At 56.7% G+C, this 57671-nt stretch carries 47 protein-coding genes and 1 pseudogene (1 of these 48 running past the window's edge); 23 read left to right on the plus strand and 25 right to left on the minus strand.

The window, feature by feature from the left end:
- Positions 1–83 precede the first annotated feature (83 nt).
- From ACIQYF_RS04275 to ACIQYF_RS04285, 3 genes are all read right to left on the minus strand, one after another.
- Positions 84–1025 (minus strand): MFS transporter, encoded by a 942-nt coding sequence (locus ACIQYF_RS04275; protein ID WP_402857196.1) that lies wholly within the window; start codon positions 1023–1025, stop codon positions 84–86.
- 207 nt (positions 1026–1232) lie between these two features.
- Positions 1233–2234 (minus strand): fumarylacetoacetate hydrolase family protein, encoded by a 1002-nt coding sequence (locus tag ACIQYF_RS04280; RefSeq protein ID WP_402857198.1) that lies wholly within the window; start codon positions 2232–2234, stop codon positions 1233–1235.
- A gap of 46 nt (positions 2235–2280) precedes the next feature.
- Entirely contained in the window at positions 2281–3759 is a 1479-nt protein-coding gene (locus tag ACIQYF_RS04285; RefSeq protein ID WP_402857200.1) for a bifunctional 3-(3-hydroxy-phenyl)propionate/3-hydroxycinnamic acid hydroxylase, read from the minus strand.
- Positions 3760–3844: 85 nt separating this feature from the next.
- Here ACIQYF_RS04285 and ACIQYF_RS04290 point away from each other — a divergent pair, with 85 nt between their 5' ends.
- Entirely contained in the window at positions 3845–4399 is a 555-nt protein-coding gene (locus ACIQYF_RS04290; protein ID WP_402857202.1) for a VOC family protein, read from the plus strand.
- A gap of 137 nt (positions 4400–4536) precedes the next feature.
- Here ACIQYF_RS04290 and ACIQYF_RS04295 read toward each other — a convergent pair whose 3' ends face one another.
- Entirely contained in the window at positions 4537–4923 is a 387-nt protein-coding gene (locus tag ACIQYF_RS04295) for a nuclear transport factor 2 family protein (protein ID WP_402857204.1), read from the minus strand.
- Between the two features lie 167 nt (positions 4924–5090).
- Between ACIQYF_RS04295 and ACIQYF_RS04300 the strand changes: the two genes are divergently transcribed.
- Positions 5091–5861, plus strand: a complete 771-nt coding sequence (locus ACIQYF_RS04300) for an IclR family transcriptional regulator (protein WP_402857206.1) — start codon at positions 5091–5093, stop codon at positions 5859–5861.
- Positions 5862–6313: 452 nt separating this feature from the next.
- Here the strand turns inward: ACIQYF_RS04300 and ACIQYF_RS04305 are convergent, their stop codons facing one another.
- A complete protein-coding gene (locus ACIQYF_RS04305) occupies positions 6314–6556 on the minus strand; it encodes a transcriptional regulator (RefSeq protein ID WP_402857208.1) in 243 nt (80 codons plus the stop codon).
- Positions 6557–6576: 20 nt separating this feature from the next.
- Here ACIQYF_RS04305 and ACIQYF_RS04310 point away from each other — a divergent pair, with 20 nt between their 5' ends.
- A complete protein-coding gene (locus ACIQYF_RS04310; RefSeq protein ID WP_402857210.1) occupies positions 6577–6807 on the plus strand; it encodes a hypothetical protein in 231 nt (76 codons plus the stop codon).
- Positions 6804–7217, plus strand: coding sequence for an XRE family transcriptional regulator (locus ACIQYF_RS04315; protein WP_402857212.1), 414 nt, complete (start codon positions 6804–6806; stop codon positions 7215–7217). The genes ACIQYF_RS04310 and ACIQYF_RS04315 overlap by 4 nt, the downstream gene beginning before the upstream one ends.
- Before the next feature lie 228 nt (positions 7218–7445).
- Here the strand turns inward: ACIQYF_RS04315 and ACIQYF_RS04320 are convergent, their stop codons facing one another.
- Positions 7446–7652 (minus strand): aldehyde dehydrogenase family protein, encoded by a 207-nt coding sequence (locus ACIQYF_RS04320; protein WP_402858028.1) that lies wholly within the window; start codon positions 7650–7652, stop codon positions 7446–7448.
- Positions 7653–7910: 258 nt separating this feature from the next.
- On the opposite strand from ACIQYF_RS04320, the gene ACIQYF_RS04325 reads away from it, so the two are divergent.
- Positions 7911–10331 carry a glucose/quinate/shikimate family membrane-bound PQQ-dependent dehydrogenase gene (locus ACIQYF_RS04325; RefSeq protein WP_402857214.1) on the plus strand — a complete coding sequence of 807 codons (2421 nt, stop codon included), beginning with the start codon at positions 7911–7913 and terminating at the stop codon, positions 10329–10331.
- A 173-nt stretch (positions 10332–10504) separates the two neighbouring features.
- Here the strand turns inward: ACIQYF_RS04325 and ACIQYF_RS04330 are convergent, their stop codons facing one another.
- The 3 genes from ACIQYF_RS04330 to xerC form a co-directional block, all read right to left on the minus strand.
- Entirely contained in the window at positions 10505–12055 is a 1551-nt protein-coding gene (locus ACIQYF_RS04330) for a TerC family protein (protein WP_402857216.1), read from the minus strand.
- 566 nt (positions 12056–12621) lie between these two features.
- Positions 12622–12822, minus strand: coding sequence for a PLD nuclease N-terminal domain-containing protein (locus tag ACIQYF_RS04335; protein ID WP_402857218.1), 201 nt, complete (start codon positions 12820–12822; stop codon positions 12622–12624).
- An 88-nt stretch (positions 12823–12910) separates the two neighbouring features.
- Positions 12911–13858 carry a tyrosine recombinase XerC gene (gene xerC / locus ACIQYF_RS04340; protein ID WP_402858031.1) on the minus strand — a complete coding sequence of 316 codons (948 nt, stop codon included), beginning with the start codon at positions 13856–13858 and terminating at the stop codon, positions 12911–12913.
- Positions 13859–13955: 97 nt separating this feature from the next.
- On the opposite strand from xerC, the pseudogene ACIQYF_RS04345 reads away from it, so the two are divergent.
- A pseudogene (locus ACIQYF_RS04345) lies at positions 13956–14045 on the plus strand (hypothetical protein); the annotation flags it as partial.
- Between the two features lie 46 nt (positions 14046–14091).
- Here the strand turns inward: ACIQYF_RS04345 and ACIQYF_RS04350 are convergent.
- Entirely contained in the window at positions 14092–14727 is a 636-nt protein-coding gene (locus ACIQYF_RS04350; RefSeq protein ID WP_402857220.1) for a response regulator transcription factor, read from the minus strand.
- A gap of 3 nt (positions 14728–14730) precedes the next feature.
- Entirely contained in the window at positions 14731–16542 is a 1812-nt protein-coding gene (locus ACIQYF_RS04355) for a PAS domain S-box protein (RefSeq protein WP_402857222.1), read from the minus strand.
- Between the two features lie 177 nt (positions 16543–16719).
- On the opposite strand from ACIQYF_RS04355, the gene ACIQYF_RS04360 reads away from it, so the two are divergent.
- Positions 16720–18342, plus strand: coding sequence for an acyl-CoA synthetase (locus ACIQYF_RS04360; RefSeq protein WP_402857224.1), 1623 nt, complete (start codon positions 16720–16722; stop codon positions 18340–18342).
- Between the two features lie 97 nt (positions 18343–18439).
- Positions 18440–20212: an acyl-CoA dehydrogenase C-terminal domain-containing protein gene (locus tag ACIQYF_RS04365; RefSeq protein WP_402857226.1), complete on the plus strand. Its 1773-nt coding sequence runs from the start codon at positions 18440–18442 to the stop codon at positions 20210–20212.
- Between the two features lie 53 nt (positions 20213–20265).
- On the opposite strand, the gene ACIQYF_RS04370 is transcribed toward ACIQYF_RS04365, so the two are convergent.
- Together ACIQYF_RS04370 and ACIQYF_RS04375 are read right to left on the minus strand one after the other, a co-directional pair.
- Positions 20266–20559 (minus strand): putative quinol monooxygenase, encoded by a 294-nt coding sequence (locus ACIQYF_RS04370; RefSeq protein WP_402857228.1) that lies wholly within the window; start codon positions 20557–20559, stop codon positions 20266–20268.
- A gap of 244 nt (positions 20560–20803) precedes the next feature.
- Complete coding sequence (locus ACIQYF_RS04375) at positions 20804–21061, minus strand: YdcH family protein (protein WP_402857230.1); 258 nt, start codon at positions 21059–21061, stop codon at positions 20804–20806.
- Positions 21062–21624: 563 nt separating this feature from the next.
- Here ACIQYF_RS04375 and bcsE point away from each other — a divergent pair.
- From bcsE to ACIQYF_RS04430, 11 genes are all read left to right on the plus strand, one after another.
- Positions 21625–23169, plus strand: coding sequence for a cellulose biosynthesis protein BcsE (bcsE, locus tag ACIQYF_RS04380; RefSeq protein WP_402857232.1), 1545 nt, complete (start codon positions 21625–21627; stop codon positions 23167–23169).
- Positions 23166–23366: a cellulose biosynthesis protein BcsF gene (gene bcsF / locus ACIQYF_RS04385; RefSeq protein WP_402857234.1), complete on the plus strand. Its 201-nt coding sequence runs from the start codon at positions 23166–23168 to the stop codon at positions 23364–23366. The genes bcsE and bcsF overlap by 4 nt, the downstream gene beginning before the upstream one ends.
- Positions 23353–24999, plus strand: a complete 1647-nt coding sequence (gene bcsG / locus ACIQYF_RS04390; RefSeq protein WP_402857236.1) for a cellulose biosynthesis protein BcsG — start codon at positions 23353–23355, stop codon at positions 24997–24999. The genes bcsF and bcsG overlap by 14 nt, the downstream gene beginning before the upstream one ends.
- The gene (gene bcsR / locus ACIQYF_RS04395; protein ID WP_402857238.1) at positions 24969–25199 is read left to right on the plus strand and encodes a cellulose biosynthesis protein BcsR; all 231 of its coding nucleotides are present in this window, start codon (positions 24969–24971) and stop codon (positions 25197–25199) included. Before bcsG ends, bcsR begins: the two co-directional genes overlap by 31 nt.
- Positions 25196–25918 (plus strand): cellulose biosynthesis protein BcsQ, encoded by a 723-nt coding sequence (gene bcsQ, locus ACIQYF_RS04400; RefSeq protein ID WP_402857240.1) that lies wholly within the window; start codon positions 25196–25198, stop codon positions 25916–25918. Before bcsR ends, bcsQ begins: the two co-directional genes overlap by 4 nt.
- On the plus strand, positions 25915–28518 hold the full coding sequence (gene bcsA / locus ACIQYF_RS04405; RefSeq protein ID WP_402857242.1) for a UDP-forming cellulose synthase catalytic subunit: 2604 nt from the start codon (positions 25915–25917) through the stop codon (positions 28516–28518). Before bcsQ ends, bcsA begins: the two co-directional genes overlap by 4 nt.
- Positions 28515–30836 (plus strand): cellulose biosynthesis cyclic di-GMP-binding regulatory protein BcsB, encoded by a 2322-nt coding sequence (gene bcsB / locus ACIQYF_RS04410; RefSeq protein ID WP_402857244.1) that lies wholly within the window; start codon positions 28515–28517, stop codon positions 30834–30836. The genes bcsA and bcsB overlap by 4 nt, the downstream gene beginning before the upstream one ends.
- 3 nt (positions 30837–30839) lie before the next feature.
- Positions 30840–31025, plus strand: a complete 186-nt coding sequence (locus ACIQYF_RS04415) for a hypothetical protein (RefSeq protein WP_402857246.1) — start codon at positions 30840–30842, stop codon at positions 31023–31025.
- The gene (gene bcsC / locus ACIQYF_RS04420) at positions 31013–34552 is read left to right on the plus strand and encodes a cellulose synthase complex outer membrane protein BcsC (protein ID WP_402857248.1); all 3540 of its coding nucleotides are present in this window, start codon (positions 31013–31015) and stop codon (positions 34550–34552) included. Before ACIQYF_RS04415 ends, bcsC begins: the two co-directional genes overlap by 13 nt.
- 469 nt (positions 34553–35021) lie before the next feature.
- Positions 35022–36680, plus strand: a complete 1659-nt coding sequence (locus tag ACIQYF_RS04425) for a nitrite/sulfite reductase (protein WP_402857250.1) — start codon at positions 35022–35024, stop codon at positions 36678–36680.
- A complete protein-coding gene (locus ACIQYF_RS04430; RefSeq protein WP_402857252.1) occupies positions 36664–37158 on the plus strand; it encodes a DUF934 domain-containing protein in 495 nt (164 codons plus the stop codon). Before ACIQYF_RS04425 ends, ACIQYF_RS04430 begins: the two co-directional genes overlap by 17 nt.
- Positions 37159–37200: 42 nt before the next feature.
- Here ACIQYF_RS04430 and ACIQYF_RS04435 read toward each other — a convergent pair whose 3' ends face one another.
- Complete coding sequence (locus tag ACIQYF_RS04435; RefSeq protein WP_402857254.1) at positions 37201–42318, minus strand: NEL-type E3 ubiquitin ligase domain-containing protein; 5118 nt, start codon at positions 42316–42318, stop codon at positions 37201–37203.
- Positions 42319–42522: 204 nt separating this feature from the next.
- Positions 42523–43539 (minus strand): protease SohB, encoded by a 1017-nt coding sequence (gene sohB / locus ACIQYF_RS04440; RefSeq protein ID WP_402857256.1) that lies wholly within the window; start codon positions 43537–43539, stop codon positions 42523–42525.
- A gap of 203 nt (positions 43540–43742) precedes the next feature.
- Between sohB and ACIQYF_RS04445 the strand changes: the two genes are divergently transcribed.
- The 4 genes from ACIQYF_RS04445 to ACIQYF_RS04460 all read left to right on the plus strand — a co-directional run bounded on the left by ACIQYF_RS04445 (position 43743) and on the right by ACIQYF_RS04460 (position 46872).
- Entirely contained in the window at positions 43743–44453 is a 711-nt protein-coding gene (locus ACIQYF_RS04445) for a histidine phosphatase family protein (protein WP_402857258.1), read from the plus strand.
- A gap of 55 nt (positions 44454–44508) precedes the next feature.
- Positions 44509–44823, plus strand: coding sequence for an SCP2 sterol-binding domain-containing protein (locus ACIQYF_RS04450; RefSeq protein ID WP_019409572.1), 315 nt, complete (start codon positions 44509–44511; stop codon positions 44821–44823).
- A gap of 189 nt (positions 44824–45012) precedes the next feature.
- A complete protein-coding gene (locus ACIQYF_RS04455) occupies positions 45013–46080 on the plus strand; it encodes a phosphotransferase family protein (protein WP_402857261.1) in 1068 nt (355 codons plus the stop codon).
- Positions 46081–46104: 24 nt separating this feature from the next.
- On the plus strand, positions 46105–46872 hold the full coding sequence (locus tag ACIQYF_RS04460; RefSeq protein WP_402857263.1) for an SDR family oxidoreductase: 768 nt from the start codon (positions 46105–46107) through the stop codon (positions 46870–46872).
- A 141-nt stretch (positions 46873–47013) separates the two neighbouring features.
- On the opposite strand, the gene ACIQYF_RS04465 is transcribed toward ACIQYF_RS04460, so the two are convergent.
- The 10 genes from ACIQYF_RS04465 to ACIQYF_RS04510 form a co-directional block, all read right to left on the minus strand.
- Entirely contained in the window at positions 47014–48120 is a 1107-nt protein-coding gene (locus tag ACIQYF_RS04465; protein WP_402857265.1) for an NAD(P)H-dependent flavin oxidoreductase, read from the minus strand.
- Positions 48117–49022 (minus strand): enoyl-CoA hydratase, encoded by a 906-nt coding sequence (locus ACIQYF_RS04470; protein ID WP_402857267.1) that lies wholly within the window; start codon positions 49020–49022, stop codon positions 48117–48119. The genes ACIQYF_RS04465 and ACIQYF_RS04470 overlap by 4 nt, the downstream gene beginning before the upstream one ends.
- A 15-nt stretch (positions 49023–49037) precedes the next feature.
- Positions 49038–49835, minus strand: a complete 798-nt coding sequence (locus tag ACIQYF_RS04475; RefSeq protein ID WP_402857269.1) for a CoA-transferase subunit beta — start codon at positions 49833–49835, stop codon at positions 49038–49040.
- An 11-nt stretch (positions 49836–49846) separates the two neighbouring features.
- On the minus strand, positions 49847–50722 hold the full coding sequence (locus ACIQYF_RS04480) for a CoA transferase subunit A (RefSeq protein ID WP_402857271.1): 876 nt from the start codon (positions 50720–50722) through the stop codon (positions 49847–49849).
- 10 nt (positions 50723–50732) lie between these two features.
- A complete protein-coding gene (locus ACIQYF_RS04485; protein ID WP_402857273.1) occupies positions 50733–51623 on the minus strand; it encodes a VOC family protein in 891 nt (296 codons plus the stop codon).
- Positions 51624–51842: 219 nt separating this feature from the next.
- Complete coding sequence (locus ACIQYF_RS04490; RefSeq protein ID WP_402857275.1) at positions 51843–52778, minus strand: OB-fold domain-containing protein; 936 nt, start codon at positions 52776–52778, stop codon at positions 51843–51845.
- A gap of 5 nt (positions 52779–52783) precedes the next feature.
- Complete coding sequence (locus ACIQYF_RS04495; protein ID WP_402857277.1) at positions 52784–53995, minus strand: thiolase family protein; 1212 nt, start codon at positions 53993–53995, stop codon at positions 52784–52786.
- A gap of 127 nt (positions 53996–54122) precedes the next feature.
- Positions 54123–55784, minus strand: a complete 1662-nt coding sequence (locus ACIQYF_RS04500; RefSeq protein WP_402857279.1) for a DUF1302 domain-containing protein — start codon at positions 55782–55784, stop codon at positions 54123–54125.
- 81 nt (positions 55785–55865) lie between these two features.
- Positions 55866–56951 (minus strand): MBL fold metallo-hydrolase, encoded by a 1086-nt coding sequence (locus tag ACIQYF_RS04505; protein WP_402857281.1) that lies wholly within the window; start codon positions 56949–56951, stop codon positions 55866–55868.
- On the minus strand, positions 56944–57671 hold the final stretch of the coding sequence (locus ACIQYF_RS04510; protein WP_402857283.1) for a long-chain-acyl-CoA synthetase. Its footprint extends 1135 nt past the window's final position; 728 of the gene's 1863 nt are visible here — the last part of the coding sequence; its start codon lies off the right edge, out of view — the gene reads right to left on this strand; its stop codon occupies positions 56944–56946. The genes ACIQYF_RS04505 and ACIQYF_RS04510 overlap by 8 nt, the downstream gene beginning before the upstream one ends.

Here is a 57671-nt window from a genome sequence, read left to right on the forward strand (position 1 = left end):
CAATTGGACGAGGCATGCCTGGAACCATCTCGGGGCGAGGGGTGCACAGTATATCGTTGTACGTTAGAAAATAAACTAACCGCTCACGACACTAGCACTCCTCCTAGGTTATAGGCCGCGAGGGCCTGACTGGCCAACGCCATCGATAGGCCCGCGGCGGATAGTACGGCAGGTAGCCAGCTAAAAGCGCTATACAGTGATAGCACGACGCTGAAAAAAGCCAAACATATGGCAATAGTGTCCCGCGCGAAAGCCGCTTGAAATAATGCTTTAAAGCCTAACTTCTTGGGTGTTGCACGCTCTGTACTATCGGCGAACTCAGAACTCTGCGAAAGGGTGTGCCCCATGCGCTTTAAAATATGAATAAGTTCGGGCCAGCGTCGTTGGTGGCGTGCTAAATAGCGAGGGGATTCGGGCAGAAACACGAAGAGCATCAAACTTAACAGTACGGGCATTGAGCCGCCAAACCAGAACAACCATTGCCAACCATGGTGAGATAGAACCCAAGCGGCAAAGAGGCCGGCGATCATCCCGCCGAGGGGGAAGCAGACTATGGTCAGGGTTATAGCCATTGTGCGCTGACGAGCAGGGGTGTACTCAGCAGTGAGAGTGGCAGCGCAAGGCAACGCTGCGCCAATACCCAACCCTGCTATAAAACGCAAAATCGTGAGGCTCTCAAGGTTCAAAGCAAAACCGATTAGAATAGTAGCCGTGCCAAATAGTAAACAGCTGGTTGCCAGCACTCTACTTCGTCCAATGCGGTCTGCCAGATAACCACCGCAAGCCATGCCCATCGCCATGCCAATAAGGCCGGCCGCTAATACTGAACTAAACGCTGCGCGGGAGACGCCCCATTCGTCTATTAATTTGGGGATGGCGAACCCGATCAGCTGAGAGTCGAAACCATCAAGAATTATCGCCATTGCTGACATAAAAATAACAAGTTTCTGCATACCCAATAAGGGGCTGTTATCGAGAAATAAGCCAATATCAATTTTTTGAGTTGGGGCGCTTGTAGAGTTCATACTTTGCCCTCCACCGTTTTGAAAACGTTAGGGCGGCAAATAGTTAAGGGATCTAAGGATGTGACGTGAGAAATGCTAGATAGCACCATGTCTGCGACTCCTGAGTGATAATTGTTTTTATTAGGGGTGTATCTAAAACGTTAAAACGTTAAAAGCTGCTCTACAGGGCATGCCCAGCAGCGGCTGCTGTTGGGCATAGCAGGGGGGTTAAGCGTTCTTGACTGGACCTTGGTACTGAACCACGGTCTGCTCTATCGCACCAAACACGGACTGGCCGTCAGCATCCAGCATTTCCACTCGGACGCGGTCACCAAACTGGAGATGAGGGGTATGCATCTCACCGGTCGCGAGTTTCTCCAGCATCCTCTTTTCCTGGATACAGGCCGTACCCACCGAAGTGTCACGGTTCGATACTGTGCCGGAGCCGATAATGGTTCCTGCGCGCAGTTCGCGAGTTTGTGCGGCATGAGCAATCAGTCGAGGGAAGTCAAAGTAGCAGTCGACGCCTGCGTCTGGCTTGCCTAGGAGGCTGTCATTGACGTGGCAGATCAAAGGAAGAAGTACCTTCCCGCCATCCCAGGCAGAACCTAACTCTTCAGGGGTGATGGCAACTGGAGAAAATGCGGTAGAGGGTTTGGAGACCAAGAAGCCGAAGCCTTTTGCCAGCTCGGCTGGCATGATGTTGCGCAGGCTTACGTCATTCAGAATCATGACCAGCTTGATGTGCTTGCCTGCTTGCTCGACCGTAACGCCCATGGGTACGTCGTCGGTCACGATCGCAACTTCACCCTCCAAGTCGATTCCCCATTCAGATTTGGCTACCAGGATTGGGTCGCGAGGCCCGATAAAGGAGTCCGATGCGCCCTGATATAGCATGGGGTCGTGATAGAGCTGTTCTGGCATCTCCGCGTTGCGCGCTTTACGTACCAACTCTGCATGATTGAGATATGCAGAGCCGTCGCACCACTGGAAAGTACGCGGGAGAGGCGACTCCAGCTCGCATTGCTCAAAATCAAAAGCGCCGAGTGCCTGGCCGGCGTTTAGCTTATCGGAGAGTGCTTTCAGCTTTGGTTGTACTGTTGGCCACTCTTCAAGTGCTTCGAGCAGCGTCGCTGCAATTCCCTCTGTTGGAACGGCCTTTTTGAGATCACTCGAAACCAGGACAAGTGCCCCGTCGCGACGGCCATTTTTTAGTGATGCAAACTTCATATATTATTTTCCTTACTATAGTTGCGAGGGAGAGCTGCTTCGAGCCTCAGGGCTTAATCCAAGCGGCTAGATGCTCCAGCGTGAGGGGTAAATCGGAAAGGTTGGCTAGGCCGTCGAAGACATACCTGTCAGGGCGCAGCAGCACCGCTGCGAGATTATTGTCCTTTAACCATTGCTGAGATCTCAGACCTCCATCGCGAATAACCTTGACGCCGAGGACTTCCAGCAGTCCTGCAGTCTCCGCTGTCAGCTGATGGGCTTGAGTTGCTTCGATCACTAAGCAGAAGTGTGGACCGACCAGGTCATCCAGCCAGTGGCCGTCGGGCAGCACGGATTGGAAGCCGATCTTACCGACGGTTCCTTCTGTTCCCATATGCACGCCGGGGCCCAAAGTTGGGCGGGGGAAAGGAAAACAAAGGCCCTTACTTTTAAGCTCGGTATTGCGCACGGATGCCGCCTGGGGGCACGTCTCTTGGATAATCCCGCCTAGCTGTACTGCAAGGTCGACGAATTCACGGGCGTGTGGTTTACGTTCAGGCTCGTAAGTGTTCAGGATCCCAGCGCTATCAGGATGGGCTATGGCATGCGCAAGTTTCCATGACAGATTGGCTGCGTCACGCGCAGCGGCGCACAGACCTTGGCCGAGGAACGGCGGCGTCTGGTGGGCCGCGTCTCCGGCGATAAACAGGCGACCCTTTTGCCATTCCTGGCTGATCAAAGAGTGGAACATGTAGGTGGCTGCACGCTCTAGCTTGCCTTGGGAAGGTCTTACCCAAGGCGCCAATAGTTCCCAAACTTTTTTAGGCTGAGTGATTTCAGTATGGTCGTCGCTGTCCAGCAGCATGATTTCCCAGCGCCTGCGAAGAGGCGTTATGTAGTTCGAAGTGGCTGGGCGGGCCGGGTTGCAGTGCTGCACGGTGTGCTCAGGAAGGTCCAGTGGTCGATACAACTGCACATCGACGACTAACCACGCTTGGTGTAGGCCGAGATCCTCGTGGCTGTCGCCGATCCACTGGCGAGTGATCGAACGTGCTCCGTCACAACCCACTACATAGCGAGCTTGAATTTGCTCGCTCTGACCTGTTTGGCCATTTAGCACACTCAGAGTGACCCCTGCATCATCTTGACGAAAATCCGTCACCTGCATGCCTTCACGCAACTCTACATGGGGAAAACGGGCGAGGCCGGCACGAACTGCCTTCTCAAGATCGGGTTGATGGAAGTAGTAGTCGTTATGCCATCCCTGGTCACCCAAACCTTGTTGCCCTTCCCGCACCACGAGGGTTTCCCCCTCGGCATCCACCCAATGCATGCCATGCCCTGGGCGGCTTAATGCCAGCACTTCATTAGCCATACCCGCCGCTTGGATGATGCGCATGGTTTCACCGTCGATATGAACTGCACGGGGTATTTCCAGCACTCCCGCGGTTCGCTCAAGTACCAGCGTCCTCACGCCCAGTTCCCCTAGAAGATTGGCGAGGAGGGCACCGGTAGGCCCGCAGCCGATAATAACGACGTCTCTCATTTTTTATCCTTCTTGTTTGTCACAATGTGATAATAATTGTATTAATAGTCTTTTTTGTCAAAGAAAAAATGAAGAGGAAATCACAATGAGCAAAAATACCGGTCTAAAATTCAGCCATATGGGCATCTTCGCCCGGGATGTCGAGGCGCTAGGAGCCTTCTACTCTGAGGTTCTGGGTTTCACTATTACGGATAGGGGAAGCTTGGAGGGGCCGAATGGGCGCATCGACTTGGTATTCACCAGTCGCGACCCGGATGTGCACCATCAGATTGTTTTGGTCTCAGGACGCCCGGAGCAGCTCGACTTCAATGTCGTCAATCAAATCTCGATGACCGCAGATTCGATAGAAACACTTCAGGCGTTTCACCAGCGGCTCAAAGAGGCTCCGGTCACGGAGTTGGCGCCAGTGACTCACGGCAATGCACTTTCACTGTATTTCCGCGACCCAGAGGGTAACCGTATCGAAATCTATGTCGACACACCTTGGTACGTTAGCCAGCCGATGCGAGTGCCAATGCCGATTGAGTTGCCGCCAAAAGAGTTACTGGCTTGGGCTGAAGTCCACGCACGAAAGCTTCCAGGCTTCCGCCCCCGTAGTGAATGGCGGGCAGAAATGGCCAGGCTCATGGGGGTTGATTGATCACGCTACGGCATGAGGCGGCGGGGCGTAGCTATGCGCCCCGCACTCGTGGCGGAGTTAAGTTTCTGCCCGCAAAGAGATGACATTTAGGGAGCCTGGGGCAAGAAAGGTTATTGCGGACTACTTGTGGTTGGTTTTTAAACTTTGGGACAGCCTTGGTGGGCGAACAGCCTCCAGCGCCGTCCACCAGCCAGTTCTTCGTTAGCCCATACAGTCATAAACAGGCTACTAACCGCCTTCTCTTGACCTGCTTTGAGCACCTTGGCGGTCATCAGCCCTGTCACTATCAGACTGTCATCGAATGTTTGGGCACCGATCTGAGAAAATTCGAGAGACAGGTATTTCAGGCTTCCATCCGCTAGCTTGGTCAAAAAACTGTTCTTATTATCTCTGGCCCCGGTGGAGTGCATATAGATCAGCTTGGGTGATAGCAGCAAATCTAACTCGGCTTGATCTGACTTTAAAAGAGCTTCGCATCGGCGTCGCTCCAGACAGGAGGCTAGGTGTTCGTGTGCAGTCAACATGACAGGAATTCCACAGAGAGAGATCATATCGGACTCAAAAAATGTATAAATTATCACAATGCGATAATTTATTGGTATGAGCTTTGGGTGGTTAGAATGCGTTCTTTTTTATGCCTAGCCGCATATCATTATTTAGCTATAACTTTTTAGGACCCTGAACAAAACCCATGATAGAAAAATCCGATTCAAGCCTGTCCCGCATGCTTAGCGTACTGGATCTGTTCACTGATAATCAGCTGAGCTGGTCTGCTGACGCCATCTCTGAGGCATTACAGGTGTCATTACCAACTGGCTACCGCTACGTGAGAATGCTCACCGAAGCGGGCCTGCTGCAACGTTCTGCCGACTCGATGTACACCCTAGGGCCGAGAGTCATGGTCCTAGATCATTACATACGCAAGGCCGATCCTGTGTTGCAGCATGCCTTGCCGCTTATGCAGGAGTTGGTGGCGCAGACTGGCTTCAACTGTATCGTCTCGGGACTCTTTGGTAGCCAGATTCTTGACACACACCATGAACTGAGTTCCACGCCGACAAATCTTAGTTATGGCCGGGGACGTATCCGGCCTCTGTTTAAAGGCGCGGCGCCGAAAATCATTCTGGCAAGTTTCACCACATCTCAATTGCACAAAGTCTTTGATTCCAACCAGAAGGAGATATTAGAGGCTGATTTGCCGACGGAATGGTCGACTTTTAGAAAGTACTACAGCGATATCCGCAAAGCTGGCTTCTATTTCTCCGTCGGGGAAGTGGATGAAGATGCGGCAGCCGTATCGGTGGCGCTCCAGCCGCTTCAGGGGCCGGTTCAGGGAGCGCTAAGTTTAGTTAGTTCGGTGGATCGTATGAATCTGGTTAACCAGACGAAATTGATTCAGCTCTTGCAGCGGACTGCCCAGGAAATAATGACCCGAGTGTCACCTGCAAATATCGATGTCTGATGTCGTACTGAGGTGCGAAACGATATCTGAAACGAAAGTTGTGGCCGATGTCCACGTTTGGTTGTTGATTCCTCGCAGGCTGCCATCGTTTCTGAGGATTGCTGGAAATGTGCTCGGTGGGAGCTTTGCGGCGTCTGGGCAAGCTTGCCTTGAGCACATCTGCCCATAGCGTAGCCCAAAACCTCGGGAGGCCGAAATTATCGACCAGGAGCCATCCCTTAGTCGACGCGGGGATAGAGGTATCACGTAGTTTTATGCAGTCATGCCCAGATGCCAAAGACGAAAGCCGAGTGCTTGCAAGGGATATGAGTTCACTCGCAAGCATATGGCTTTTGGACGCTGCCACCAAAAATGCAACACTGTTGAAACGGTGTTGATTTAACATAATATACATTATGCGAACCTTCGTATTGGGGCGTCAAGGTCAGTGGAGGCTGCTTTTCTACAGGCGCTCAGTCGTCTAAGCCCAGATCCTTCCTGACGTCCGCCGCTGAATGCACGGCTTCTTGACCTTGGCGGACACGCTGCAAAATCGCCAGTGCTTCACTGCGCATTTTGGCGCGTGCAACAACGGCCATTGCTTCTGCAATACAAGCCGCGTCGCCAGTGTCGTTAGCATCAGCTAAAAAGATGTTTATGGTGTCAGTATCAACCAGCGAGTCTGCCGGATCGTAATCAAGAATTGGCTCTGTCATTTGAATGCCTGGGGAAACATATGAACCCAACACATGACCTTAAAAGTAATCGTTGGACAGTCACATACCAAGACGCTGCCGATGGCACTGGCACTGGCACTGGCACTGGCGACATGATCGTGCCGTTGCCCGATGATCTGCTCAGCAAAATGGGTCTTGTAACCTGTGACACATTGATCATTGAAAACCAGCCTGACGGCTCGTTAACGCTGACGAAAACCTCTCAGCCACTCAAGGTTAATCAGCCATGAAAACAGATATTGGTTCTAGCAATCTTGAAGATCTGGAAGACGTTCGTATTGCTGAACAACGACTGTTAGAGATCAATGCAAATCGCACCAAAACGATAAAATTAGAAGAAGTTAATAGCCTGATCCCAGTTGAAAAATCAGCCATTCCAGACAACGTTTACGCTGATATCTGGATGGCCAACCCAGAAGAAATGCTCAGAAAAGCCCGAATTGTTGCGCAAATCAGCCAAGTGATTAAACGCTCAGAAGGCCGAATTTCAAGGGCTGCGAGCATCATTGGGCTAAGCGAAATACAGCTAACAGCGCTTCTACTCGGACACTTTCAGGATTATAGAGAGGTCGATTTGATGGAATGCCTTGAGATACTCCACCAAAACAAGAGTTTCGCGGGCGCGAAACTGGGTGAATGAGAGGCCAATCCTGCTATTGCTGCTCTTTTTAAGACTATTAAGTTATAACTCTACTAAATAGTTCTTTAGTTGAGTTATAAGTCTGATCGAAATGCTCGACCGTGACCTATTTCACTTCGGTGAACGCTTCAATAACAGCGCTGCCGTCGAAGCGACCGTAGCCACTGTTCTTCATGCCCCTGTTAATTTGCACTCAACCAGCATCCGGGCGGCTAGCCAGATATAGGGTCAAGCTGACATTGCGACTGAAGATGGCTGACGACAGGCCGAACGCCGTATCGTAGCGACTGCCAATGCCTGCTCCGCGCCTTTGACCCGAACCTCGTTGGTGACGGGCCGAAAGGTTTCTTCATCGTAAATATCCATTTTCGATGACACTCTATCCACCAGCGTCGGAGCCATCTGCGCCTCCTCTGCTAGTTCTCCCACCACCATCGTGGCCCCCTTTCCTTCGCGATTATTACGTTCCTCACAACACTGTTTCTTGCTCACTGAGACTGACAATTTGTCGCAGGGACGTTTTTTTTGATATTGTGTCGAGAATTAACTATTTGGTTCAAAAGGTGCTTGCGGCTGCCCTTCACCGACAGCTTGTTTCACTTTGGGCCCCGTTTGCGGGAATCAGCGCTAATGTTAAGGCTGGTCACCCTAAGATCTCCCCACCACTGTCATGCATCAATAGGGTCATGCGCCATGAATAAGTCTCAACCTTCGGTCTCTGTGAGCCGTTGGCCCATTTGGGTTGCCGCCTTGGGCGTGCTGGTCTTCGCTTTACTCTTCATCGCCGGTGGCGGTTACCTCGCCACACTCGGTGGAAGCCTGTACTTCCTGCTTGCCGGGATTGGCATGCTCATCGCCTCTGTGCTGTTGTTCAAGCAACGAGTACTGGGTGCCTGGGTGTTTGCTGGCGTTATGATTGCGTCCATTGTCTGGTCGCTGGTTGATGCCGGGCTGGTGTTCTGGCCGCTGGTGTCCCGCCTTTTTGCCCTGGCCGTATTGAGCCTGGTGGTCGCGCTGGTGTACCCGACGCTGCGCAAGGCCAATGGCTTGAATGGCAACGGCGGCTATGCATTAAGTGCCGTGTTGGCTCTGGCTATCGTTGCCGGTTTCTGGGGCATGTTTGAGCCTCACGCGTCGGTTTCTCCAACGGGTGACGGCCCAGGCCTGACCAAGGTTGATCCGGCCAAGGCGCAGAAAAACTGGGAACACTATGGCAATGACGAAGGTGGCAGCCGCTTCGCCGCGCTGGACCAGATTAACCGCAGCAACGTTTCCAGGCTGGTACCGGCCTGGACTTACCACACCGGTGACGTCGCGATCAGCGATGGTAATGGCGCGGAAGACCAGATGACCCCGCTGCAAGTGGGTGACAAGGTGTTTATCTGCACACCGCATAACAACCTCATTGCACTGGACGCCGATACCGGCAAAGAGCTTTGGAAGAACGAAATCAACGCTAAGTCGGCGGTCTGGCAGCGTTGCCGTGGCCTGGCTTACTTTGACGCAACAGCCCCTATCGTGGCCCCAACCGATGGCAGTGCACCAGCTGCTGCGGTCAGTGTTGCTCCGGGTGCCGCTTGCCAGCGTCGTCTGTTAACCAACACCATCGACGCCCGCCTGATTGCGGTCGACGCCGATACCGGCAAGTTCTGCGAAGACTTCGGCACCCATGGCCAGGTTGATCTAAAAGCTGGATTGGGCGATGTGCCTGATTCCTACTACCAACTGTCGTCCGCGCCGTTGATGGCCGGAACCACGGTGGTGGTGGGCGGTCGTGTTGCAGACAACGTTCAGACCGACATGCCTGGCGGCGTAATTCGTGGTTTCGACGTGGTAACAGGCGCCATGCGCTGGGCTTTCGACCCCGGCAATCCGCAAGACAAGCAAGCCCCGGCTGACGGCAAAACCTATGTTCGCAGCACGCCTAACAGTTGGGCGCCGATGTCTTATGACCCGCTGATGAACACCGTGTTCTTGCCGATGGGCAGTTCGTCCACCGACATTTATGGCGTTGAACGTACGGCACTGGACCACACCTACGGCGCCTCGATACTGGCGCTGAACGCAACGACCGGTGATGAAAAATGGGTGTATCAAACCGTCCACAATGACTTGTGGGACTTTGACCTGCCGATGCAGCCTAGCCTGATCGACTTCACCAAAGCCGACGGTTCTAAGGTGCCTGCCGTCGTCATCGGTACCAAGGCTGGCCAGATCTTTGTGCTGGATCGCCACACCGGTCAGCCGCTGACTGACGTGAAGGAGGTGCCAGTCAAGGCTTCCAACATCCCTAACGAACCGTACTCGCCAACTCAGCCCAAATCGGTGGGCATGCCGCAGATCGGCGCACAAACGCTGACTGAGTCGGACATGTGGGGCGCAACGCCGTTTGACCAAATGCTGTGCCGTATTGCCTTCAAGAAAATGCGCTACGACGGCCTGTACACGGCGCCGGGAACTGACGTTTCGCTGAGCTTTCCGGGATCGTTGGGTGGCATGAACTGGGGCAGTCTGTCGACTGACCCGGTACACGGTTTCATCTTCGTCAACGATATGCGTCTGGGCCTGTGGAGCCAGATGGTGCCACAGCAAAAAGACGCCAAGGCATCCTCGGGTGGCGAAGCACTGAACACTGGCATGGGCGCTGTACCGCTCAAAGGGACGCCGTATGCCGTGAACAAAAACCGCTTCCTGTCCGTGGCTGGCATTCCCTGCCAGGCGCCGCCTTTCGGCACCCTGACGGCTATCGACATGAAGACCCAGAAAATTGCCTGGCAAGTGCCCGTTGGCACCGTTGAAGACACGGGCCCGCTGGGCATCAAAATGAAGCTGCCATTGCCTATCGGCATGCCAACCCTGGGCGGTACCCTCTCCACCCAAGGCGGCTTGGTATTTATTGCCGGCACTCAGGATTACTACCTGCGTGCGTTCAACTCGGCCAACGGTGAAGAGGCCTGGAAGGCTCGTCTGCCGGTTGGAAGCCAAGGTGGCCCGATGACATTCGTTTCGCCAAAAACCGGCAAGCAATACGTGGTAATCACCGCAGGTGGTGCGCGTCAGTCGCCAGATCGTGGTGACTACGTGATTGCTTACGCGTTGCCCGACAGCCAGTAAGCAAACGCTAAATAAAAAACCCGCCTGGTTAGGCGGGTTTTTTTGTGCTCAATGTCCTGGCTTGTAGCCCTGCCGCAGGCTGCCATGGGCAGCGCAGCGGCCTTGTTGTGAACATACACGCAAAGGTCCTTCGACCTTTATCGCAGCCTACAACAGCGGTTATCGTGTGGGGCTTAGCCCTGCTTCACCAATAAAACTCGCGTCACGCGGCGTTCTTCGACCTCAACCACGGTCATGCTCCAGCCTTCCCACGACAGTGTGTCGCCAATCATTGGCAACCGGTCCAGCAAACTCATGACCATCCCGGCCAGTGTTTGATAGTCATCCGTAGCGCTGCCCGGAAAACCGGTGTGCTGGCGAATCTGGCTCAGGTTCAAGGCGCCACTGACCAGATAACCGTTGTCTTGCGCGATGATATTCGGGCCTTCAATTTCACTCGCATCCGGCAGTTCACCGGCAATCGACTCCAGGATGTCAGTCATGGTCAGGAGGCCGATGAAATCGCCAAATTCGTTGATCACAAACGCAATGTGGGTCGACTCTTTGCGCATCTGCTCCAGGGCATTAAGAATGGTGAAGCTGTCGAGCAAGTTGATAGCTTTGCGAGCCATTGCCTCCAGGTCAGGTTGATGGCCCGCCAGCAGTTCTTTCAGCAGCTCCTTCTTGTGCACAAAGCCTAACGGTTCATCAATGCGCCCTGCTCTGATCAACGGCAATCGCGAGTACGAAGAGTGCATCAACGTGGTTCGGATACATTCCTCCGAGTCTGTCAGATCAATATGGTCGATCTCGGCACGTGGAGTCATTACCGTACGGATCGGCCGTTCTGCCAATTGCAGCACCCCCCGGATCATGATTCGTTCACGTCGATGGAAGACTTCTTCGGCTTCACCGCCTTCAAGCATGTCAGCGATTTCTTCGCCTACTTCATCCTCGCTCAGTTTGCGACCGCCCAACAGGCGCATCACCGCATGGGCCGTGCGTTCACGCATCGGACGCACGCCTTGCAGGCTGCGTTTACGCCGTGAGCGGGCAATCTGGTTAAACAGCTCGATCAGAATCGAGAAGCCAATCGCCGCATACAAGTAGCCTTTCGGGATATGGAAGCCCAAACCTTCAGCCGTCAGGCTAAAGCCGATCATCATCAAAAAGCCCAGGCAGAGCATGATCACGGTCGGATGGCTGTTGACGAACTTGGTCAGCGGCTTGCTGGCAATAATCATCAGGCCGATGGAGATCACGACCGCGATCATCATCACCGAGAGGTGTTCAACCATGCCGACTGCGGTAATCACCGCATCCAGCGAGAACACCGCATCGAGCACCACGATTTGCGCGACGATGGGCCAGAACAGGGCATACACCGCATTCGAGGCACGTTCAGCGACATGCCCTTCAAGCCGTTCATGCAACTCCATGGTCGCCTTGAACAACAGAAACAGACCACCAAACAGCATGATCAAGTCGCGGCCGGAGAATGATTTCTCAAACACTTCAAACAACGGCTCAGTCAGCGTGACCATCCACGAGATGCTCGCCAGTAAGCCCAGGCGCATGAGCAATGCCAGCGACAGGCCAATAATTCGCGCACGGTCGCGCTGCTCGGGCGGCAACTTGTCCGCGAGAATGGCAATAAACACCAGGTTGTCGATGCCGAGAACTAACTCCAGCACGATCAAAGTCAACAGGCCAAGCCAGGCCGTGGGATCTGCAATCCATTCCATAAGGGTTACTCAGTCTCTCGAAAAATCGGGGTCAGCGAATGACACGCACGGACATGCAAAGCAACCGACGTAATGCCGGACTTCGATAAATGTGGGGAATGCGAGACAGATTCAAGAGTGGCGGCTAAGCGCAAGACTGATGCGGGGTGTAACGAGGGACTGGGAGGCTCCAGGCGGGTGTTCATATAAACCTTGGTTAAATTCGGGAGGCAATCCTACAGCGACTCCCGATCTGCGCGCTGCAGATAGTTATTACAAAATCTTACCTGCCGCCCTGCCCGGCTTGATCCTCGAACCCCTGCAAGAGGATAGGCCGTGGCCGATGGCTGAAGACACAGCGAGTAATTGCCGCCGGCCTTCAGACCTCACCATCAGGAGTCATGCCCAACAGCGCGCTCCACGAAAACCCAAATCTGGCCGTGAATGCTTACCGGGCGCCTGGGTAAAGCAGGACTCTGCGGTTGATCCGCCTAAAGAGGTTGTGAAAAAACTCTTTACGAGCAAGATCGGCCTGCGTCAATCGCACGCCTGACCACGCGACTGCGGACCCAGCTCAAAACCAACACTTAGGTTTTAGGGTGAGCGTGCTGCTTGGCGCCGACGAGCAGCCACGCCAGCATGCCGAACAGCGGTACAAAAATCACCACTGCCACCCACATGCACCGGCTATTGACCGGGGCGTTGCTTTTCAGCACGCCGCGGATGGTCCAGAGCTCCAACAACAAAAGAATGACGGCCAGGACAGCCCAAAACGTAGGAATTTGCATACATCACCTCACAAGTTGTAAAACTTTAGGTCGGCTGATGACGCGAGGGTTCATTAATTTTTCAAAATGAGTCTGAGATTGTCCCCCATCACAGTATGAAACGGTCTGTGGCATTGCGCCGCTCGTTGTCATTGCGCATGTCATAACTGACCGTGGTCGCGATGTTGGCGTGGTGGGCCAGTTTTTGCGCAATCGACACGTCGTACTCCTCGATCACACGGGTGATAAATGAACGCCGGAAGTCATGCGGCATGATGTCCACGCCCACCTGTTTACCGCGCTGCTTGGCGATGTAGTAAATCGCATGCTTGGTAATGCGCTCACGGGTGATGTGGTGGCCACGGCGAATGCGGTTGAATAGAAAGTCATCATCGCTTACACCTTCCGGCAAGTTTTTGCGCCGCAATGCCAGCCATGCTTCAAGCTTTTCAAAGGCCCAGGCCGGGGCGAACTTGATCAGTTCCTTGTTGCCCTTGCCCATCACTTGCAAGCTGCGCTCTGCCACATTGACCTGACGCAGGTCCATATTTACCGATTCGGATTTGCGCATGCCCGAACCATACAGAATCGCAATGATCGCGGCATCCCTCAGGCCCTGCGGGCGCGGGTCTGCTTCACACACATCCATCAACTCGCGAATCAATGTGCGGCGCAGGTTACGGCCCTTGCTCAGGCGCGAACCGCCGCCCGCCTTCACCGCACGAATCTTCAGCAACTGATCCTGAGTGATCAGGCTCTGTTGCCAGGCCTGGTTCATCACCCCGCGGATGGCGTTCACGTAGAGCGATGAGGTGTTTGGTGCATAACCATCTGCTCGCAGCGCTGCAACCAGGGCCGTGATATGGCCTGGCTGCAACTGGTGCCAGGGGAATTCATCAATCGCGACGTCATCGACGCCCAAACGATCTGCTGCGTCCTGCAACACATAACGCATGGTCTGCCGGCTGGACGGCGCCAAACGTTGCAGGTAAAGCGTAACGGGCGCTTGAACCTGATTTAACTGAATCGCGTGAAGCTGAACTGCTGCGGGGTCAATTATCGACACAACCACTCTCAATACGGTTGAAACACGCCGTAATATAACCCAGGCACATAGATTTCATGCGCACTTATAGCCTTTCCATTCACACTGGATTTCGTTTCTCTTGCTCAACCTCGCCGGTGCCATTGCACTGTTGTTGTGGGGCACGCATATGATTTCAGCCGTGCTGCTGCGCGGCTTCGCTTACTCGAGGTCTTTTGATCGGTGAACGATCCCTTCAGATCGGCCTAACGCAACTTGAGCGGATCAACCAGCCCGGCAGCAATCGCCATGCCCACTAGTTCCGGCAAATGTTCAGCCTGCATGCGCTTCATGACTCGTGCTCGGTACAGGTCGATGGTTTTTGGGCTCACCGCCAATTGCTCGGCAATCTCGCGGGTGGTGTAGCCCTTGACCAGCGGCAAGAACACATCGCGCTCACGAGGTGTGAGGCTTTGCAGGCGCGCCTCAAGTTCGGTTTGTTCCTGGCTGGCGGTTTGTCGGGCATTACCGCCGCTCAAGGCTTGTTGCACGCTGTCCAGCAGCAACTGCTGGTTGTAGGGCTTTTCGATAAAGTCATGGGCGCCCGCTTTGAAAGCACGCACCACAATCGGTACATCGGCATGTCCACTGACAAAAATCACCGGCATTTTGATTCCGCGTTCCTGCAGCGCTTGCTGCACATTCAGGCCGCCCATGGCGGGCATGCGCACATCGAGCAGCACACAGGCGCTGCGCATCGGGTCACAGGCCTCTAAAAAAGCCTGGCCACTGGTGAATGGCTGCGCATTCAGGCCCACCGATTCCAATAACCATACCGTCGAATCGAGCATGCCCTGATCGTCATCGACTACGTACACCACATGTTGCTCGGGGGTTGTCATGGGTTAAATGCCCTCTTCTTGTTGTTTGATAGCGGCCATCAACGGCAGGCGGCAACACATGCGCAGCCCAACGGGTTGTGGCTCGGCGTTCAGTTCTCCGCCAAAGCCTTCGATGATACTGCGACTCATCGACAAACCCAGCCCTAGCCCCTCGGCTTTACTGGTGTAAAACGGGGTGAACAGTTGCTCGAACTGCTCGCCCGTCACCCCAGGCCCCTGATCCTGCACATTGATGTGTAACCAACTGTTGGCCACGACCTGCGCCCGCAAGGTAATGCGTGAAGGCTGCCGCGGTTGTTGCTCGCTGTTGGCATCAATGGCATTGCGCAGCAGGTTGATCAATACCTGCTCCAGCAACACCCTATCGGCGTACACCAACGGCAGTATTTCCGGTAATTGCTGCTCAATGCTCACCTGCCGCTCGCGGGCTTCCCAGGCGCACAGACTCACGGCCTGACGCACCACATCGCTCACATCCAGCGCCTGCAAGGTGCGGCGGCCCTTGCGTAGAAACCCTCGAAGACGCTGGATCACCTGGGAGGCATGGTTGGCGTGCAGGGTGATGCGTTCCAGCCCTTGCTTCACGCGGGAAACCGCATCGGGGTTGTGCTCAAGGTTTTGCAGGTAACGCTGGCTGGCATTCGCATAATTGACCACGGCGGCCAGCGGTTGATTGATCTCGTGGGCAATCCCGGACGCCAGTTCTCCCAAGGTTATCAGCCGCGCGGTGTGGGCCATTTCGTCTTGATGATGGCGCTGCTGGGCTTCACGCAATTCACGCTCACGCATGTCACGGGCTACCAGCGAGAAAAACCGCTCACCGGCAGTCGAGCGATGGGCCAGCAACAGCAGTGACACCGGCACAGAAGCCTCACCATTCAAGGGCTGCAAGCGGGTTTCGCTGCTCCACAAGCCGTGTTGTTCCGCATTGCGCCAACCCACCGATTGCAGTTGCGTCAAGTCTTGCGGGCTTAAAAAGTCCGCAAGCGAAAGAAGACTGTCCCCACATGCCACGCCGAGAATGCGCCGTGCTGCCGGATTGAGGTAAGACACGCTGCCCACCGGATCAATAAACAGCACCGGGTCCGGATTGGCTTCGACCACATCGGCCAGACGCCGCTTGTTTTCCTCGGCCTGAATCCGCGCGGTGATGTCGCGCGACACGCTGACCACCTCAACCACCGCGCCGGTATAAGTTTCACGGATTGCCCGACTGGCCGTTTCAAACCACAGGTAATGCCCGGCCTGATGCCGAATGCGATAGGTCATGGTGTGGTAGCCATCGAGTTCCAGCGCATCGCGCGCCTGACGCAGCACTTGTGCCAGGTGATGGGGATGAAACAGTCGCTGGGCCAGAGTCCCTCGCAAACGTTCGGGCCAATAGCCGAGCAAGGTCCATGACGCCGGGGAAGCATCCAGAAAGCGCCCGTCGGGGCTGTGACGCGAGATCAAGTCGGTGGTGTTTTCAGTAATCAGTCGATACAGACGCCGGGCCTTGGCGGCTTCACGTTCGGCCAGCAGTTCGCTGCTCGCTTCACGTCCACGGGCCACCACGCACCGGTTTTGCGGGTCCGGAATCAGGGTCCAGAGCCAGATCTGTTCATGGCTGTGCGCTTCGACCTGCTCAATGGCCCGGGCCTGTTGCAGGCACGCGTTGATCAATTCATTCAGATTACCCGGCAACCATGTGCGCACATGGCTCAGCGACTTGCCTGCCAACAGCCGCGCCAATGCCGGGTTAGCCGCCAGCGGCACGCCTTGGGCGTCAAGCACCACCGAGGGTTGCGGGTCATAGGTGAGCAGCGAAACAGACATTGGGCATCCATGTATGGGGTACAGGCTTAATATAGAACAATTACTATATTGCTTAGGTATTACTTCCATATCAAATACAAACTGAGCTATAAGTCAGTTCGGACATAAAACTGACCCTTTCGCCACCGGCAGAGCGGGCAGCCACAGAGCTAACAATCAGCCACCGGAATGACCATCATGTCGATTTTTGAGCAAGGCCTCGAGCCCACTGCTGTCAACCATATTGCCCTCTCGCCTCTGAGCTTTATCGAGCGCACCGCCAGCGTCTACCCCGACTACCCTGCCGTGATCCACGGTTCCATTCGCCGCACCTGGGCACAGACCTACAGCCGTTGCCGGCGCTTGGCGTGTGCACTGGCTGGCCGCGGGATAGGCAAGAACGACACCGTGGCGGTGATGTTGCCCAACATCCCGGCGATGCTGGAAGTGCACTTTGCTGTCCCGATGATTGGCGCTGTTCTCAATGCCCTCAACGTGCGCCTTGATGCCGAAGCCATTGCCTTCATGCTTGCTCACGGCGAAGCCAAGGTACTGATTGCCGACCGTGAATTCCATGACGTGGTTCACGCTGCCGTGGCCATGCTCGACCATCCGCCGCTGATCATCGACGTCGATGACCCGGAGTACGGCGAAGGCCGACCGGTCAGTGCGCTGGATTATGAAGCGTTTCTGGCCGAAGGTGACCCCGAGTACGAGTGGCCATGGCCTACGGATGAGTGGCAAGCCATCGCGCTGAACTACACCTCGGGCACCACCGGCAATCCCAAAGGCGTGGTTTACCACCACCGCGGGGCGTATCTCAACTCGCTGGGCAATCAAATGGTCTGGGCCATCGGCAACCACCCGGTGTATCTGTGGACCCTGCCGATGTTTCACTGCAACGGCTGGTGCTACCCGTGGATCATCACCGCGCTGGCCGGCGTGCATGTATTTCTGCGTCGGGTCGACCCGCAAAAAATCCTCAACCTGATCCGTGAGCATCAGGTGACTCACTTGTGTGGCGCGCCGATTGTGCTTAATGCGCTGGTCAACATGCCCGACTCGGCCAAGGCGGCCATCGACCACCCGGTCAATGCCATGGTCGCAGGCGCCGCCCCGCCCGCCAAAGTGATTGGTGCGGTCGAAGAAATGGGCATCAAAGTCACCCACGTCTATGGCCTGACCGAAGTCTACGGCCCGGTGACTATCTGCGCCTGGCATGACAAATGGGACGAACACACCCTCGCTGAGCGCGCCCAGATCAAATCCCGTCAAGGTGTGCGCTACCCCACGCTGGAAGGCGTCATGGTGGCCGATCCGAAAACCCTGGAGCCGACGCCCCGTGACGGTGAAACCATGGGGGAGATCTTCATGCGCGGCAACACGGTGATGAAAGGCTACCTGAAAAACCCCAGCGCCACGGCTGAAGCGTTTGAAGGCGGCTGGTTCCATACCGGCGACCTGGCTGTGTGTCACCCGGACGGTTATGTAGAAATCCGCGACCGCCTCAAAGACATCATCATTTCGGGTGGCGAGAACATCTCGACCATTGAGGTCGAAGGCGTGCTGTATCGCCATCCCGGGGTGATGGAAGCGGCCGTGGTGGCGCGCCCGGATGAAAAATGGGGTGAAACCCCGTGCGCCTTTATCACCCTCAAAGCCGATCACCAGCACGTGCGCGAGATCGAAATCATCGCCTTTTGCCGCGAGCATCTGGCCGGGTTCAAAGTGCCACGCACTGTGGTGTTCACCTTATTGCCCAAGACCTCCACGGGTAAAGTCCAGAAATACGTGCTGCGCGACATCGCCAAAGCCCTGTAACCCATCCTGGCCCTTGTAGGCGCGAAGCAACTCGCGATCTGTAAAAGATCGCGAGACGAGCTCACGCCTTCGCTTAAAAAATTCACGAGGTTTTGTGATGCCTGAATTCAATGCCCCGCTGCGTGACATGCGCTTTGTGTTGCACGAAGTATTTGAAGCGCCCGCACTCTGGGCGCGTATGCCGGCCTTGGCCGAGCACGTTGATGCCGACACCGCTGACGCGATTCTTGAAGAAGCCGCCAAGGTTACCCGCCAACTGATTGCGCCCCTCAACCGCAGCGGCGATGAAGAAGGCGCGACGTGGCAGGACGGTAAGGTCAGCACGCCAAGCGGTTTCAAGGCGGCCTATGACACTTACATCGAAGGTGGCTGGGTCGGCCTGTCGGGCAACCCGGCGTTTGGCGGGCTGGGAATGCCGAAAATGCTCGCGGTGCAGTTTGAAGAAATGCTCTACGCCGCCAATTCAAGCTTTGCCCTGTACTCGGCGCTGACCTCGGGCGCCTGCCTGGCGATTGATGCACACGCCAGCCAGGCACTCAAAACCACGTATTTGCCGCCGATGTATGAAGGTCGCTGGGCTGGTTCCATGTGCCTGACTGAAGCCCATTGCGGCACCGATCTGGGCATTATTCGCACCCGAGCCGAACCCCGTGCCGATGGCAGTTTCAACATCAGCGGCAGCAAGATTTTCATTACCGGCGGCGATCAGGACCTGACTGAGAATATCGTCCATCTGGTACTCGCCAAATTACCGGACGCGCCTGCCGGGCCACGGGGCATCTCCCTGTTTCTGGTGCCAAAGGTGCTGGTTAATGTCGACGGCACATTGGGTGCAACCAATGCAGTGACCTGCGGTTCTATCGAACACAAAATGGGCATCAAGGCATCCGCCACCTGTGTGATCAACTTCGACGGCGCCCAAGGCTGGCTGATCGGTGAAGCCAATAAGGGCCTGGCGGCGATGTTCACCATGATGAACTACGAACGTCTGTCGATCGGCATTCAGGGCATCGGTTGCGCCGAAGCCTCTTATCAGAATGCTCGCGCCTACGCCCAGGAACGCCTGCAAAGCCGGGCTCCGACCGGCGCGGTTGCACCCGGCAAAATAGCCGACCCGATCATCGTTCACCCCGATGTACGGCGCATGCTGCTGAGCATGAAAGCCATGACCGAGGGTGGCCGCGCGTTTGCCAGTTACGTAGGCCAGCAACTGGACCTGAGTAAGTTCTCGACCGACCCGCAAGAACAGCAGGACGCCAGTACGCTGGTGGCTTTGCTCACGCCGGTGGCCAAAGCATTTTTTACCGATACCGGGCTCGACAGTTGCGTCTTGGGCCAGCAAGTGTTCGGGGGGCATGGATACATCCGCGAATGGGGGCAAGAGCAACTGGTGCGCGATGTGCGCATTGCGCAAATTTACGAGGGCACTAATGGCATCCAGGCCCTGGATTTGCTGGGGCGTAAAGTCATCGCCAACGGCGGCGTGGCCCTGCGCCTGTTCACCGCCCATATCCGCGACTTTGCAACCCAGCCCGCAAAACCTTATGCCCGCGAACTGGTGCAGGCCGTACAGAGGCTTGAGGACTTGAGTCTCTGGTTGCAGGCCAGAGCCAGAATCAACCCCAACGAAATCGGGGCCGCGTCGGTTGAGTACTTACAGGTATTTGGCTACGTGGCGTATGCCTGGCTCTGGGCAAGAATGGCTGATGTGGCGCAGCGGTCATTGCAGGCTGACCCCGACTTTTATGGCGCTAAACTGGCCACGGCCAAGTTCTACTTCAGTCGCGTGCTGCCCCGCACATTGAGTCTGGAACAGTCGATCCGGGCTGGCAGTGAATCGCTGTTTGAGCTGGACGCAGCAAGTTTTTAACCCCCGCCCTAAAATGGCGGCTTGTAAAAAGCCGCCATTGGCCCAGCAAAGGCTCACTTCAACTCGTCAAGCACCAGCACTTCACGGTGCTCCAGCAGATCCGCAACGGCCTTGCCCATGGTCAGGTAGTGCGGCGTGGTTTTGTGGTGCTCAATGGCCGCCCTGTCTTTCCAGCCCTCGATAAACACAAAACGCTGCGGATCGGCCTGATCAAGGTGCAGATCGTAGAACGCGCAGCCCGCTTCAGCGCGTGAGCCTGTGACGCACGCCAGCAGCGCCTCTTTGACGGTTTGTTCGTGACCGGCTTTGGCACGCAGGATGGCAACAATCTTGATGGTATTAGGCATATCGGCTTCCAGAAAAAGGGTTTGGCGTTCTCAATACACTCACTCACAAGCAGAGCGATACTACCTGACATTCAGCGGGGTGCAGCACTCGCTCGCCCACCCGTCGACATTGCCGGCGGGATCAGGTGTTTATGTGGTGGGGAGTGGCTTGCGGCGCGCTCGTGACAGCATCCAACCAGGCAGTGAAGTGAGTGACCCGGACATCGTGCTCCGAACGCTTGCACTTGGATCACTCACGCGTGGGTCAGACGCTAGGGTCTTTTTCGGCCTTATGCACGTAGTCAGCGATTTGATCTTTGATTTTCAGCCGTTTGGCCTTGAGGTCGAGCAATGTATCGTCTGATACGCCAATCGCATTCTGCGCTTCAGCCTCCAAGACGGCATCATCGGCAGCTTTGTATTTAGTGACGAGCCCCAAAAAGTGGCCGTTTTGACCTTCAAGCTTTGCGGCTGCATCCCTCGAGATATTCAAGTCCTGATACAAATCATGTTTAACGGGCATATCTGCACCTCATGGATTTTTAGGTGACGAGTGCAGACTCTGAGGATGAGTCTGCAAAAAAAGGTTCCATCCTTGCTGAACCGCCTTAAGCAATAGCATGCAACCGGCCACTGAGAAAGTCAGCGGCCTGCTTTCCTTGTAAAACCCCTCACCTGTTTCAGCGCGTTAACGCTTCAAAGCCCTTCAATATCGACGTGGGAGCGTGTTTTAGCCGCGGCCATTTAACGGTCAACGTCATGACTGAAAATCACAAAATGATGTTTTTTTGACATGTCGCGGTTTGAATCATGGACTATCCTCACATTTGCGTAGAAACATGTCCGCTTGAAACACACCTGTCACTCAAAAGTAACGTTGGATACGCTGGAATTTTAAGGCTCGCGCCACTGTCATACCTTTAAGCGACAAAGATCACATCGGCGTAAAACCATTCGCCATTTTATTGACGACAATAAAAAACACAGGCTTCAAGGCGACAGGTGTTCGCCCTGCCAGCAACGAACAAATGGCTTACACGCTTACAGCCGTTCGCTGTTGAACCTCTATGAAGGGGGACATAGCCTTTGCTTTACATCAGCCTGGGTATCCACGGATTACTCGATCAACACATCGCTTTGCGTACGGGTGGCTTGTACTGGGTCACGGTCGATCAGGCGACGGATGCAAAACGGCTGGTTCGCCAGTTTCTGGAGTGCATCCCGCCTGCGGTGCCCGCCTCGCTCATTGTGTGCGCCGATTCCGTGCAAAACGTTATCAGTGACCTGGCCCCGGACCGCGGCCCGGATAAACTCAAACTGTTTGAAATAGCTCCTGGGCTGGTTGAGCGTGGGCTGAAGGCGTTGCCCCAAGATCTGATCCGCTCAGGGATCGCGCCTAACAGTCAGATTTTGCTGGTTACCCCTGCCATCAGTTGGGCCGACACCATCACAGCAAAACGCTTGCAGCGCTGGTGTGAACATCTGCGCGCCTGGCTGCGCGACCGCCAAGTCACCTTGCTGGTGATCACCCATGGTGAGGCCACGCTGCGGCATGTCCAGTTATTGCAGCTTAATGAACACTTGTCCGGCCTGAGCCAGTTGTACCGACACAACGGTGAAATTCGTTACCACGTGCACTTTTGGTACAACGACATGGGCGTCAGCGCCGGTCAGGAGTTCAAGCTCCAGATAGTTGGCAACGCCCTGGCCCTGATCCCCGAACCCGTTGCCACGAAAGCACCTCGCGTCGCCGATGATCAGCACGTCTACCTCGCCGAACGCAATGTGCTCGAAGGCACCCCGCCGCTGTCCAAACACTGGTACTTGTTCAATGACCGTCAGGCGTTACTCGAACAGGCAGCCAGCGCCAGCGCCGCGACGGTCATCGTGGGCATCGACAGCAGCCATCAGTTACTGGATCTGGCGCAGCAACTGCACGACCTGCGCGAACAATGCGGCCCCGCACTGAAGATAGTGGTTCGCGAACTTGAGCCCGCCGTGCGTTATCGCGACGAGCGCCTGCTGCTGGCGTGCGGGGTCAACCTGATCGTGCCGGACGGCACCTTGCTCTCGCGGTTTTTGAGCATGATCGAAAGCGTTCAGGGTCAGCAATGGCAGTATGCCCAAGGCACTGACTTCGCCACCTTGCTGGAGCGCCAGCGCCCACCCGCTATCCGTGGCCTGGTGAGCCCGAATGAGTTTTTCACCGAGATAAAGCGCATTTATGAGGACAGCTCGGGAGAAGTGACCCATCAACTGGTCAAGTTCCAGCTGGTGCCCGGACTCAAGCACGCGCTGTTCTTGAATCAAATGTGCCTGCGTCGATACGGCGACTTCGCCTGTTTGCTCAACAATGAGCTGTACCTGTTTCTGTTTGCCTGCCGCGCCGATGGCCTTGACCCAGCGCTGAGCAATATCTGTCGTTTGCCCTGGCGCGATCTCTTTTTACAACGCCAGGTGTTGAGCAGATCGACTGACCTGGATGAAGTGGCCTTTATGGAGCAAGTGTCAGTGCCTGAGCACTTGAGTATTCCCGTCGAAACCCTGGTCATGGCGCAACCGACTACCGGCAGTCGCGCCCCGTTAAAACCGCAACGCATCACGTTGTCTGTCAGCGAGCCACAGCCATGACCTTTATGGAGCTTGTTCAACTCATCGGTTTGACGAGCGCGGTGAGCGTGCTGCTGACCCTGTTCTCGCAGCGTATTCGCCTCTACTTCAAAGCGCATTTTGAGCAGTACCTGGCGCCCCGCTACCTGAAATCACGGGGTGTCAGGCGTCGTGCCCCCGCCAGCTCATCGATGAGGGCGCCTGATGAATCCGTCTAAACCTGCCATACCCGCCCAGAGAATCGAGGGTCTCTGGCGCGGTCTTGGTGCCTGGAACCTGTATTTTCTGGGCAAGTTTTTATTGACCTGGACCGGGCACCTGAATTTTCAGGTACTGCCCAACCTGATATTTGCACTGGTGCTACTCATCCCCATCGCTCACCCGATGCTGCGCCGCGCCCGTACCTTGATTGCCGTCCCGGTGGCTGTCGCACTGCTGTATCAGGACACCTGGTTCCCGCCCTTCAGCCGTTTGCTGGCGCAGCCCGGCGTGCTGAATTTCTCTTTTGATTACATCGTCGAACTGCTGGGCCGTTTCATCGACTGGCAAGTGGCGGCCATGTTGTTGCTGTCAGCGGTGGGGTATGTGTTACTCAGCCCTTGGCTGCGCCTGACCACCCTGACCCTGTTGGGCTTTGCCTGGTTGAGCTTGGGCAGCTTGCAATGGCTGCTTCCTCCAGCAACCGTACAGCCTATGGCCAGCACTCAACCCGGCACCCCTTCACCGGCCAACAGCGTGGGTGAACCGGACGATGCAACGCTCAATACCTACCTCGACACGTTCTACCAGACTGAATCGCAGCGTAAGGTCGAGTTCAAGGCGCCTGCCGTTAAACCCCCACCGTTTGACTTGCTGGTGATCAACATTTGTTCTTTAGCCTGGGATGACCTCGACACAGTGGGTTTGCGCAACAACTCACTGTTCAGCCAGATGGACGTGATTTTTGACCATTTCAACTCAGCCACCGCCTATAGCGGCCCGGCTGCCATACGGCTGTTGCGTGCCAGTTGCGGGCAAACCTCACATGCCCAGTTGTACAAGCCACCGGCTGATCAGTGCCTATTGTTTGATGACTTGCGCAAGCTCGGTTTCTCGGATGAGTTAATGCTCAACCACACCGGCGAATTCGATGGTTTTCTGCAAGAGGTGCGTGACCAGGGGCAATTGCCACCCCCTGCGCTGGGCGTGATCCCGGACGGGTTGCCACGCGCCTACGTCGGCTTCGATGGCTCACCGATCTGGCGTGACCGCGACGTGCTGAGCAAATGGTGGCAACACCGCCTGGCCGAAGACCAGCCCAACATGGCGCTGTTTTACAACACCATCAGCCTGCATGACGGTAATCGTCAGGTGACAGCCGATGGCGGCACTCAACCGGCGGACTACAGCAGCCGGGCTCAGGTGTTGCTTGACGATCTGAACGGGTTCCTCAAGGAACTGCAAAAAAGCGGACGCCGGGTGGTGGTCGCCATCGTCCCTGAACATGGCGCCGCGCTCCATGGCGACCGGATGCAGATTTCCGGCATGCGCGAAATCCCCAGTGACGCCATCACCCATGTTCCCGTGGGCCTGAAGCTGATCAACATGGGCGACAACGGCCAGACCGTTCCGGTGCATGTCACCCAGCCGAGCAGCTACCTGGCCATCGCAGAAATCATTGCGCGCCTGTATGCCGACCCGGCGCTGAGCAATGGTCAGGCCGTGGACTGGTCGGCGCTGCTGACTGATTTGCCGCAAACCGCAAAAGTATCGGAGAACTCAGGCACCGTCGTGCTCGACTACAACGGCAAGCCCTACGTGCGAATCAAGGAGAACGGCGGATGGCTACCCTACCCACAGCAACTCAAATAAGCGCCGATATCCTGTCGCGCAATGACCGCGCCGATGACATTCAACGTCTTAAGTCAAGGGCGGATTTACCGACACTGCCCTACGTCGACATCTCGGCGCAGATGGAGATGTTGCAGGCGCTTGAACGCTGGCCATTACTGGCGCACCTCGAAGCGCCTCAGCCTGCAGAACTGCCAAAGCCCCGGGACGACACGCCATGATTGCCATGAGCCTTAAAGGCATTCGCGGCGGCGTGGGCAACAGCACCACACTGGCGGCCCTGAGCTTTGCGCTGAGCGCGCTGGGGCAAAAAGTGCTGGTGGTCGACATGTGCCCGGAAAACGCCCTTGGCCTGCATTTCAACCTTGATTACGCACCCGCCGAAGGCTGGGCCCGCGCGACGTTGGATCAAACACCGTGGTATGAGCATGCCTGGAACATCGAACCCGGTCTGGACATACTGCCCTACGGTACGCTGACAGGTCTCGAGCCGTTGCAACTCGATACCTTGCTGCGTGAGTCCCCGCAATTGTGGTCCAGGCGTCAGGCCAGCCTGGCCCACAGTGTTGACTGGGTACTCTTTGACTTGCCGCAACGCTTGCCGGGCCATTCAGGCAACCCGTGCTGTGAGATTGCGCTCAACGTGCTGAACCCGGACGCGGCAAGTCATGTGCTGTTACAGACTCAACGCAACAGCAGGCAGCGTTTGCTGGTCAATCGCTATGATCCTGCGAGCCAGTTACAACGCGATTTGTTGCTGCTCTGGCAGCATCACTATGCGCAGTCCCTGGTGCCGATCAGTTTGCATACTGACGAAGCCATGGCCGAAGCGTTGGCCAGGCGCGAGCCCGCCGGTCGCTCTGCGCCGGGTAGCCTGATCGCGCAGGACATCATTAGCCTGGCCAGTTGGTGCCTGCTGCGTGGCGGGAGGCTGGAATGATCGCCCGTTATTTTCCCTATACGCGCTTGCGCCGTGATCAAAACTGCACCCGTTTCACCGCCTTCATCCTGGCGCTGATTCAAGCCTGCGGCTGGATTTTTCTGCGCCTTGAATTGCCCGCCTGGCAGGCGTTGCGTCAGCAACATCGACAACTGTACCCGCACCTGGCAGACAAACGCCCCACCCTAGGTGATCCGTTGCGTTACGTGATCCAGACCGGGTGGCTGTTGTTGGTGCGTCCGGCTGCGCAGACCTTGCCTCAGCGTCAACGCACGCGGCGGCGTTTCATGGGCTTGCTGAAGGCCATGATCGGTATTGTTCAGCGGCCCTGGAACCTGCTGTCCGATGCCTTTGAACAATTGCCGACGGCTATCAGCCCGCAAGTGCGCAAAGGTTCGCGTTGGTGGGGCGCGATGCACTGGCCACTGCGTAAACTGCTGTACATCGTCATGGGTGCGCTGGTTCTGGTGCTGATTTTTATCTGCGTGACCGAACCCTTCGGTTACCTGGCCCAACTGGTGTTTGTGGTCCTGTTGTGGGCCATTGCGATGCTGGCTCGACGGATGCCGGGACGTTTTCCGACGCTGCTGCTGATCGCGCTGTCGGTGATCATCTCGTGCCGCTATTTATGGTGGCGCTACACCTCGACCCTTAACTGGAGCGATAACCTGGATCTGGCCTGTGGCTTGATCTTGCTGCTCGCTGAAACCTATTCCTGGATGGTCCTGATCCTGGGGTATGTCCAGTCCTCGTGGCCGCTAAACCGTAAACCAGCGCAACTGCCACCTGACCTGAGCCAGTGGCCGACGGTCGATCTGTTGATCCCCACTTATAACGAAGAGCTGTCTGTGACCCGTGGCACGGTGTATGCAGCACTGGGCATTGACTGGCCAAAAGACAAGCTGCGCATCCATCTGCTGGATGACGGCAATCGCGCCAGTTTCAAGAGCTTTGCCGAGGAAGTGGGCATCAACTACATCGCCCGCTCCGATAACCGCCACGCCAAGGCTGGCAACCTCAACCACGCGCTGACCCAGATCGACGGTGAGTTGGTGGCCATTTTTGACTGTGACCACATGCCCGCCCGCTCCTTTTTGCAATTGACCGTGGGGTGGTTTTTACGCGACCCCAAACTGGCGCTGGTGCAAACCCCGCACCACTTCCTGTCGCCGGATCCGTTTGAGCGCAACCTCGGCACCTTCCGCAATCGCCCCAATGAAGGCGAGCTGTTTTATGGGCTGGTGCAAGACGGCAACGACATGTGGAACGCAGCGTTTTTCTGCGGTTCGTGCGCCATCGTGCGGCGTACGGCGATTGACTCGATTGGTGGCTTCGCCGTCGAAACCGTCACTGAAGACGCCCACACGGCCTTGCGTTTGCACCGCAACGGTTGGAACTCTGCCTATCTGCGCATTCCGCAGGCAGCCGGTCTGGCCACCGAAAGCCTCTCGGCGCATGTCGGCCAGCGGATTCGCTGGGCGCGGGGCATGGTGCAGATCTTTCGCACCGACAACCCGTTGCTGGGCAAAGGCCTGACAGTGTTTCAGCGGGTGTGTTACGCCAACGCCATGGTGCACTTTCTGGTGGGCCTGCCGCGCCTGGTGTTCCTCACTGCACCCTTAGCCTTTCTGTTTCTGCACGCCTACATCATTTACGCACCGGCCCTGATGATTCTGCTCTACGTGTTGCCGCACATGATTCATGCCAGCCTGACCAACTCGAGGATGCAAGGCGCTTATCGCCAGACATTCTGGGGTGAGGTCTACGAAACAGTCCTGGCCTGGTACATCGCCCGCCCTACCACCGTGGCCCTGTTCAGCCCCTCGCGCGGCAAGTTCAACGTGACCGCCAAAGGCGGGATGATGGAAGAAAACCAGTTCGACTGGCAGACCGCCAAGCCGTACCTGGTGTTGTCTGTACTCAATGTGCTCGGTCTCGGGTTTGCCATATGGCGTCTGTTTACCGGGCCGGCAGATGAAATCATCACCATCATCGTCTGTGTGTTGTGGGTCACTTATAACCTGCTGATCATTGGCGCTGCGGTGGCGGTGGCGGCCGAAGTGCGCCAGGTACGGCATACCCACCGCGTACAAACCCGCTTGCCGGGTGCGATCAAAGTGGCCGACGGCCACCGCTATCCCTGTGAACTGGTGGACTACTCCGATGGCGGGGTTGGCCTGATGCTCAACCAACCCATTGCGTTGCCCATCGGTTCGCTGGTTTCGCTGATTCTTCAGCGCGGCACCCGCGAGTTTGTGTTTACCGGCAGCCTGACGCGCTCCAGTGGCCTGTTTATGGGGCTGAACTTCGCCCAGTTGCCGGCCGAAAAAAAGATCGAATTCGTACAGTGCACGTTTGGCCGGGCCGATGCCTGGCTCGATCACAACAGCGAATTTGAAGCGGACAAGCCGATTCAGAGTCTCAGGGAAATCCTCGCCCTGGGTGCCAAAGGCTATTACCGCCTTTACGAATACCTGCCTGCGTGGCTGCGCCATCTGGCGCGGCCCTTTGTGCGAGTGCTGCAGTGGCTGGGCAGCTTCTTTCCGCGCATGCCAACAGCATCCAGCCCTCTTGTTTCCCGGCCAGTGAGCAGATCATGAGTCGATTCTCCAAAAAGACATTCTTCTTAAGTCTCGCGCTAATGAGCAATGTCTCAGCGCTTATGGCTGCCCCTTTGCCGTTACCGATTGTCGGGCCTGCGCCACTGCCTAAACCCCCAGTGCTGGAAAGCACTGTGCCACTGCCCAGCTGGACGGTGACCCGCACCTTTGAACAGTTGGGGCGTGCGGCCGACACGCTGCTGCTGGGCATCAACAGTGCCGAACAAGTGGAGTTCACCCTGCGCCGCGACCGGATCGCCAGCGATGCCAGCCTGCAGTTGGACTACACGCCATCGCCTTCACTGATCCCGACGCTGTCGCATATCCGGGTCTACTTGAATGACGTCCTGATGGGCGTGCTGCCTATCGAAAAAGATCAGTTGGGGCGTCAGACCCGCCAGAAATTAGCCCTCGACCCGCGCTTGATCTCGGACTTCAACCGCGTTCGCCTGGAGTTCATCGGGCATTACACCGACATCTGTGAAGACCCGGCCAACAATACCCTGTGGGTCAACATCAGCCGGGGCAGCAGCATCACCCTGCAAGAGCAGGCGTTGAACCTGGCCAATGACCTGGCGTATTTCCCGCTGCCGTTTTTCGACCCGCGCAACAGCGGCAAACTGGAGTTGCCGTTCGTGTTTGCCGCCAATCCGACCTTGGGCGAACAGCGCGCCGCCGCCATTTTGGCCTCCTACTTCGGCAGCCAGGCTAACTGGCGCGGCTCGAAGTTCCCGGTGTCGTTTGACGCGCTGCCCAGCCTGCAAAACAAAGAGGCCATCCAGCCTTCGGTGGTGTTTGCCACCAACGATCACCGCCCGGCGTTTATGAGTGATCTGCAGAAGTTCCCGGCCGTTGATGCACCGGTGGTTGAGTTAATTGACCATCCTGACGCGCCCTACAGCAAAGTACTGCTGGTGATGGGGCGTAACGAAGAAGATCTGGCCACCGCTGCAAAGGCCCTCGCCTTGGGCGGCAACTTATTGCGCGGCTCACGCGTCACCATCGACAAAGTCCAGGCGCTGCAACCACGCAAGCCTTACGATGCTCCGGCCTGGATGCGCACCGATCGCCCCGTGCGTTTTGCCGAGCTGATGACCTATCCCCAACAACTGCAGGTCAGCGGGCTACAGCCACGCCCCATTACGCTGGACGTGAACCTGCCGCCTGACCTGTTTGTGTGGCGCAACCAGGGTATTCCGATGCGTACCCAATACCGGTACACCGCGCCGTCGGCCAATGATGACTCGCGCTTGAACATCAGCCTCAATGATCAGTTCATTACCAGCCTGGCGTTGTTGCGCAAAGACACCAGCAGCTTTGAAGAGCTGCGCTTGTCGGTGTTGTCCAATGATTCGGCCAACGTCAACGACAAACTGATCGTGCCATCGCTGAAAATTGGCGACCGCAACCGCTTGCGCTTTGACTTCAACTTCGCCAGTACCGTGGGCAGCGCCCAGCGCGATCGTTGCCAGACTATTCTGCCGGCCAACACCCAGGCGATCATCGACGAAGACTCCACCATCGACCTGTCCGGGTATCACCACTACATCAGCATGCCGGACCTCAAGGCGTTTGCTCGCAGCGGTTTCCCGTTCAGCCGTATGGCCGATATGTCGGAATCGATCGTGGTGGTGCCGAGCAAAGGCAGCGCCACGCAAATCAGTACCCTGCTGGAAGCTATCGCCAGTATTTCTGCCCGCTCTGGCTATCCGGCCTTTGGCGTGCGCTTGAGTGATGATTGGCAATCGGCCTCCAAGGAAGATGTCGACCTGCTGCTGCTGGGAGAAATGGCCCCCGAGATGCGGGATAACCCGGACCTGACCCTGTTATTGCAACGTCAACACGACATGCTGGTGCAGCCTTATGGCAACAGCACCATTGATGCTACCAACCGCCGAGGCCCTTCAATCGATGAGCGCAACCAACCGGCCAACCGTGTTGAAGTCAAAGCCCATGCCCCTATCGCGGCCATGGTCGGCATGCAGTCGCCGACCCATAACCAGCGCAGCATTGTGGCTTTGCTGGGCAATGACGACGCCGATTACAGCCTGTTGCGCGACACGCTCAGCGACAGCGGCAAAATGGACGCTGTAGCAGGCTCGGTGGCGTTGATCCGCAGCAGCGGCATTTACAGTCAACTGGTCGGTGACCAGTACTACGTGGGCAATCTGCCGTGGTACCTGTTGCTGTGGTATCAGCTGTCCGAACACCCGGTCTTGCTGGCTGTTCTGGCGGTTATCACCGTGTTGCTCAGTGCCTTTCTGCTGTGGCGTGCCCTGAGCTGGGCTGCGGACCGCCGCCTGCACAGGGATGACTGACCGATGCCACGGATTGCAGCGCTCGCCTGTGTCGTGCAGCAGATCCGTGTGCAACAGGATCCCCCGGCGGCGGAAGCTTATTACAACCAGTCACTGCTGCTATTTGGCCAAGGCTGGAATGAACAACGCTATCGCTTTGGCAAGGATGGTCAGCTTTTACCGGCGTGGGTTAACACATGCAAAAACTAATGAAATGGGCATTTTTGCTGGGTGGTCTGTCCACTGTAGCCATGGCGCAACCGGTCAACGTGCAAGACCAGCAACAGTGGTTGCTGGAGCAGGTACGCATTGGCGAGGCCTTGTATCAGGAAGACCTGGTGCGTGACTCGCTGGCGCGACTCTGGCTGATTGCCCCCAACAACCCGCAAGCGCTGGCAGCATCCGTGCGCCAGGCCTTGCTCGACAAGAACCCGCAGTTGGCCAAACAACGCCTTGACCTGTTGCAACAATTGGCTCCTGACTCGGCGGCGCTGCGTCAGGCCCAAAACTTGATGAAGCTGCAAGATCCACAAAGCCAGAAACAATTGCAGCAGGCGCGCCTGTTTGCCGCCGCTGGCCGGCCCGAAGAAGCCGCTGCGATCTTTGAGCAACTGTTCGGCAATGCCCCGCCGGACTTCGCCACCACCTTGGAATACCTACGTATTCGCAGCAACATTGCCGGGCAACGCCCACGGGTGATTGACCAACTCAAAGCCCTGGACATGCAGTACCCCGGCAATATCGGACTGCGCCAAACCCTGGCGGATTTACTGTTTCGCGAAAAACGCGAAAAACGCGAAGCCGAAGCGCTGGTGGTCTTGCATCAACTGTCCGCCAACCCCATTGCCAGCAGCGCCGCCGCGCAACGTGAGTATGAGTACCTGAGCACCCTGCCCGTCGACCGCTCCACCACACTGGCCTGGCAAGCGTATCTGCAGCGCTATCCGCGCTCCCCGGTACTGACCGACGCCACTCGAAAACTCCAGGATCAACAGCGTTTGCTCAATGACCCTGCGTGGGTTGCCGGGGCTCAAGGCAAGCAGATGATTGACCAGTCGCGCAATCCGGCCGCCGCCGAAGGCCTGTTGCGTCGTGCGCTCAAGCAGTACCCCGATGACCCGACCCTGTATGGCGCGCTGGGCATGGCCTTGTTTCGGCAAAGCCGGTATGACGCCGCCAACACCGCGTTCACCACGGCGCGAAGCAAAGAACAAGACACCTCCAACATCAGCAAATGGCAAGACCTGATGGTTGCCAGTCGTTATCGTGGGCTGCTGACTCAAGGTGATAAAGCCTTGCAGCGAAACGACTTCAACGCGGCGCGCAACGCCTACCAACAGGCACGCCGAGCCAAACCCCGGGACGCAGACCCGTTGATCGGCTTGGCCGACGTAGCCTTGGCCCAGCACGACACCGCGCAAGCCGAAACCTTATTGCTCCAGGCCCGGCGCCTGGAACCGGGCAATGGCAGTGCCGTGCGCGCACTGGTGCGCATGTACGCGGCGCAGTCACCGGATAAGGCCAAGCAGTTTCTGGATAACTTGCCACCCGCCCGGCAGAAAGAATTTGCCGCCACCCGCCAAAGCCTGGAACTGGACGAACTGAACCGACAGGCCGATGCGGCCAGCCAGCGTCATGACTGGCCACAAGTGGTCGCGCTGCTCAGTAAAATCCGCAGCCTCACACCTGATGAGCCCTGGCTGACCTATCGACTGGCCAATGCGCAGCGTTCGATCAATCAGCCTGGTGCGGCCGACGACAGCTTCAAACAACTGATGCAACGTCAGGGCAACAATCCTGAAGCGCTGTACGCCTACGCACTGTACTTATCCAACTCCGACCGCGATGCCAGCGCCCTGAGCGTGCTGGAGCAACTGCCTAAAGCGCAATGGAGCGATTCGATGCGCGAACTGGATGCACGCTTGCAACGCAACGTACTGCTGGCCCGTGCCGACAGCCTGCGCAAAGCCGGCCAGGAGCCGCAAGCGATTGCCTTGCTGATGCAAAAGCCTGACAACAACGACCTGCTCACGCTGGCTGGCTGGGCGCAAGAGCGCAAGGACTATCCCCAAGCGCAAACACTCTATGCTCAGGTGCTGCGCCAGGACCCAGGCAACACCGACGCACGCCTGGGGCACATCGAAACCCTGGTGGACAGTCAGCAACTGGATGCTGCCCGACGCCAGCTTGAACAGCTCCAACCCTTACCCGGTAAGCCATTGACGCCTGCGCAACAACGACAAATGGCCAATGCCTGGGCTGCTGTTGGCGAGCCGGACACCGCGCAGGCCCTGTATGCCAAGCTGCTGAAAAGCCTACAAGCTGACCCGCTGATGTACCGCGATGCGGCACGTCTGATGTCTGCCAAACAACCACAACAAGCGTTGGACAACTACGCCAAAGCTATGGCCAGCGCCGGACTGCTGACCCCGGCACAGGCCAATCCGCGTGATAACCGCGCCATGACCCTGGCCAGCCGTGAAAAAGATGATGACCAGTGGTTGGCGCGCAGCCTGCGCAGCGACGTGGATGAACTGTATCAACGGCAAAACCCGACCCTGCACCTGTACACAGACTACGGCTGGCGGGCGGACAATGCTTCGCCAGGCACCTCAGATACCGATACTCAGACCGCTATCGTGCAATTGGACTTGCCGATTGCCGATGGCAGCGGTTTTGTACGGGCCGAGCAAATCGACATGGATGCAGGCACATTCAACGCTGACGAAGACGGCTATGTGCGTGAGAACTACGGCACCTGCGCCGTGGCAATCAACCGTAAAGGCACCGATGGGCCGAATTATTCAGGCTGTGAAGATCGTTCACAGTCCGCCCGGGGCACCACCATGGCGGTGGGTTGGAAAAACCAAACCTGGAATGTCGACATTGGCCGTACCCCGGACACCTTCAAAGTGCCCAATTGGCTCGGGGGGGTGGCGTACAGCAGCAAAATTGGATCGCTGGGCTGGACCTTGACCGCTTCGCGCCGCCCGATGAGCAACTCGATACTGTCCTATGCCGGGGCCACAGACCCCAATACCGGGGTGACGTGGGGCGGTGTCACCTCGAACGGCCTGACCTTGAGCCTGAGCCATGATGAAGGCGGCGTTGACGGTGTATGGGCGAGTTTGGGTCAACACTGGCTGCGCGGTAAAAACGTCGAAGACAACCACAAAAACACCGCGATGGCCGGTTACTACTACCGGTTGGTCGAACGTGCCGATGAGCGCATGCGCACCGGTTTGACGGTGATGTACTGGAGTTATGACAAAGACCTGAGTGAGTACACCCTGGGTCAGGGTGGGTATTACAGCCCGCAGCAATACTTCTCGGTCGGTGTGCCGCTCAACTACGCGTGGCGCACCTCTAACTGGTCGGTGTCACTGGAAAGCTCGGTGGGTTGGTCGTTTGCAAAGACCCAATCCAACGATCTTTACCCGTTGAGCGGGCTCAACGACAAAATTCTCAACGTGGTGGATCAGGAAGGTTTCAAACTGGCCGATCCGCTAGGGACAACCTCGGGTGGGAGCAGTAACGGGATTGGCGTACGCCTGCAAGGGCTGGTTGAGCGCAGGCTGTCGGATAACCTGGTATTGGGTGGCGGTTTGCTTTATCAGCACAGCGAAAGCTATGCCCCGAGCCGGGCCATGCTTTACCTGCGTTATACCTTCGATACCTGGCAAGGCAATCTGCCTTTGCCGGTGCAACCGTTGATTCCTTATGCGGATTTTAGATAGCGGTTCGGTCAACGCAGCCCCTGTGGGAGCGGGCTAGCCAAGCGCCCACAGATTTCTGTGATCGCGGTGAACGCGGGCTCTGTAGCCGCGCTTGCGCGGCTACCCCACACACTTACGAATGGCTGCTCCAAAACACGGCGGCAGCCGCAACCAGAATGATTAGAAAGAGGATGGCCCATGCATCGACCTTGCTTGCGGTTTTACGCACTTTGACTGGAGTACTCATCGCATCGCCTTTTTTCGGTTTTATGGGTGAATGCTTAGATGGTTACCTTTGAGTTAAGCCCAGTAATGTCCTTTCAACAAGTAAGTGATTGAGAATCAACCTCTTATAGTCGTTTTGGTTCTTTGCATATGCTTAAACATCACTTTTGCGCATAACTACAAACTGGTATCGTGCCACCGCTCCGTGGGGAGTGCGCGGCCGTGCGCGCAGATAAGCTGTTAGCAGCCTGAGAACAGGACCTATATGTACGTATATGACGAGTACGATCAGCGGATCATCGAGGACCGCGTAAAGCAGTTCCGAGATCAGACCCGACGCTATCTGGCAGGGGAGTTGAGCGAAGAAGAGTTCCGCCCCCTGCGCCTGCAAAATGGCCTTTATGTTCAACGTTTTGCCCCAATGCTGCGGGTTGCTGTGCCCTATGGCCAGTTGACTTCGCGTCAAGCGCGAATGATGGCAAAGATTGCCCGCGACTATGACAAGGGTTATGCCCATATCAGTACTCGCCAGAACGTGCAGTTCAACTGGCCGGCACTGGAAGATGTTCCGGACATCCTGGAAGAGTTGGCCACCGTGCAAATGCACGCCATCCAGACCAGCGGTAACTGTCTGCGCAACGTCACGACTGACCAGTTCGCCGGTGTCGCGGCTGACGAGTTGATTGACACGCGTCCATGGTGCGAGATCGTTCGCCAATGGACGACTTTCCACCCGGAATTCGCCTACCTGCCGCGCAAGTTCAAGATTGCGATCAATGGTTCGGCGTCTGACCGTGCAGCCATCGAAGTACACGACATCGGCCTGGAGCCTGTGTTCAACGAAGCCGGTGAACTGGGCTTCCGCGTTTTGGTCGGTGGCGGTTTGGGCCGTACTCCGGTGGTTGGTGCATTCATTAATGAGTTCCTGCCGTGGCAGGACTTGTTGAGCTATCTCGAAGCCATCCTGCGGGTTTATAACCGCTATGGCCGTCGTGACAACAAGTACAAGGCCCGGATCAAGATCCTGGTTAAAGCCCTGACCCCTGAAGTGTTCGCTGAGCGTGTCGAATCGGAAATGGTTCACCTGCGTGGCGGCTCCAATACCCTGACCGAAGCTGAAGTGCAGCGTATTGCCAAGCATTTCGTTGATCCGGACTACAAAGTCCTGCCTGACTTCAGCGCTGAACTGGCTGAGCTCGACAAGCAGCACCCAGGCTTCGCTCGCTGGCGTAGCCGCAACACCCTGGCGCATAAAAAGCCGGGCTATGTGGCCGTTACCCTGTCGCTTAAACCGACCGGCGTAGCGCCGGGCGACGTGACCGACAAGCAGTGGGACGGCATCGCCGATATGGCAGACCGTTACAGCTTCGGCCAGTTGCGCACCTCCCACGAGCAAAACATCATCCTGGCCGATGTTGAACAGAACCAACTGTTCGCCATGTGGGGCGAGTTGCGCGAGCAAGGGTTCGCCACGCCGAACATTGGCTTGCTGACCGACATGATCTGCTGCCCTGGTGGCGATTTCTGTTCGCTGGCCAACGCCAAGTCGATCCCGATTGCCGAGTCGATCCAGCGTCGCTTCGAAGACCTGGACTATCTGTTCGACATCGGTGAGCTGGACCTCAACATCTCCGGTTGCATGAACGCCTGTGGTCACCACCACGTCGGTCACATCGGGATCTTGGGTGTAGACAAGAAAGGCGCCGAGTTCTACCAGGTATCCCTGGGCGGTAGCGCCAGCCGTGACGCCAGCCTGGGCAAGATTCTTGGCCCCTCGTTCGCGCAAGAAGACATGCCGGATGTGATTGAAAAGCTGATCGACGTGTATGTTGAAAAACGCAATGAAGACGAGCGTTTCATCGACACGTACCAACGTATCGGCATCGACCCTTTCAAGGAGCGCGTCTATGCAGCGAATCATTAAGAACAACGAAGTCATCGACGAAACCTGGCACTTGCTGCCAAAGGACGCGACTTTTGATGGCATTTCCAACTGTGACGACCTGATCGTTCCGTTGGCGTTGTGGCGCGAGCATGGGCACGCACTCAAGGCCCGCGATGGCGGCTTGGGTGTGTGGCTGGACAGCGATGAAGAAGCCGAAGAAATTGGCGAGGACGTGGCAAACTTCCAGGTGATTGCCTTGAACTTCCCGGCCTTCACCGATGGGCGCAGCTACTCCAACGCCCGTCTGCTGCGTGACCGCTATGGTTTCAAAGGTGAATTGCGGGCGATTGGCGATGTATTGCGCGACCAGTTGTTCTATCTGCACCGCTGCGGGTTCGATGCATTTGCCATTCGCGCCGACAAAGACCCGTACGAAGCACTGCAAGGCCTGAAAGATTTCTCGGTGACCTACCAGTCTTCTACCGACGAGCCGATGCCGCTGTTCCGGCGTCGCTGAGACCTTGAAAGGTTCTGGGTCGAAAGCCCCGGAACCTTTCAATCAGTTCTGCGCCTGATGCTCCGGCTGACGTGCAGGCTCTGGCCATGGATGCTCCTGCAATTGTGCAGTGGTTAACCTGGTAATGAGCGCATGCCTGGCTTGATTTCGCTCCTCTCTGATCGGCTTCAACCGCGCAAGATAGGTACCGTCAGCGAGTCGCTCACGCTGCGAAAACAAAACGTCCAGACGCTGCGCAAAAGGCTCGTCAGACAATCTGAACGCCTCTGGATTTTTCTTCTCCAGAAATTCGTACCAGAAATCTCGTGCTTCGATTGAAGCTTGCAGTGCCGAAGGTGTTTCCTGACTCACAACATAGTCGTGAGCGGTCTCCACTTCAGCCAATGTCACTTGGGCAATGCGTGCAAAACGCATGCTGGTTGGCCGCGCGGGTAATCCCAGACGATTGGCCAACTGGATCTGGTAGTACATCTGGATCTCCAGCGGATCGTGTCGGGCCAGTCGGCTGCGTAACGCTACCGGGCTCAATAGCGGCGCCAATTCCAGGGCCTCGGGAGTTCCCAATCGATAAGCAACCCCCTGCTGTTCCTCAGCACTCATCTCAGCCAAGGGTCTTGGAGCAAAGTCAGGGCGTACCTCATCGATAAGCGCCTGCAGTTGCCCGACATACGCCTGTTGCTCTGCGATGATGGTTGCATGACGGCTATTGACCACCCCAGTGACATGCTTGTCGAGCAACTCCAGTCGAAACAGCCCGCGTGACAACTTCAAGAGTTCCTCTTCTGTACCCGGATTGCGTAAAGCCGTGGACACATGCCGCTGCAATTCAAGACTGGCAAAGGTCATCGCACTGCCATCCCGACAGGTTCGCGGGTTGGCCGCAATGTCGAAAGACAAGCGCCGCAGTTCGGTGTTTTCATGCATGGCAGTGAGCATTGCCCAGACACGTTCGGTCAGATCGTCCCGGGTACGTAAAAACTGTTCGGATTCACTCATGTCCTCAAGTACCCGAAAAAACGATCTTGACTGCCTCAAGCTCGATAAGTCATTCCAGATGTCGGTTTGCACAAATGTCGGTTCATGCGCCCAGTGCAAAATCCCTCTGGCCGAGCTTGAATGCCTGTATTGCACATCAACGCCCAGATTGATGCCCTGTTCGCGTCGGTAGATGTCAAGACGGCGAATAGAATCGACATTTAACGGGTTGTCATGCAGGTTTGTGACACGATTGGTTGCGGCCCTTTGAGCCGTCAATACTTCGCTGGGGATATGAGTAATGGCGTTATCTCGCAAATCAAGGACTTGCAAATGCTGGAGGTTTTCAACCCCTTCGGGCCATTCGCTGATCTGCGTGTAACGAAGTAACAACTGCTCCAGCTCCGGCATTTGGCCCACTGAAAACCCTCGCCCCAATGGGTTGCCCGTAAGGTTCAGCGATTTAAGTTTCTTCAGCCCTGCCAACAGCGTGACGGCACCCGAACTTAACGCCACCTGATTACCTTGCAGATTCAATTCGGTGAGGTGCGAAAGCGTGGCCAGCGATGCGGGCAATTCGTTCAGGTGATTATTTTCGAGCGATAACACGCGCAAGTTGGGAAACCGTTGCAGAAAATGATACGGCAGGTTGCCGCTGGGAGAGTCGGCTAAACGCAGGGCACGTATATGGCTGTAATCCGCTGATAGCACCGGCAAGTTATCGACAGACCAACTATTGAGATCCAGTGCATGACCGACATCATCGCCAAAATGGATCACTGGCGTTTGCCGCCTCCAGGCCTGTATCAATTGCTGGCCAATGGCGCGTTTTTCCGCGCTGGACATCAGCACCTTAGGGCCCGTATGTGGCTGAGTCCAAACAGGGCGGGTTATCCACTGGTCCAGGTCGGAGCGCAATGTCTGTAACTGAGCCTTGAGCGTTGCCAAGGCGCGGGTTGCCAGTGCCGGACTGAGCCGCAAGTGGTACAAAAACTGCCCTGCCTGAACGTCGGTCATTAATGGGTAAAGCTCTTGCACCAGGTTCTTCAGTAATTGTGATTTGTTCTCGTCCACCAGATGCCCCGAACGGCCGCCCAAGGTGTAGCCTATGCGGCCATCCGCCAGCCGCATGGGCGGCTTCAACCATGGCTTGATCGTCTGCAGGCCCAGCGTTTGAGCGCTGGTGATGCGCTCACTTGCGGCCAGGTTGGCAACTTTGAGGGCAAGCGCCTTTTCGGCGTCAGCTTCAGGCAGGCCCATGGCTTTGCGCGCCGATGGCCTAAGCGCCCTTACCATGCATTTCAAGAGCTGCGCAGAGCTATACGTGTCTTCAGAGGCCGTATTGAATAACTCGTAGTTGTCGGCGCTTTTGAATATCTCAATCCTGTTTGGCGCTGTCGCATGACCTAAGCGTTCCAAATCCTGGCCAGTGGTTTTGTCACGCAGCACAAGCATCAAGTTCTCTGGCCAGCCCGCAAGTCGTGGAACGGTGTGCCATACAAGTGTTTGCGTATCGGCATTGCTTAGCCCTTCAAAATAAAGTCCTTCCAGCGCACGGTTTAAACGCACGACCTGAACATAACTTCGTGCCTCCTCCATAACATGCAACGGCAGGCGGCTATTTTTTTCAAAGGCGGATAATTCTGCGGGGGTCAAATGACTCATCAACTCCTTCATGACAGCCACCGGCAGCCCGGTGAACTGACTGTTGAGCGTATCCAGTTCGGGCGTAACAGTTTCGCTGGCGCTGTACAACCGGGTCACCAGCGATTGTTTTACCGATTCGGCATAATCCCCAAGCTTGTTTGCCAGACGCAGAATCTGCTGGTCGGCGCCCACTAAATCCTCCCCGAGCAATACGGTTCTTTGGGCTGAAGAGAGGCATTCGAGTGTGGTCTTGAGCAAATCGCCTTTTTCGATCTGCAGTTGGGTAATCTGCATTCGAGGATGAATGGCGGCAAGGTCGCTGCCATATTCTTTAACACCCCCTCCTTTTACCTCCACAACACGCAACACCTGATGGGTCGGCCAATCCGGCAATTGAGTCAGAAGTGCCAATTGCAAGTCTGCGTAATCAGCCATATGACTCATGCCTTGCTTCATGTGCAGGATAAACTGCTCTACCCGCTCGCACAGCCATGCCCGCTTTATGCTGTCTGCAAGTAACGGAGGTGGCGCCAGGTTATCGATGAACAAGGTGCGCAAACCATCATCCGAAATGTTTGAAGCCTGCAAGACAGCATCCATGGAATGGCTTGAGAGCCATTGAGCATCAGGCCCCAAACGCCGGAACAATTGCTCGCGGCGCCACAGTTGGGGCTTTTCCAGTTCGTGGGTCCAGGCGCCTTGATGGTTGTGTTGCAATTTCGGGGTATAGGCCAGTGGGTCAGTGGGGTGCTGGATATAGCCCTGACCGCTGATCGGATCCGTCTTGATGCTGTACACCTTGCCATCGAGCTTGATAAATGATTGCTCTCTGAAGGCATACACCCCTCGGGCATCCGGCTTGAGGCCATCAAGCGGTGCATGGGTTTCATAGGGTTTCAAGTCCGGTAACCACAAGCGCTTTTGCCCTTGCACTGTCGTCACGGGAATCAGTCCATCCACGACAGGTGAAGGCGTCAATGCTTTGCCCGCTGCTGCCGAACCTGCTGCGAGGGCGAGGTTCTGGGCGATATCAAACAGGTACTCAAGCGCCTGAACACGATCATCCCGTCGCCATGCCTTGATGCCCTCGTACACTTCGGTTCCTAGTTGGGCCACACTCACCGCCAGTAACACCTCACCCAGTATCGGTACAAAGCCCAGAGCGATACCGAGCAAACTGACACCCAGATTTAAATAGGTCGCTAAACGCGTAACACGGCTTTTTGTATCTTCATCGCCAGTAGGCACTATCAACACCCGTGCATCATCTTTTATTTGCTCAAGGTGCAAGCGCCAGGCGACTTCAAACGGGGGTTGAAACTGAGCAATGTGTCGGGTTTCCAAGAACAAAGCAGGTTCATTGATAATAGGTGGCCGTCTAATCAACAGCGAATCAGATGTTAGTTTCTTTGTGTCAATTCTGCGCATGAATTCGGCACGGTGGCGCACCGGAATAAGATTGACGAAATAACCAGAAAATTCGGAATCTTTTAGCCATTCTCGCAACTGTTCCTTGAAGGCATTGAACGTTTGAAACACGTGAATTGACTGATCAGGTGCCTGTGGTAAATACACCAGGCACCGCTGTGTCTGTGTGACAGGTTTGCGTTCCGGCCACATCAAAATGATTCCGGGCACTTCAAAGCCCATAATTTCTAGGGTGCTATGTCTAGGATGACCCTGCGCAGCAGAAGTTTTTGTCAGAGACAGTAAATCAACCATAAACAGGTAGTGCGTAGGGCTCATGTGCTTCTGCATATAGGCAAGATGCAATGCCGACGCAAACGCATGCTGCATATTCAGACTGAAGAGCGTATTGAGCTTATAGCGTGTTGACCTGGGATCATCAGTTGGCCATGGGTCATTCGGGGGAGCAAATATCTGGCTCAGATGCGTCTGGTACTGCTGCCCCAAATCCAGATTGCGGCATATCGCAGCAAAGGCCTCTGGTTTAAAGACTTCAGGCCCACGAATTGGGTTGCCCTGCGCCTCATAAATCAGCGTCCCGGGGGCAAAACCCTCTGCTTCAGTCTGATCAGCCTCAAAATTTTGCATGGCAGCCTGAAGCAGGCTTTGATGCGTAATGCTCGATACAATATTGATTTCCAGACTTTGGGGCACCAATAATTCGGGAAGCAGCAGTTGGATCAGGGTGTCAGCTAATTTGAACTGCTGCTGACTCAAAAAGACCAACAGGTTATTTAACAGGTGGACTTCTTTAATGCCGTAAGTGCGAGGGTTTATATCCCCCCACCCCTGCGCTGCCAATGCAGCTTTGAGCAGGGGTTCGCAAAATTGCTCCATGGGTTTAACTTGCGCCAATACTTGCGAGACAGCCTGTTGTGTGACGTTGCCTTGCCTGATACTTTCGCGCAGTGCTTCACGCACAAATGAGGGCGCTTCCTTGAACCATGCAGGCAGCAGATTTGGAATCTGCAGTTCATGCAGATTAACAGCGGCCGTATTGGCCAGCTCTTCAGCTTCCTCCACGGATAAAGTCACTGCGCCCGTTGCGGACGACCCTGCTGGAGTTTCCATATATTAAGCCTGAGTTATTCGTCGAAGCGTAAGCTTATACTCAGAACCCAGATTAATTCAGTCAATTAGCTGATCAGCAAGCCGCCTGAAATATCAAACATTCGGCTTTAAAAAATAAATAAATACCGCACTGGAAAACATTCATTAATCATTACTTTCATACCCTCTGGCGAGATATAACTATCGCGCCAGAGGCGGATTGAATCAGAAAAAGCGTTGCGTCAAACGCCGCCATACCGAATCAACCACGTGCTCAACCGAGGTACTTGCCGCGAGCCCGACACGCTCCTGCAAACTTTTACGCTGCACATAGTGCAGGTGATAGAGATGAGCGTCTTTGGCTCGTTCCGACAAATACTCGTCGCTGGTTTTCAGTTCATCAACCAACTGTTTGTCGACCGCGGCCACCCCCAACCAGACTTCCCCGGTGGCCACTTCATCAATCGCCAGCTGCGGGCGGTATTTGGCGACAAAATTCTTGAACAACTGATGGGTAATATCCAAATCCTGCTGAAATTTCTCACGGCCTTTTTCAGTGTTCTCGCCAAAGACGGTCAAGGTGCGTTTGTATTCGCCAGCCGTCAGCACTTCATAATCGATGTCGTGCTTTTTAAGCAGACGATTGACATTAGGCAGCTGCGCGACCACCCCGATAGAGCCCAGGATCGCAAAAGGAGCGCTGATAATCTTTTGCCCGATGCAAGCCATCATGTAGCCGCCACTGGCAGCCACCTTGTCGATGCAAATGGTCAGTGGAATGCCCGCCTGGCGAATACGCGCCAATTGCGACGACGCCAGACCATAGCTGTGAACCATGCCGCCGCCACTTTCAAGACGCAGCACCACTTCATCAGTGGGTGTCGCCACAGCCAGTAAAGCGGTGATTTCATGACGCAAGCTTTCGGTGGCCGACGCTTTGATATCGCCCTCAAAATCCAGCACGAATACGCGGGGTTTGTCTTCAGGTTGCTTTTTGAGCTTTTTCTCGGTTTTAACGGTCTGCTTGCGCAGCGTTTTGAGCTGGTCCTTGGACAGCAATGACTGTTCGAGTTTCTGGCGAAGCCCCTTGTAAAAGTCATTGAGCTTAATGACCTGTAACTGCCCGGTCGTACGACGGCCTTTGCCACGCAGTGCCGCAAGGGTTACCAATACCACCAAAATAGCGACCACCAGGGTCACGGTCTTAGCCAAAAAACTGGCGTACTCGGCAAGAAATTCCACAGCCTCTCCTTAAAACGCTCGCAGCCCACGGATCAGGGCCACGTCATGCTGCCCAGCATACCGGCGCGATTGCCCCGCAGCCAGTCGCGAAACACCTTGGCGCAAGCGCTTGCGGACAATTCAAACAAGCGTATGTTTTTTTATTGACAGGCCTCCGGCATCCTCCTAACCTCGCCTGACTTTCAACGTACCGGGATGCGGACGTGGGCAGCATTTACTTGATACGACATGGCCAGGCCTCTTTCGGTGCAGACGACTACGACGTGCTGTCCCCTCTGGGGGTTCGCCAGGCGCAAATCACCGGCCAGCATCTGGTTGAGCTTGGCGTGCGTTTTGATCGCTGTCTGTCGGGTGATCTGCTGCGCCAACAAGACACCGCCCGCCATGCCTTGGCCCAGTTCACTGGCGCCGGATTAACCGCCCCCGAACTGGAAATAGACCCGGCTTTCAATGAGTTCGATGCCTTTGCAGTACTTGAAGCCCTGCTCCCGGGCCTTTTGCCACAAGAACCAGAAGCCCTGTACACGCTGAACAACGCTGCCAGTCACCCGGAAGAATTCCAGCGCATCTTTGATCTGATCATTGCGCGCTGGATCAGTGGCACTTACGACACCCCACAGCTAGAAAGTTGGCTAGGCTTTGTCGAGCGTGTGCAAGGTGGCCTGAACCGTGTTCTTGACCTGGCCAGCCATCAACAAAACATTGCCGTGTTCACTTCCGGCGGCAGCATCACTGCCCTGCTTCACCTGCTGACTCAAATGCCTGCCAGCGAGGCCTTCAAGCTGACCTGGCAAATTGTTAATACCTCGCTCAGCCAACTCAAGTTTCGTGGCCGCGAGGTCACCCTGGCTTCCTTTAACAGTCTTGTGCATTTACAACTGTTGAAGACGCCATCGCTGATCACTTATCGATGAGCGCTGGCAACCGTGACCTGCGGGTCGCCGTAACCCACCCTGAAAGGATCGAACCATGACTTCTGTAGCTGATGCTGTTCAAGCAATGAAAGCCAAATTCAACCCAGCCGCTGCTGCCGGCCTGGACCTGGTATTCGGTTTTCGCATTGATGACACCAAGAATTTCTCTCTCGTTGTTAAAGACAGTACCTGCGAACTGCTGGAAGGCGAAAACCCGGACGCTCAAGTTACTCTGGTGATGGACGGCGAAACCCTGGAAGGTATCGTCAGTGGCGAGACCGATGGCATGCAGGCGTTCATGGGCGGCAAACTGCGCGCTGAAGGCGACATGATGCTGGCCATGAAGCTGAGCGAGCTGTTCCCTTCGTAAGCCACATGCAGCACCCAAAAAACCGAAGCCATCGCGCTTCGGTTTTTTTTTGCCCTGTGCTTCACTCAATGGCCATCAAGGCCACTGATTATTCACTAACACCCACACCTATTAAGGCTGCACTTGCCTTGTCCGCGCATTAGATTAGCGAATGTTGTCAGGTCACGAAAATAAGCAGAAGAGATAAACATGACGCTTACCGACTCATCTACCCGCATCCGTTCTGGCGAAGAACTCGACGTCAGCCAGATTGATCCTTACCTCAAGGCTCATATTCCGGGGCTGTCGGGGGCGCCCGCCGTCAGCCAGTTTCCCGGTGGTGCTTCGAACCTGACCTACCTGATCGAATACCCCGGCGTTGAGTTGGTATTGCGCCGTCCGCCGTTCGGGCAGAAAGCCAAATCGGCGCACGACATGGGCCGCGAGTTCCGCATCCTCAACCAGCTCAAGGATGCCTTCGCGTACTGCCCCAACGCTTACGTACATTGCACCGACAGCCAACTGATCGGCTCCGAGTTTTATGTGATGGAGCGGGTCAAGGGCATCATTCTGCGTTCTGACCTGCCGTCTGAACTCGCATTGAGCGCCGATGACACCCGTACCTTGTGCAAGAGCTTTATCGACAAATTGGTTGAACTGCATCAGGTGGACTACCGCGCGTGCGGGCTGGGTGATCTGGGCAAGCCTGAAGGTTACGTGCAACGTCAGATTTCGGGCTGGAGCGAGCGTTATGAAAAAGCCCTGACCCCGGACGCGCCGCATTGGGAAGAGGTTAAACAATGGCTTAACGCCAAAATGCCTGGTGACCACCCGACGCCAGCCATTGTTCACAACGACTACCGCTTCGATAACGTGATCCTCGATCCGCAGAATCCGATGCACATCATCGGCGTACTGGACTGGGAGCTGACCACCCTCGGCGACCCGTTGATGGATTTGGGCAATACCCTCGCCTACTGGATCGAAGCGGATGACCCGGCACCGGTCCAACGGATGCGGCGCCAGCCCAGCAATGCTCCTGGCATGCTCACACGCCGCGAGTTTGTTGACTACTACGCTAAACGCTCGGGTATCGAGATCGATAACATCGACTTCTACTACACCTATGGACTGTTCCGCCTGGCGGGTATCGTTCAGCAAATTTACTACCGTTACTTCCACGGCCAGACTCAGGACAAACGTTTTGCACCGTTCGTCCACATGAACGCGCTGCTGGAACAGATGAGCCTCAAGGTCATCCGCCAGTCCAGCCTCTAAGCCCGCGATAAACAAGGAATCAGCATGTCCAAGACCCCACTGTTCGACCTTGACGGCAAAATTGCCTTTGTTTCCGGCGCCAGTCGCGGCATAGGTGAAGCCATCGCCAAACTGCTGGCCCAGCAAGGCGCCCACGTGATTGTGTCGAGCCGTAAGCTCGAAGGCTGCCAGCCGGTCGCTGACGCGATCATCGCTGAAGGCGGAAAAGCCACAGCCATTGCTTGTCACATAGGCGAGATGGCGCAAATCACTCAAGCCTTCGCCCGTATTCGCGAAGAGTTCGGCCACCTCGATATTCTGGTCAACAACGCCGCGACCAACCCGCAGTTCTGCAACGTGCTAGACACCGAACTGGGCGCGTTTCAGAAAACTGTTGATGTGAATATTCGCGGCTATTTCTTCATGTCGGTCGAAGCCGGCAAGCTGATGCGTGAACACGGCGGCGGCAGCATCATCAACGTCGCTTCGATCAACGGCGTATCGCCAGGGATGTTTCAGGGCGTGTATTCGATGACCAAGGCTGCTGTGATCAACATGACTAAAGTCTTTGCCAAGGAGTGTGCCTCCTTTGGCATTCGCTGCAACGCCTTGCTGCCGGGTTTGACCGATACCAAGTTCGCCTCGGCGTTGGTCAAGAACGACGCCATCCTCAAAGGCGCGCTGCAACAGATTCCACTTAAGCGCGTGGCGGCGCCCAGTGAAATGGCCGGTGCAGTGCTGTATTTGGCCAGCGATGCTTCCAGCTACACCACGGGCGTGTCGCTGAATGTGGATGGCGGTTTCTTGTCCTGATTGCTGACTCAACCCTGCGTTGCCGTACACCGGCACCGCAGGGTGTGGTTTTAGCCCTTATGATCGATGCCAGGTCGACAGTGAGGCCCCCGTCCACGCAGCGCGGTCAATGCCGATGCGACACTAGCCTTTAATGTCATTTCACAGGCTCGCTGCCGACTCGGTCTGGCAGCGTGTGGTGCCGCAGCGTGCACTTACCGCGAGCAAACAGCGCTCGGCCTCTTGCACGATCTCGTCGATCAGTTGCTGACAGCTTTTGATCTCACCAATGGCCGCTGCCACTTGGCCGCTGGGCAAAATGCCTTCATCGGGGACACCATCGACCATCGAACGCTGCAACAGCACCGGCTGATTGGCCGCCATCACCGTTTGTGACAAGGCGCCTGGGTCTTCCTTCACGGATTGCGCAAACACACTGAGCATGTGCCCAAGGCTCATTCCTGTGTGCTGCTTCCAGTGCCAGGCGCTGCCCAGGGCAATGCGCAAACGCCCAAAGGCGCTGGCCTTTTCCAGGCGATTGATAAAGGGGTTTTCGATCATGCGGTGACGCATGCCATCCACCGCTGTGGTGACTCGGATCTGTTGTGGATCGCTCACCTTGACGTAGTGCTTGAGCGTCGCGAGCGGCGTTGGCGACTCCCGACTCATCAGAAACCGCGTACCCATGGCAATCCCGGCAGCGCCCGTGGCTAACGCACCGGCCAAGCCGCGCCCGGTGGAATAACCGCCAGCGGCAATCACCGGCACCTGCACCGCATCCAGCACTTGCGGCAGGAGAATCGTGCTCGGCACGCCACCGGTATGACCGCCACCCTCACCGCCCTGCACGGTGATCATGTCGGCGCCGAGCTCAACCGCTTTGATCGCATGCTTGACCGCGCCCACGGTCGGAATGCACAGCACTCCGGCCTTTTTGAAGCGCTCAATGGTCTGGCGATCCGGTCCGCGTCCATAACTGACTGCACGCAGGCGGTACTCAATGGCCAGGTCCACGCACTGCGCGGCGTTCTCCTGGAACATATGGAAGTTCAGCCCAAAGTTACTGCCACCGGTGGCTTCTATCACCCGCAGGATCTCGGCTTCCAGCTGATCCGCCGCAATCGTCGCCCCGGCCAGAAAACCGAAAGCGCCGGCCCGGGTGCTGGCAATCACCAGATTGGCATCTGCCACCCAGCCCATCGCGGTTTGCACGATGGGATAGCGACAGCCCAGCGCATCGGTCAGTGCGGTTTGCAAATAAGCGCTCATCCGCGTTCTCCCGCCGCCGATTTATTGGCCTCAATCATCGCCTTGGCATCGTAGCCGCCAAGTTTATCGCCAGACAGCAATTCGTTATGGCTATGGGCGAAGTGATGCCAGGCAAACACCGCGTCCATGGCGCTGCGCTTGCCCTGCAAATCCTCGACGTGGTTGATTGCCTGCTTGGTCAACGCCAGGCCCATACGCGGCTGCTTGGCGATGGCCGCGGCCAGTGCGTAAGTGCCAGCGTGCAGTTCATCTCGCGCAAACAAGCGATTGACCATGCCCATTTGATAGGCCCGCTCGGCACTCATACGGTCGCCGGTAAACAGGAATTCCTTGGCAATTCGCGGGTTCAGCTCGTAAGGGTGGGCAAAGTACTCCACCCCCGGAATGCCCATACGCACCACCGGATCTTGAAAGAACGCATCGTCGCTGGCCACGATCAAATCGCAGACCCAGGCCAGCATCAAGCCCCCCGCAATGCACGCGCCTTGCACCATGGCAATGGTCGGCTTGGGCAGTTCGCGCCAACGCCGGCACATGCCCAGATACACTTCTTGCTCGCGGGCATACAGGTACTCACCGCCCGGTTTGTTGGTGTGGTCCCACCACAGACTCGCCCGGTCGAACGACTTGTTGATGTCGCGTCCCGGTGTGCCAATGTCATGCCCGGCCGAGAAGTGTTTGCCGTTGCCGCGCAGCACGATGACTTTGACCGCATCGTCATTCACCGCGCGGCGCAACGCGTCATCCAGGGCATAGGTCATCTGCGAGTTCTGCGCGTTGTTCACCGTGGGCCGGTTCATGGTCACGGTGGCAATGCCGTCAGCCACCGTATAAAGCACCGGTTCTTCGGTTTCATACACAGCGCCATCAACCCGCTGCACAAATTCGCTGTCGCTGCTCATGTGAGTTCCTTGCCTTCAGGCCTGACGAATGCCGGGCGGATTGCCCTTGAGTGCAGTGGCACGGTAATCATGCGGATCGAGGCGACGGATCAATGCCAGTTGCTCCGGCGTTGGGGCGACGGTTTGCTTGAGGTCTGCGGCCTTGAGCAACGGGAAACCGGTATTGTCCTGTACCTGTTCGAAGCTCACGCCAGGGTGCAGTGAGCGTACCTGCACCGCTCGATCGGGCCCGCCGAAGTCCATCACGCACAGATCGGTGACGATCAGCCGGATGTCCATCAAGTCGCGGCGCATGCCCTCCTCCCAGCGCTCAGGTTTGAAACCCACGCCCGAGACCATGTCCACTTCACCCGAGACAAACGCGCGGGTGTTGTGGTTAGGAACAAAGAACGAGTTGATGTGGTTGATGCTGTTACCCGGCAGGCCGCGCACGCCGAGCATCGCCACTTTAGGTTTTTGATAATCGCCAATGCATGACAGGTTGGTCTGCCCCCAGCGGTCAACCTGGGTCGGGCCGATCATGGCGTGACGACGCCCGCCCCATACGCACTCAAACACCCGCTCAAATGACAAGTAACCCGAATAGCGCGGCACGTAATCGCCTCGCGGGCCCAACGGAATCGGTTCTTCGACCAAAAACGCTTCGCTGTCGGTCATCAACAGCTCAGGGCTGTGGCTCAATTTGGCCAGACTGGCACCTAGACGCGGGATCACGCCCAAGCCTGAAGCAATCACTTCACCGTTATCGCGCCAGGCCTCGCAGGCAGCCACGATCAACAGTTCAGCCAAGGTAAATTCGCACGTAGCAGTCATATTCCTACTCCTTAAAACACAGGCAGCGGCAGAGCGCCCAATCGTTCGGCACCGCCATTACTGGCCACGTAGGCGCTTTCGCCCGGGGTTACGAATTCGGCCACATAGCCTTGCCAGCCGCCTTCTTCCGCTGCGCTTGCGCTGTAGCGCTTGAGGTGGCTCATGTCCCAGCCGTAATCGGATGGGCACGAAGTCGGGTGAGCACCAAAGGGGGCATGCACCACACCGCTGACCAGGTAACGCTCAAAGGTGTTGAAGCGGGCCTGGGTAGCATCCAGGCTCAGGCGATCTTCGATACGCTCACACGACACAAAGCATTGCTGCGCGGCACGGGCGTACAAGTGATCGAAATAGGGATCGGGGCCTGTCACCAGTGTGTTGCCCAAACGGTCAGCCACGTTGACGTGCAAGAACGCGACATCAAGGTTCAGCGCAGGCATGGCCAGCAACACTTCACCGTCGTCATACGGCGACTGTACGGATTTGATGGCCGGGTTCAGACGGCTGACATCGGTGGCCAGCCCGCAACGGGTCGGCAAAAACGGCAGGCGCATACCGGCGGCGCGCAGGCCCCATTGCAGCATCCCTTCGTCCAGCTCCATCAACTCCAGCTCACCGGCCTCGCGGGCCTTGCGGAAATAGGCTTCGAGCGGGATGGCATCGAGGGTGGCAAACCCAAACACCAGCTTTTTGACCTTGCCTGCAGCGCACAGCATGCCGACTTCCGGGCCGCCGTAGGCAACCACCGTCAGGTCCTTGACGTCCGAGCGCAGGATCTCGCGCACGATTGCCATCGGCTTGCGCCGTGGTCCCCAGCCGCCGAAGCCGATGGTCATGCCATCGCGCAATTGGCCGACCACGTCCGCCGTTGTCATTTGCTTGTTCATGTAATGCTCCTTACTGCTGACCGACCGAGAAGTCGTGACCCCACAGACTGACTCGGGTGAATTCAAAAGCGCTGTGGTCTTGCCAATCCACCAGCAAGCCGCCGTAGCCGTACTCCAGGTCGAAACCTGAAGGGGTTTTCATGTAGAACGAGGTCATCTTGTCGTTCAGGTGCTGGCCGAGCGTGGCCGACAGCGGCACGTTGTGCGCGATGCGCCGGTCGTGGGCGCGTCCGACTTCGGTCATCGATTCGACTTCGACCATCACATGCACACAGCCTGATGGCACCGGGTACTCGGCCAGTGCCAAGCTGTGGTGACGGCTGTTTTTGCAGTGCAAAAAGTGGATGCGAATCGGGGGGGCTGACGGATCTGGACGGAAGTTGAAAATGTCCGACAGTTCAAAGCCCAGCACATCTTTGGCAAACGCCAGGGTGGCATCAAAATTAGGCGCAGGCAGTACGGTGTGGCCCAGGCCCATGTCGCCGGTGACAAAACCCGGAACACCCTGCGGTGAAACGAAAGGCTGGCAATCGGAGCGATGGCCCCAGCTCAGCTCGTGATGGTTACCCGACGGATCAGTGACATGCAGCAGTGCTTGCACCCCACGCTGATCGCACTGCTCGGGGGTGCCGAGACGCCAGTTCACATCGGCTTGATCGAGGGTTTCGATAGCGGCATCAAAGGCCTTTTCGTTGGCCAGTTCCCAACCTGAAGCCAGATAACGCGACTCGCCGCCGGGTACCACCAGCATGCGAAACGGGCGTTCGTCCATCTTCACGTACAACCCGCCAGAGGGGGCTGTAGAGACCATCATCCCGAGTACGTCTTCGGCATAACGATGCCACTGGACCGGGTCGCTGGACTCTGCAACGAAGTAGCTCAAACCACGAATATCGATCATGCCTGCTCCTCTATGCCTGTATTTATTGGCTGAGGGCAGTATGGGAAGGAAGGAGGCGGGGCTCATCGTCCGTTGAGACTAAAGGGGGGGCTTAGGTCAAAAGCTCAGCGGCCTGATTTTTTACGCGCCAACACAACACCAGCAGGAGCGCGCTGGCTCGCGATCTTTTGATTGTGAAAAGATCGTGAGCCAGCACGTTCCGGCAGGTCTGTGGTGTTCTTACATATACAAAATCACCAGCTCATTGATCACGGATGGACGCTCATTGCCCAATACGTGGGTGTTGAGCTCCAGGGTCAGTTGGGTGCCGCTTTTGACCCGTTCCACACGTTTGACTCGCGCCCGGGCATGAATCGTCGACCCGGCCGGCACCGGCGCGGGGAAGCGCAATCGATCCGAACCGTAATTGACCATGTTACTGAATCCGGTGATTTCATAACCCAGTTGGAGTTGCATCCGCGATTGCAGAATCTGCACCAGCGCACCGTGGGCAATGGTGCCGCCAAACGGGCTTTGCTTGCGCGCGCGTTCTGGGTCGGTGTGAATCCAGTAGTCGTCCCCCGACAATTGGGCGAATGCGTCAATCAGCGTCTGATCGACCACCACTTGATTGCTCCACGGGCTGAATGTTTCGCTCACCAGCGACTGCAATGCCGCCTCGTCATCCAGCGAAATCTGGCGTACCGACACGGTCTCAATCACTGGCGGCTGTGCAACCGTAAGTTTTTTCAACTGCGCGGGGTCTTTGTCCAGCCCGGTAAAGCGCAGTAGCCGCGTGCCCTTGGCATCCACCTCGGCAAACACCGGCTGCAAGCGCATGCCAATTTTCACTTCAGACTCGTCAAGGCCCACGAGGTTGCTGTTGATGCGCACCCCTTGATCGAGCTCGATCACCGCCAGTATTTGCGGCATTTCATCGGCAAAGTCCGGCAAGGTCGGAATGCGGGTCACCGTGAAGCTGTACAGGCTCGCTCCACCGTTGACTTCACGCCAGGTCAGCTCGTGAGCAAAACACTGCGGGCAATGCCGACGTGGGTAAAACACCCAGTCACTGCACTGGTTGCATTGCTGAATCAGCAGGCGTTCAGCTTTCAGGCCTTCCCAGAACGGTGCAGAAATCTCGGTCGGGACCGGCATTGGTTTGTTATTCGACATCGACTTTATGCTCCCTGAAGTATCAACGCGCCCTGCTCACTCATCACCCCACCGGTGCCTGAGACGTACACCGTGTCGCAACGCGAAAGCTGTCGTTCACCTGCGGCCCCGGCGATTTGAGTCACGGCTTCGATGACTTGTGACATGCCGCCTGCCGCACCCGCCTGACCAAAGCTGAGCTGACCACCGTGGGTGTTCATCGGGAAGTCACCACGCCAGGTCAGGTCGTGCTCGCGCACAAAACTCATGCCTTCACCCTTGCCACAGAAACCGGCGTCTTCCAGGGTCAATAACGCGGTGATGGTGTAGCAGTCGTAGATCTGTGCGGCATCCACGTCTTTGGGCTTGAGCCCGGCCATATCGAAGGCCCTTTGCGACGCAGGACCAATTGGCGTGTGCACCATGTCGGCAGCGTAGGAAGGTGATTTGAAGGCCAAATGCTCGCCAAAGCCTGTGATGTAGGATGGACGTTTGCGCGCGCGCGCAGCGACTTCCCTGGAGGCGATGATCATTGCCGCGCCACCGGCCACCGGCATGACGATTTCCAGTACATGCAGCGGGTCGGCCACTTTTTTGCTGGCCAGCACTTGTTCGATCGTCAACGGCTGACCGCAGAACATCGCTTGCGGGTTGTATTGGGCATTGGTGCGCTGGTCGACGGCAATTTTCGCCAACGCACGCGGGTCGTAGCCAAATTGCGCGGCGTAACGCTGGGCGATCATGGCATAGCCGGTGTTTTGGCCCATGTGGCCATAGGGCAAATCGAACTCGGCCTCGGGGGCGCCAAACGCCGTACTGTGACCGCCAAAGCGCATGGCCCGGCCCATCCAGCTAGGGTCTTCGTCCGGCCCCAAGGGTGCCATGCGCGCCGGCAAGACGCAGAGCACGGCCTGGCACAAGCCCAGCTCAATAGCTGCCGCAGCGCGCCAGACCATTCCCACAGAGGTACAACCGCCAAGGTCGACGACCTCGGCGAAGTTAAGGCGCAAGCCCAGGTACTCAGCGGCCATGGCGGGCACGAATACCGAGGCTTCATGAAAATGCGGGCCGTTGATCACCAGCCCATCGAGATCAGAAGCTTGCAGACCTGCATCACGCAACGCCTGCGCGGCCAGGTCTGCCACCTGTTCCAAATGGAACATGCGGGGGGCCGTGGCATATTTTTCAGGTTTGTACTGTGCGCTGCCGACAATGGCCGCATGACCTTTAAGACCCATAGGTTTTCTCTCTTGTTATCGATCTCTTGTAGCCGCTGCCGAAGGCTTCGATGGGGTGCAGGGGCTTTGAAAAAACGGATTGCTACGCAACCCTTCGCAGCCTGCGGCAGCGACAACAGGTGATTATTTAGAAGGTGTATTTCATCGAGAACGTGGCGTAGTCGCGATCTGCCAGCGGGCGGTAGATCGGGTCTGGCGAGCCCAGGTACGCGATGTATTTGAACGACATCTCCAGGTTACTCAAGTATTTGAATGTGGTGCCCGCACTCAGGCGGCGGTCCCCGGCGACCCCTGCAATGGTCCCGGACATCGGCGCTGCACCGCTGAACACGTCCGAGAAGGTGAAAGGAACCTCAAGGTCCCAACCGGTAAACACCCCTGGATAGCTGAACGAGGCGCCCACGGTGTAGGCACTGGATGACCGGGTTTTCCAGGCCGTCGAGGTTTTGTAGGTGTAATCATTCGACGGCTGAATCGGCCCCGCGTACGCCGGGGCGATAGGCAACCCGAGCAAGTTTGGTGCGCCCGACACGTCATCCACATCGTCCACACGGACGGTGACAATCTCGCCGGTCAGGGTGGTCTGGCTGGCCCATGGGCGGTCGCCAAGAATGCGCATGGCGGAGAATTGCAGTTGCTGGCCCTTGCCACGGGTCGGCACCGGGCCCAATCCGGTATTGACCATCACCGGCGCACCATCGCGGTACGACCACTCACCCCCAAGCTGGTATTCGCCAATTTTGGTGGTAGCGCTGATACCCGTCAGCTTAATGTCTTCAAAGTACTTCACCTTGTAGCCGTTGGTGGTGTACGCGTACTGGCCGTTACCCAAAGACAGCGGCGTGTAGCCGACCAGTGCGGTGGCCGGGTTTTTGTCGTGGTACACCACATGGAACAGCGACAGCTCGATGTCGGTGATCGGGCGGAAGCGGATCTGCGCACCCCACTGCCCACTGTTGCGCGGTTCGTCAGTGCCTTGGTAAAGAATTTTCGAGCCGTTGGCGCCGAGAATGAACTCACGGCCCGGACCAATCACGTCAGAGGTCGACAGGTAACTGCCCACTGGCGGCAGTTCGGTCCCCTTCCACTCGTACTGCACATAGCCGCCGAGGGTGACTTGAGGGTTGATCCGGTAAGACGCCGAGAACTGCCCGACCGGCAGCAGCACTTCCTTGACCTCAACCCCTGGCTGCGCCGCTTTCACCGCATCGGATGGGTTTTGCACGCCGTTGACGCCAGGGTAGTACAGGCTTTCGCCCCATGACTCGATGTGTCGACCGGCTTTAACGTCGAGCATCGTGTCGTTCTCAAAACGCCAGCCGCCGAACACGTAGGCGTCGAGCAAACGGGTACGGCCACCACTGTAGTAGCGCGTGTCGCTGGTGAACTGGTCGTTGCTCCCGTATTTGTTGACGGTCGAGGGCGAATCGTTGTCATTGCCGCGGTGGTACACGTCGTCGTAGAAGGTACTGGCCCGAACTACAGCCCCATAGTTGTCCTTACGCAGGATCATCTCGCCCAGTGCGCCCACGCGGTTGGTGGTCAGGCTGTGTTGGTCAAAGTTGCGGTTTGGGTCATCAACGTTGATGCCCATCAACCGGTCGCTGGGTTTACCCAGGCGCATGCCGATCCCGTAACTGGTAGTGACCGACCAGTCAATGGTGGTGCCGTCAGAGAACTCGATGGTATCGCCAGCCCACAACGGGCTGGATACCAGTGCCACAGCGACTGCCAGACCAGTTGCCTGGAAAGTGTGCGCAGGACATTTATTGTTGTTTTTATTGATCACTCTGCCTCTCCTGATTTGCGACCCGGTGGCCGCCTCGATGGGTTCAAGCGTCATTGCGTTCTGTGGCGCCTTTAGCCCGACTCAAATCAACTCAAGCGGGTTGAACTTCGCGACTCCTGTCGGGGCTACCCGATAGCGGTGCAGCCCTCCTTGCTCCTCACGAACGAGCGCCCCCTCGGCCATGAGGTAGTTGGCATGGGCCAACGTCTCGCCAACAGCCATCAGTTCGTCAAAACGACCTGACAGCTTTTTAAACAACACCGCCATCATCTCCAGCGCCGTGCGCGGCTGGGTACAGGCATCGAGCAACTGCTGCAAATGAGCCAAGTGGTGGTCGCGCAGTTGATCCAGACGCAGGTGCAAATTGAAGAACGGCCGTTCGTGGGCGGGTAACACCAGCACGCTGTCGGGGATCACCCGCAGCCGCTCGATAGACGCCAGCCAGTCGCGCAGCGGATTGGCCGCAGGCTCGGTCACATACACCGCAATGGTTGAGGTAATACGCGGCAACACCTGGTCGCCCGAGATCAGCAACCCGTCATCAGGCGCGTACAGGCACGCATGCTCCGGTGAATGCCCATTACCCATCACCACCTGCCAGCGCCGCCCCCCTATGGTCAGTTCGTTACCATGGCGCAAACGGACAAACCCGGCAGGCGATTGTGGTCTGAAGTGTTCGCCCTGAATCAGCGGCAGCAGCGAGGTGGCACGCTCGGCAGTGAACCCGGCCTTCAGGTAAAAATCGAGAAACGCCCAGTCTGGCGTCGCGGCCATCGGCGGACCATGGTGCAGCGCGTCAAATTCGCCCAGGGTCATCAGCAGCGGGCAACGAAACCGCTCGGTAAGCCAGCCAGAGACGCCGGCGTGATCGCTGTGGAAGTGCGTGCAAATTACCGCCTTGAGCGGCAGACCGGCACACACCTCGACAAATACCTGTTCCCAGACCGCTCGGCACTGATCGCTGTTGAGGCCGGTGTCCACCGCCACCCACCCGTCGCCATGGCGCAGCAAATACAGATTGATATGGTCCAGCCCGAACGGCAGTGGCATGCGCAACCACAGCACGCCTTCGGCCACGACTTGCACCTGCCCGTTGGCCGGTGCCTGTGGCCAGGGGTAACGCAGGCCATCGCGCCATTCATGACCTTGAGCGTCGATGTCACTCATGGTCATTGCTCACAAAAGGTGGCAGGCCGGTTCGAGCCAGTACCTGCAAGGAGTAAGGCTGGTAAGTGCGGGCGCTTTCATCACGCACAAACAGCGGGTCATCAAACAAGTGCGGCGCGTAACCCTGACGCTGTAAATCGACCTTGCGCAGTTTGAAGGTGCTGGTCAGATCGGCTGCCGCCGACACCCGCACAAACATCGGTGCGGCGTAACGCGGCAAGCGCGCTTCGGTCAGGTCATAAAAGGCCTGCGGGTCAAACACCTGCCCGGGCTGCATCAGCACCGCGGCCATCCCGACCCGGCCTTCGTGTTCTGGTACTTGCACGCCATACACGTTGATCAGCTCAAGGCCGGGCAGGTCGCTAAGGGTATCTGCCACTTCCAGGGTCGAGACGTTTTCACTTTTCCAGCGAAAGGTGTCGCCGATCCGGTCGACAAAATAGAAGTAGCCGTCTTCGTCATAGCGCAGCAGATCGCCCGAACTCCAATAGGCGTCGCCCTGCTCAAAGACATTGCGACGGATCTTGCTTTCGGTGGCCTCGGCGCTGGTGTAGCCCTCAAAACGCCCGCCGCCAATCTGTGGATGATTGATGATAAAACCCATCGCCTCACCCACTTCGCCTGGCTCGCAACGCTGATAAAAGCCGTTTTCATCGCGCGGATGGCTGTCCGTTTCCACGTCGTAACGCACCAGTCGCAGGTTGGTCCGGCTCCAGTCAG

This window comes from Pseudomonas sp. NPDC096917, from assembly GCF_044762555.1.
Classification (GTDB): domain Bacteria; phylum Pseudomonadota; class Gammaproteobacteria; order Pseudomonadales; family Pseudomonadaceae; genus Aquipseudomonas.

Bases quoted from the DNA above. Each gene is read 5' to 3' on its own strand.
- bcsR (WP_402857238.1), top strand. From the start codon at position 24,969: ATGGCTACCCTACCCACAGCAACTCAAATAAGCGCCGATATCCTGTCG.
- ACIQYF_RS04325 (WP_402857214.1), top strand. From the start codon at position 7,911: ATGAATAAGTCTCAACCTTCGGTCTCTGTGAGCCGTTGGCCCATTTGG.
- ACIQYF_RS04275 (WP_402857196.1), bottom strand. From the start codon at position 1,025: ATGAACTCTACAAGCGCCCCAACTCAAAAAATTGATATTGGCTTATTT.
- ACIQYF_RS04505 (WP_402857281.1), bottom strand. From the start codon at position 56,951: ATGAGTGACATCGACGCTCAAGGTCATGAATGGCGCGATGGCCTGCGT.
- ACIQYF_RS04415 (WP_402857246.1), top strand. From the start codon at position 30,840: ATGCCACGGATTGCAGCGCTCGCCTGTGTCGTGCAGCAGATCCGTGTG.
- ACIQYF_RS04375 (WP_402857230.1), bottom strand. From the start codon at position 21,061: ATGCCCGTTAAACATGATTTGTATCAGGACTTGAATATCTCGAGGGAT.
- ACIQYF_RS04365 (WP_402857226.1), top strand. From the start codon at position 18,440: ATGCCTGAATTCAATGCCCCGCTGCGTGACATGCGCTTTGTGTTGCAC.
- ACIQYF_RS04425 (WP_402857250.1), top strand. From the start codon at position 35,022: ATGTACGTATATGACGAGTACGATCAGCGGATCATCGAGGACCGCGTA.
- ACIQYF_RS04455 (WP_402857261.1), top strand. From the start codon at position 45,013: ATGACGCTTACCGACTCATCTACCCGCATCCGTTCTGGCGAAGAACTC.
- ACIQYF_RS04335 (WP_402857218.1), bottom strand. From the start codon at position 12,822: ATGCAAATTCCTACGTTTTGGGCTGTCCTGGCCGTCATTCTTTTGTTG.
- ACIQYF_RS04485 (WP_402857273.1), bottom strand. From the start codon at position 51,623: ATGATCGATATTCGTGGTTTGAGCTACTTCGTTGCAGAGTCCAGCGAC.
- ACIQYF_RS04430 (WP_402857252.1), top strand. From the start codon at position 36,664: ATGCAGCGAATCATTAAGAACAACGAAGTCATCGACGAAACCTGGCAC.
- ACIQYF_RS04300 (WP_402857206.1), top strand. From the start codon at position 5,091: ATGATAGAAAAATCCGATTCAAGCCTGTCCCGCATGCTTAGCGTACTG.
- bcsG (WP_402857236.1), top strand. From the start codon at position 23,353: ATGAATCCGTCTAAACCTGCCATACCCGCCCAGAGAATCGAGGGTCTC.
- ACIQYF_RS04295 (WP_402857204.1), bottom strand. From the start codon at position 4,923: ATGTTGACTGCACACGAACACCTAGCCTCCTGTCTGGAGCGACGCCGA.
- ACIQYF_RS04465 (WP_402857265.1), bottom strand. From the start codon at position 48,120: ATGAGCGCTTATTTGCAAACCGCACTGACCGATGCGCTGGGCTGTCGC.
- ACIQYF_RS04350 (WP_402857220.1), bottom strand. From the start codon at position 14,727: ATGACAACCCCCGAGCAACATGTGGTGTACGTAGTCGATGACGATCAG.
- ACIQYF_RS04315 (WP_402857212.1), top strand. From the start codon at position 6,804: ATGAAAACAGATATTGGTTCTAGCAATCTTGAAGATCTGGAAGACGTT.
- bcsC (WP_402857248.1), top strand. From the start codon at position 31,013: ATGCAAAAACTAATGAAATGGGCATTTTTGCTGGGTGGTCTGTCCACT.
- ACIQYF_RS04285 (WP_402857200.1), bottom strand. From the start codon at position 3,759: ATGAGAGACGTCGTTATTATCGGCTGCGGGCCTACCGGTGCCCTCCTC.
- ACIQYF_RS04490 (WP_402857275.1), bottom strand. From the start codon at position 52,778: ATGTCGAATAACAAACCAATGCCGGTCCCGACCGAGATTTCTGCACCG.
- bcsB (WP_402857244.1), top strand. From the start codon at position 28,515: ATGAGTCGATTCTCCAAAAAGACATTCTTCTTAAGTCTCGCGCTAATG.
- bcsQ (WP_402857240.1), top strand. From the start codon at position 25,196: ATGATTGCCATGAGCCTTAAAGGCATTCGCGGCGGCGTGGGCAACAGC.
- ACIQYF_RS04470 (WP_402857267.1), bottom strand. From the start codon at position 49,022: ATGAGCAGCGACAGCGAATTTGTGCAGCGGGTTGATGGCGCTGTGTAT.
- bcsA (WP_402857242.1), top strand. From the start codon at position 25,915: ATGATCGCCCGTTATTTTCCCTATACGCGCTTGCGCCGTGATCAAAAC.
- ACIQYF_RS04355 (WP_402857222.1), bottom strand. From the start codon at position 16,542: ATGTCTGTTTCGCTGCTCACCTATGACCCGCAACCCTCGGTGGTGCTT.
- ACIQYF_RS04280 (WP_402857198.1), bottom strand. From the start codon at position 2,234: ATGAAGTTTGCATCACTAAAAAATGGCCGTCGCGACGGGGCACTTGTC.
- ACIQYF_RS04290 (WP_402857202.1), top strand. From the start codon at position 3,845: ATGAGCAAAAATACCGGTCTAAAATTCAGCCATATGGGCATCTTCGCC.
- ACIQYF_RS04480 (WP_402857271.1), bottom strand. From the start codon at position 50,722: ATGAACAAGCAAATGACAACGGCGGACGTGGTCGGCCAATTGCGCGAT.
- ACIQYF_RS04330 (WP_402857216.1), bottom strand. From the start codon at position 12,055: ATGGAATGGATTGCAGATCCCACGGCCTGGCTTGGCCTGTTGACTTTG.
- ACIQYF_RS04450 (WP_019409572.1), top strand. From the start codon at position 44,509: ATGACTTCTGTAGCTGATGCTGTTCAAGCAATGAAAGCCAAATTCAAC.
- ACIQYF_RS04460 (WP_402857263.1), top strand. From the start codon at position 46,105: ATGTCCAAGACCCCACTGTTCGACCTTGACGGCAAAATTGCCTTTGTT.
- ACIQYF_RS04435 (WP_402857254.1), bottom strand. From the start codon at position 42,318: ATGGAAACTCCAGCAGGGTCGTCCGCAACGGGCGCAGTGACTTTATCC.
- ACIQYF_RS04310 (WP_402857210.1), top strand. From the start codon at position 6,577: ATGAACCCAACACATGACCTTAAAAGTAATCGTTGGACAGTCACATAC.
- ACIQYF_RS04370 (WP_402857228.1), bottom strand. From the start codon at position 20,559: ATGCCTAATACCATCAAGATTGTTGCCATCCTGCGTGCCAAAGCCGGT.
- ACIQYF_RS04320 (WP_402858028.1), bottom strand. From the start codon at position 7,652: ATGGTGGTGGGAGAACTAGCAGAGGAGGCGCAGATGGCTCCGACGCTG.
- ACIQYF_RS04305 (WP_402857208.1), bottom strand. From the start codon at position 6,556: ATGACAGAGCCAATTCTTGATTACGATCCGGCAGACTCGCTGGTTGAT.
- ACIQYF_RS04360 (WP_402857224.1), top strand. From the start codon at position 16,720: ATGTCGATTTTTGAGCAAGGCCTCGAGCCCACTGCTGTCAACCATATT.
- ACIQYF_RS04495 (WP_402857277.1), bottom strand. From the start codon at position 53,995: ATGGGTCTTAAAGGTCATGCGGCCATTGTCGGCAGCGCACAGTACAAA.
- ACIQYF_RS04475 (WP_402857269.1), bottom strand. From the start codon at position 49,835: ATGACTGCTACGTGCGAATTTACCTTGGCTGAACTGTTGATCGTGGCT.
- bcsF (WP_402857234.1), top strand. From the start codon at position 23,166: ATGACCTTTATGGAGCTTGTTCAACTCATCGGTTTGACGAGCGCGGTG.